Consider the following 44,157-nt stretch of genomic DNA (forward strand, 5'->3'; position numbering starts at 1 on the left):
CTGACCGAGCAGGGCATCCCGGCGGTCGACCTGCACGGCAACCTGAGCCAGGCCCAGCGCGACCGCAACCTCGCCGCCTTCGGTGAGGGAGACGTCCGCGTCCTCGTCGCCACCGACGTCGCCGCGCGCGGTGTGCACGTCGACGCCATCGAGCTGGTCGTCCACGTCGATCCGCCCGCCGAGCACAAGGCTTACCTGCACCGCTCGGGCCGCACCGCGCGTGCCGGCAGCTCCGGTGACGTCGTCACCGTGTGCCTTCCCGAGCAGCGCCGTGAGGTCTCGCAGCTACTGCGCAAGGCCAAGATCAAGGTCACCCCGAAGCAGGTCGACGCCAAGGCCGACGCCGTCGACGAGCTCGTCGGCGAGCGCGCACCCCGCGTCTCCGCTGCCGAGCGTGCGGCCGCCGAGGCCGCTCGTGGCGGCCGGCGCGATGGTTCGCAGGGCGGTCGCTCGCAGGGTGGCCGTTCGCAGGGTGGCCGTCGCGGCGGCGGACGCCCGGGCCGCGCTCGCGGTGAAGGACGTGGCAACGGTGCCGCTCGCGGCGAGAGCCGTGGCGGCGCACGCGGTCAGGGCGGAGAGTCGCGCTCCGGGGGGCAGCGTTCCACCGACGATCGCTCGGCCGGCCAGTCCCGTTCGGCGGGCCAGTCGCGTTCGGCAGGGCAGGGTCGCTCGGCGGGTCAGCCCCGTACCGGCGATCAGCATCGTGCCGGTGGACGCGCACAGGGCGGACGCCGTTCCTCCCGCCGTCCGGCCGGTTCGCCGACCAACCGCTGAACCAACGCCCTACACAACTGAATCAAGCCCGCTGGACTAGGCGGGTAGGAACTTCGAAGCAAGCCGTGGCGCAAGCCACGGCTTGCTTCCCCATGCGAAGGCTCTTCCGGTCAGTGCAGCCCAGGTGGGGGAGAGCCGACCGTAGCCGGTCAGCAGTGCGGCTGTCGGGTCGACGCTGATGTGGACATCGGGGCGTCGGGGCTCGTCGGGGTTGATGACCAGCTCGCCGTCGGTGAATTCGTAGACGTAGCGTTCCGAACATCCGCGTAGCCGGATGTCATAGGTGGCCCGGTGTCCTGCCGCCATCGTCGTGTCCACCCAGCTGGGCAGGATCTGCTGTCGCCCGCGGACGATCATCAGCACCACCTCGGGCTCGACCCGCCAGCGGGCGCCGACCGCTCGCGCGACGTCGAAGCCGTGCACCACGAACTCGCCGATGAGGATGCCCAGCGCGGCGTCGGCGCGGATCAGCCGGTCACCGTCGAACCGCATCTTGGGGACCTGCGCGTTGAAGTGTGAGACGGCGTCGACCAATGTGTCGAGGTCGTCTCGCAGCTGGCGGGCGAGAACCGACACCTCACGGGTCGGCAGGTTTGCGATCTGCTTCGCGTTGAAGTCCGGGACGTCGATCGCCTGGCGACACCATTCCCCCTCGCCGCGCGCGAGCTCGAGAAACCGAGTCGGTGCCAGGGCAACGTGCCCCAGGCAGTCGACCAGCGTCCATCCCGGTGTATCCGGCACACGCGTCTCCGGCTCGTCGACCCCCTCGACGAGTTCCAGAAAGCGTTCCCCGGTGGTCAGCGCGGCGTCGGTGTAGTCAAACCTCGAGAACATCCCCGTCACGCGTGGTTCCTCCCCCACATGGGGCGCAAGACTACTCGTGCGTAATGCGACGTGCGACACATACTTTGGAGCCGGCCGGGTTCCGGTGCCGATAGGGAACGCGCACAACGACATCCGAAGTCGAGCCGCGCTGGTCCCAGGTCTTGAGCCCAGGTTCAGGGTGCCTCGCCCAATCGGACGAACACGACACCGGCGACGATCAGCAGGCCACCGAGAAGCTGTATCGGCGCCGGGAGCTCGTCGAGGGCGAGCCAGGCGAACAGCACCGCGAACAACACCTCGGACAGGGCGACGAACGACATCACCCGGGCGCCGAGTATCCGGCCGGCCGCGATGCCGAAGGCGTACGCCATCGCGGCTGACACGACACCCAGCATCAGCAGAGGAGCCCACCAGGGCAGCGAGAGGTCGCCGATACGGACCGCCGAGGTCGACGCGGTCATCGGCAGCGCTCCGATGACTCCGGCCGCGGCGAGCGTGATCGCGCCGATCACGAGACCGCCGGCCGCGAGCGCGAGGGGCGGCAGACCGGTTCGTTCGTCGGCGGAGATCACGAAGTAGGCAGCAGCACCCACCATCGCGGCCAGAGCCCACAGAACGCCCACGACGCTGATCGAGACCTCTCCCGTCAGGTCGAGGACCAGGGCGAGGCCCGCGATCGCGAGAGCGGCCCCGAACACGGTGACGCGGGTGGGTCGCTGGGCGTGCCGCAGCCACATCCACACCAGGACCGCGACCGGTGCGGTGTACTCGATCAGCAGAGCCACGCCGACCTGCAGGTAGGTCACGGCATAGAAGTAGGCCAGCTGGCATCCCGCGACGGCCAGTAGTCCGTAGGCGATCAGCACCCACCAGGATCGGGCGGGGGATTGTGGGGGCACCGGCGGTGGCAGCAGGGGCTGTCGGTCTCGGAAGGCGAGCAACCCGGGAACCGCGAGTACGGCAGCACCCACCGCGATGCGCACGGTCACGGTCGCTCCCGCCGACCACCCGGACTCGATCATCGCCCGGGCCAGGACCCCGGAGATGGCGAAGCAGGCCGACGAGATCAGCGCCAGTGCGATACCGACGGACGGTCGGTGACCACGGGTCTGGACAGGGCCGCTCACGGATTCTTCGCGGCCACGATCGCCGCACGTACCGCTTCTCGGCACTCCTCGCCGTGAGGTTCCCCGACGCCCAGGTAGTAGCTGCCCGGACGGCCGCTCTCGCCGGCGAAGCCGACCACCGCGAATCCGTCCGGGGATTCCGGCGTCTCGATCGAGGCAATACCCAGCGGCACCGACAGCGCCGAGATCCCGCGCTTCGCCCCCGAGTTGACGATGACGAGGTGCGTCGGATGCAGGACGACGAGCGTCTGGTTCTCGGAGTCGGGGTCGACGGGGTTCGCGCGCCGGCCGAGCACTCTGCCGATCGCGGAGGTAGCGGGCGGGTTGATGCTCCGGGTGCTCCAGGCGGGAAGGTCGTCGGTGACGGTCAGTTGCCGCGAGTCGGCGTGGTCACGCAACGCCGCCGCGACGTCGGCCGGCAGAGCGGACAAATCGGCGCGCACGGTGGTGCGCTGGTATGCGGGCCCCATGGTCGATCAATCTATCGGAGAGTGCACCGGTCTCGAGATCGGTGAGCAACGACGCCACGGTCTCCGCGGAGTCGGTCTTGTTGGTCCCGATGAAGCCCGACGGTCCGCGCTTGATCCACCCGGTCACGTAGACGCCCGGCACCGGTTGCCCACCGTCCATGACCCGGCCGGCGCGGTGCGGGATGACTCCGGTCGCGTCGTCGAACGGCAGACCGGGCACGGCGACCCCGCGGTAGCCGACCGAGGTCAGCACGAGTCCGGCGTCGACGGTGGTGGTCTCACCGGTGGGTTCGATCCCGGTCACGACATCCGCATCGTCGACCGTCAGGCGGTTGCGGCCCACGACGACGCCGGTCGCGCGTCCCTCGCCACCGGTCACCTCGAGCGGGGACCCGAAGAACGCCAACCGGATTCGACGACCCTGCGGTTCGGTGGCGGCGCATTCTGCCAGGATGTCGAGCTTGGCGCGAATGGTGGCGTCGAGTTCGCCGTCCACGTGGGCGGATTCGAGATCGTCGGGATCCACGGTCACCGAGACGCCCGAATCCACGAGCCCGATCAGCTCGGGCAGGGTGAACGCGGCGTGGGCGGGTCCGCGTCGTCCCAGCACGACCACCTCGCGCACCGACGAGTCCTGCAGCACGGCCAGCGCGGCCGGTGAGATGGACGTGTCGGCGAGTGTCGCCGGGTCGGCGACGAGGATGCGTGCGACGTCGAGTGCGACGTTGCCGTTACCGATGATCACCACGCGGTCGGTGGACAGGTCGACCTCGAGGTCGGTGAAGTCCGGATGGCCGTTGTACCAACCGACGAACGACGTGGCAGACGTGACACCTTCCTGACCGATCCCCGGCAGGTCCAGCGTCTTGTCGGTGGGGGCGCCGCCGGCCCAGATGACACCCTGGTGGCGGGACCGCAGGTCGTCGAGCGTGATGTCGCGTCCCACTTCGGTGTCGAGGAGGATCTCCAGGTTCGGGTTGCGTGCGATGTCGTCGAACAAGCGCATCACCTTGCGGGTGTGCAGGTGGTCCGGGGCGACGCCGAAGCGTGCGAGGCCGAAGGGCCGATCGAGACGCTCGTACATCGTCACCGAGACCTGGGGGTGCCGCAGCAGTTCGTCGGCGGCGTACATCGCCGACGGACCCGACCCGACGATGCCGACCGACACCTTCTCGTCGACCGCGAGCTGACGCGGACGGTCGATCGGGGCGAGCGGGAGCCGGCGCGCGGGGTCCACCGGGAAACGCGCTGCACCATCGACGGTTTCGCGGTACTGCGAGGCGTTGACCTCGGCGAATCGCTCCTGCCCCTCGGGCAGGCGGTGACCGGGGACGATGGCGCCGACGGGGCACGCGCTGACGCATGCGCCACAGTCGACGCAGGTCGCCGGGTCGATGTAGAGCATCTCGGCGATGCCGAAATCCGGCTCTTCCGGAGTGGGGTGGATGCAGTTGACGGGGCATGCGTAAACGCACGACGCGTCGCCGCAGCACGCCTGGGTGACGACGTGAGGCATGGGGTCGGTTCGCTACCTGTGGGTGAGAGGAGGGATCAGGCGGCCGTGTAGGTCGGCTCGCTGCGGAAACGCGAAGGGCGGCCGCTGATTCCGAGCGCACGCCACAGCAGACGCGACACGGGGTTCATCAGCCCGCTCTGGTCGGCGAGCATCCGGACGTCGCCGAAGACGTTGCGCAGGAAGCGCTTCGACTCCTCGGACCGCCAGAAGATGTCCTTCATGACCTCGCGCGGGACGTCGAACTCCTTGGCGAAGGAACGCGGCGGCACCACGATCGCGCTGCACAGGGTGCGCATGGTCAGCGGCAGCATGAGCGACAGCAGGAAACGCTGGAAACGGTTGCGCTGCGGGACCTGCTCGCGGATGAAGTGGTGGGCGAACGAGATGTGCCTCGCCTCTTCGGCGACGTGGAGCTGCATGACCGCGGCCATCGTCGGGTGCAGGCGGGCGCGGGTTCGCAGGAAGTCCTTCTGGATGTGGTCGATCGGCTCTTCACCGCCGAGCACGCCGAAGAAGAAGACGATCGGGAACACCGTCGAGACCAGTGGGACGAACGGCGAGATCAGGCGGTACCCGACCTTCGCGCCGGGAACGTCCATGCCGACGCGGTTCACGAACTCCTGGAACATCAGGGTGTGGTTGCACTCCTCCTTGGATTCGTGCGTGGTGTACCGGAATTCGCGTGCGCCGTTGGGGAGTTTGAAGCTGTATTGCATCAGGCCGCGGATCAGCACGGACTCGAACTGCAGGCCGACCTTGGCGACGTTGGCCTGGCGCCACATGCCGATCTCGATCTGCTTGGTCTCCGGGAGCTGCTGGTACCAGGGATGGCGGCCGATCGGGTCGACCTCGTAGGACAGGATCCATCGCGGATCGTTCTCCGTGATCGCCATGTGCGGCGCATCCCAGTCGATGTCCACGTAGGGATCGAAATTCCGGTGAACCGAGGCCGAGGACAGGTCGTCGAGTACCTGCCCGTAGTCCTGCTCGCCGCCCGTTTTGTCGTGTTCGGGAACGTAGCGGGCGGGGCTGTCGCCGGCGGTGTGCAGGGAGTTCGGATTCGTCAATGCTTTGGTCATCGTCGCGTCCTTCGAGGTGGGCCGGGCTGCGTGAGGGCTGCCACAGCGGATGACTCGAACGTATTTCGACGCTCCGTTATTTGTCAACAGTCAATGTCACGTTCCGTGGCCGAGACGCCTGCGCGGGCTGCGTCCGATCGTGCCCGGTTCATCCGCTGACCTGCCGAGACGGGCGTAATTCGATCGGCTGGTTTCACCCTGTTCCGGGCCACTCCGCGCGTTAGAGTTACCACACCGTCCCGTGCCACCCGACCTCATCGGAGGAAGCGATGTCCCGTCGTGCCCCGTACGCGCCGAGCAACCCCGGTGCGCGCGCATCGGTCCGGGGACACCGGTGAGCCGACCCCCTCAGGGACCGACGCGAATCCCCGCCCCGGGACCGTTCCCGCCGCGTGTGCCCGGACAGTTCCCGCCACGTCCCGCCGCACACCCCGCCGCACGACCCGGCCCCGGCGGCCGCGGTGACCTCACGCCGCAACTCGTCGACACCGACGTCTGGACCGAGGCGATGGTGGAGGCGGCGGGCATCCCGATCGTTGACGTCCCGTTCGTCACCGTCGGCTCGGGGATCGGCTCCTTCATCACCGTCGACTATCTGCGGATCTGTGGTGTCCCGCTCGAGCAGATCGCGGTCCTCGGGCCGCAGGACGTGCCGTGGCACAGCTACGAGTACCTGACCCGGGTGTCGCAGATCCCGCGCGGCGAACGACTCCGGTCGGATTCGGCCTCGACCCCCGACAACATCTGGGGGTTCCCGTCATATGCCGTCCGCGAGGCGTGGGCCGACAAGAAGATCAAGCCGCTGTGGAACGTCCTGGTGGAGCCGATCTTCGCGAACTACTACACCCCGAAGGCGGGACAGGCGTTCGAGTCGATGGAGAAGGAGTGCCATCGCATCGGCTACCCGAAGTGCCTGCACCGTGGGCAGGTCCGCATGATCCGACGCCGCGCGGGCGGCGGCTACTTCACGATCCTCACACCGCCACAAGGCAGTTCGCCGACCAAGCGGGTGGCGTTCCGCAGTCGCTGGGTGCACGTGGCCATCGGGTACCCGGGGATCAAACTGTTGCCGGACCTGCAGGCGTTCCGCGAGACCTATCGCGACGCCAGTAAGGTCGTCAACGCCTACGAATCCCACGAACACGTCTACCAGTCGCTGCAACGCAAGCCGGGTACCGTCCTGATCCGCGGTGCCGGCATCGTGGCATCGCGTGTGCTGCAACGCCTCATCGACGACCGGGATGCGCTCGGCCTGCAGACGCAGATCGTGCACCTGTTCCGCACGTATTACGACAAACCGCACGGCCCGCACATCTTCATGCGGCGCAAGGGCAGAGACGGTTGGGCCTACCAGGGCTTCAACTATCCGAAATCGGTGTGGGGCGGCCAGCTCAAGGCGCGCATGCGCAAACTCGAGGGTCACGACCGCGCCGAGGCGTACAGGCAGATGGGCGGCACCAACACCCCGGTCCGCGACGACTGGCAGGAACAGCTCGCGCGCGGACGCCGCGAAGGGTGGTACCGGGCGGCGGTCGGCAAAGCCGAGAGTCTGGTGCCCGGACCGGGCGGCCAGGGCGTGGTGACGACGGTTCGCGTCGACCCCCATGCTCCGATCCGGCAGGAGCACCGGCCGGACGGCACCTTCGAGTTGTACGCCGACTACGTCATCGACTGCACTGGACTCGAAGCCGACGTGCGCGAACACCGGTTGCTGCGTGATCTTCTCGACCACACCGGGGCGGGGATCAACCCGGTCGGCCGGATGGATGTCGAACGCGACTTCGAGCTGAAGGGCACCCGCAACGGCGACGGGAAGCTGTACGCATCGGGCAGTGCGACCCTCGGCGGGTACTTCCCGGGTGTCGACACCTTTCTCGGTCTGCAGATCGCCGCTCTCGAGATCGTCGACGACCTCGCGCGGCAGGGCTTCTGCAAGCGACTCACCCCGTGGCGTTCGACCGCCCAGTGGTGGCGGTGGATGAACAACAAGGGAGTCGACTGATGCTGCCCACCCTGTGGGGACGGATCCAGACCCGCGTGCTGGTGCTCGGCATCCTCGGCGGGGCGTGGACCGTCGTGCTGGTCCCGTTCCTGTGGCTGATCTCGTCGGGTGACCCCACCGTCTTCGAGGTCTACCGCGTCGCATTCACGGTGTTGTTCACCGTCATCGTGCTCGGCGTCGCCTGGGAGTTCGTCTACCACTTCCTGCAGCAGTTCCGCTGGGAGAAGGACTGGCCCACCCTGTTCGGTCTGCTCACCGCGATCAACGAGGGCATCGTGGTGTGGATCGTCGTCGACAAAACGGGTCTGTTGCCGGCAGAGCTGCGCCCGTCGCCGTTCGTGTTCACCGTCCAGTTCCTCACCACCTGGCTGCTGGTGTGGGTCGCGGTCAACGGCCCGTTGCGAGTGATCTTCCCGCACTGGCGATTCCGAGGAGGCCGGTTCCTGTGACCATCCCGGGTGACATCCCGAGCGTGACCCCGACGGTGACGTTGATCCCTGGTGCAGGGATTGTGATCCGCAAACCGGCGTTCCTCTGCCTGATCTCCGACACCGTGCCCGCGGCGTTCATCACCGACCTGCTCGACATCGAATCCGCGGTGTCCGTCCCGGATTCGGCACCCCGGCGGGGCCGCCACCTCGTCCGCGCGCTGGCACAACTCGTGCTCACCGCCGACGAGCAGATCGACATCGCCTTCGCCGCACCCGACAACGTGGGGATCGCGATCTTCATGTCGGGGCGAGTCTACGGCGAGACCGACGGGAAGCGGATCGGGCCGCCCCCCGGCGACTCCTACGACAAGGCCATCCCGTGGCCGTTCGAGGGACTCGGTCTGTACCTCGAGGGCACCGTCCCGGCAGAGGTCGGCGAGGAACGTTTCGACCTGGTCGACGGTGTCGTGCCCGCCGCGGGGACGTTGCTGCACACCCCGCTCGGATTGCGCGGCACCGAATTCCATCCGCTGCCCGCGTCGACGCAGACCCCGGCGCCCGAACCCGAGCCCGAACCCGAGCTGGGGCCGGAGCGGAAACCAGAGCCCGCAGCGGCGGATCCGTTTGCCGACTTCCCGTCCCGGTCGACACCACCTGCCCCGCCCGAACCCGCTGCCGGCGAACCCGATCCGACGGGGACGACCGAGCGGATGCGACCGGACGTCGCCGAACCCCTGCCGTTCACGTCGACGCCGCTCGGAGGGACGTCGGTGGGGCAACCGGACCCGGGCGAGCCTCTCCCGACGGATCCGATGCCGGCCGCACCCGTTGCCCGACCGAAACCGTTGGCCGAACCACTCGAACCGCGCGCCCCGCTGCCCAAGGAGGAGCACCAGCGTCCCGCGACCGAGGTCGTGAAGGTCGAGGCATTGCGGGCGAAGGTGCACGGAATCCGCTGCTCGCGCGGACATCTCAACCACCCGCAGTCCTGGCTGTGCGGCGTCTGCGGCATCCGGATGGATCAGCTCACGACCTTCCTGGTGGAAGGGGAGCGGCCGCCGCTGGGCTGGCTGCTGCTCGACAACGGCTTCACCTTCCTGCTCGACGAGGACCTGGTCATCGGGCGCGAACCAGGATCGTCCGGCGGTGGGCGGGCGGGTTCGCCGAAACCGATTCGCGTGCAGGACGAGACCGGACAGCTCTCACGCCGCCACGTCGAGATCCGGTTGGTCGAGTGGACCGTCCAGCTCGTCGACCTCGGCTCGGCGAACGGCACGTTCGTCGCCGACCCGAGCAGTGGGAACCGGGAGGTGCGCCTGCTCCCGCACCGCCCGCACGTCCTGGTCCCGGGGTCGCATGTGCGAATCGGAGGGCGCCACTTCATCTTCGAGTCGCACCATGCGCGGATCTGACACGGCCGGGATCTGAGATGGACAAGCACACGGTCGCGTTCCTCCTCCTGGATGTCGCGGTCATCATCGCGGTCGCCCGCGTCGGCGGGATGATCGCGCGTGCGGTGCGGCAACCGGCGGTCGTCGGCGAGATCGCGGCCGGGATCGCATTGGGGCCGAGCCTTCTGGGACTCCTCCCGGGAAACCCCGACCAGTGGCTGTTCCCCGAAGAGGTACGGCCACTCCTCGGTGGCCTCGCCCAGATCGGGCTCGTGCTGTTCATGTTCATCGTCGGGCTCGAACTCGACATGCGACTGACCCGCGGCCGTGAGCGGGCGGCGGCGAGCATCTCCGCATGCTCGATCGCACTGCCGTTCGGACTCGGTGCGGCACTGGGGCTTCTGCTGTACCCGTCGCATGACACCGTCGGCGGAGTCGGGATCGAACGGCTCGGCATGGTCCTGTTCATGGGCGTCGCGATGTCGATCACCGCGTTCCCCGTGCTGGCGCGCATCCTCGCCGACCGCGGGATGATGCGGACCGTCCCAGGCGTTTTCAGCCTGGCCGCGGCCGCGGTCGACGACATCCTGGCCTGGACGCTGCTCGCGTTCATCATCGCGATCATCGAGGGTGGCAGTCCGCTGGAGGTCGCGAAGATCGTCGGGATGACACTGGTCTACGCGGCCATCATGTTCGGGATCGTGCGTCCGCTGCTGGCCAGGCTGGTCGAGTGGCGCGACACGGCAGGACGCCTGACCCCGGACATCCTGGCGGTCATCCTGATCGGCGTTTTCCTGTCCTCGGCTGCCACCGACGTCATCGGCATCCACCAGATCTTCGGTGCCTTCATGTTCGGCGCGGTGATGCCCAGGGTCGGTGCCGAGCAGCTGCACCGCGAGATCCTGGAGCGGCTCGAACAGGTCAGCGTGCTGCTGTTGCTGCCGATGTTCTTCGTCGTGACCGGCCTGAGCGTCGATCTCGCGGGGATCGGACTGTCCGGGCTCTGGCAGCTGGGACTGGTGCTCGTCGTCGCGATCGCCGGCAAGTTCCTCGGCGCCTATGCGGGCGCTAGGGTCTCGGCGATCCCGACACGGCAGAGCGCGGCCATCGCCGTGCTCATGAACACCCGCGGACTCACCGAGCTGGTGATCCTCTCGGCAGGACGCGATCTCGGTGTCCTCAGTGACGACCTCTTCGCGATGCTCGTGGTGATGGCGCTGGTGACGACGGTGCTGACCGAACCCCTGCTGCGGCTCGTCTACCCGGACACGGTGGTGGCCAACGACATCGCCGCGGCCGAGCGTCGGGCGCTGGCCGCGGCGACCGCCCCGCGGGTGCTGGTGGTCTTGCGCGACCCCGACGGCACGGTCGAGGACCTGCGCGCACGACACCGTCGATTGCTGGACTGCGCAACCGGTTACGACGTCGTGCTGGCCGGACTGCTCACCACGACGGACAACCCGGCCGGACGTCTCGAGGTCGGCGTGCCGGTGGTACCCGATTTCGCGGCCATGGCGTCGGCCGTCGAGAAGCTGAACCTGCTCGGTGCCTCACTGACCGGAGCCGGGTCGGTGTCGGTTCTTTGTCGCTTCGGCTCGGACCCGGCCACCGACCTCGACGCGATGGCCCGCAACGCCAACGCCGACGTGATCGTCATCGACGCCGCCGACCGCGCCCTCGGCGAGATGTTGCGCGCGGCGCCGGTGGCGATCGTCGACGAGAACGCCGCGGCCGGTGCGGCACCCGGCCGTAGCGTCATCACCTGCATGGTCGCGGACAGTCGCAGTGGTCGGACCGCCGCCGTGGTGGGTGCCGGACTGGCGTTGTTCGGGTCGCGTTCCCTCACCATCGTGTCCACCGGTTCACGGCGGCGCTGGCTCGCCGACCTGCGGCCCGTGATCGATCGCGGTGTCCGGGTCTCCCTCGTCGAGCCGAAACGTCACCGCGGCGAGAACGCCGCCTTCACCGTCGCCGCCGCCGACGACGACCCCACCCACGAGCGTGGTCCGGACATTCCCGTGACCGTCGTCGACAACACCGGGACCAGCGAGGAAGCACTGGGGGACCGGATGTCCACGCTGTACGCCGAGGCGACGGCATCGGCCGACCCCACGCCGAGCGCCGGCAGCGGTTCCACCACGTCATCACCAGAGAGGCACTGACATGGCCACAGTCGAGATCCCGCGACAGCTCGCGGATTTCACCGTGCTCCAGAAGCTCGGAGTCGGCGGCAACGGAACGTTCTATCTCGCCGTGCCGCCCGCGCGCCTCGGCCTGGCGACCGATCGCGTGGTGGTCAAGGTGTTCAGCGGGGTGTGCAGCGACGACGCCTACCGTCGCGGCGTCCGGGAACTGCGGGCGTTCGCCGCGGTCGCCTCGCCTTACCTGGCCGGTCTGTACGACGCGGTGCTGCAGGGCCAGTTCATGTATGCGATGGAGTTCTTCCCGATGGGATCGCTCGGCACACCTGCGCGTCCGCTCAGCCGGGACGAACGTCTGGCCGCGGTCGCCGACGCGGCGCGCGGTGTCGACGCCCTGCACGAGGCCGGTATCGCCCATGCCAACATCACCCCGTCGAGCATCATGGTGACCGAGACGGGCGGCAAGATCTCCGATCTCGGTCTCGCCCGGGTGCTCGCGGCCGACGAGCCGATCACCAGCTTCGCCCAGCCCGGGGCCGTTCAGTACATGGACCCGGCGCTGCTGGCCGGTGACGTGCCGTCCCGTGCGACCGACATCTGGTCTCTCGGAGCATGTCTGCATCGTGCGCTCACCGACGAAGGGGTGTACGGCGAGGTGCCCGACGCCCAGCCGCTGCTGGCGATCCGGGCCGCCCTGTCGACGCCACCCGCGCTGTCGGAGAAGCTCGATCGCGACGAGCGCACGCTGATTGCCAATTGTCTGGCGCTGGCCGGGACCCGGCCGTCGACCGCGCTGCAGGTGGCCGAACGGATCGACGCCCTGCGGGGTCGGTGAGAATCGTTGCCGGTCACCCGAGCGGAGCCGTGCGCCACCAGCCGTCGAGGATCTGCCGGCCGGAATGGCCCGGCCATGTGGTGATCACGGTGTACGGCTCGCGCACCGGCTCGACGAAGTTGGTGACCACCCAACCGTCGGCGAGGCTGTCGCGGCTCGACGATGCGGGACCGTCCCGCCACTGGATCCTGTCACCCGGGTAACCCTCGAGCGGTGCGGTGACGCTGTCCCGTGCGCCGGGGGCGGAGGTGTGCCAGAAGACGTAGGTGACCTGCTCGGCGTCGGAGCAGGAGATGGCGTCGAGGCCGTCGCGGAACATGGCCCGGCAGGACGCATCCCGCCACCCCTCCTGGTCGGGGGAGTCGGGCAGCAGTCGTGGGAAGGCATCGGCGATCGGTGCGACCGTCGACGGCCACGGCGGAGGCGCGTTGCGCGCGCCGAGGACGATCACCGCACCCACACAGACCGCGACCACGACGAGCGCCACGAGGACCGGTGCGAGATCCCGGCGTCGTCGCGCGGCAGCAGATTCGGAAGCCGTACCGGCAGAACGGAACTCGCAATGGGGACGACGCCCGGGGCGGCCGGCGACGATCTCGGTCGGCCGATCGGGACTTCCGACGGGGTGGAAGACCCGCGGTGCCGGGTCGATCTTCTCGGTCGGTGGCTTCCCCTCGGTGTGGGTGAGGTGGAGGGCGAGGTCGGCGGCCCGGACGAATTCGGCGCAGGTTCGATACCGGTGATCGGGGTCCGGATCGAGAGCTCTTGCAAGGACGGAATGGAAGGCGGGGGAGACGTCGCCGGAAACACGGTGCCGGGCAACCGATGTGGTCCCGGTCAGGAGTTCGACGAGCGTGCGCCCGAGAGCGGCCACGTCGGAGTCGGGGTGCGGGGTGTCCTCCCCGTCCGCGGGTGGCGTCAGGCCGAACCCGCGCAGCGTGACCGCACCCGGGGCGGTGATGTCTGATGCGGTGATGTCGGACGCGGGATCTCTGCCGGTCGTGATCAGGATGTCGGCGGTGGTGACGCCGCCGTGCACCAACCGTCGGCGATGGGCGGCATCGAGTGCCTCCCCGACCGCGGCCACGATCCGCACGGCCAGGTCGATGTCGATGCCGTCGGGATGGCGTCGGAGGAGTTCGGCCGCGTCGGTGGTGGGCACCGGCGACGTGGCGACCCACAGCCGGCCGTCGGTGAGACCGTGTCCGGCGATCCGCGCGATGGCGGGATGCCTGATGTCCGAGGCCGATTCGTTGGAGTGGGCGAACCAGCTGCGGAACCGCGCATCCGCGGAACGCGCGGGCTCGACGACGGTGAGCACGACGGGGTCAGGGGGCGGCCGACCAGGGGAAGGGGGAGTCGGCGCCACCGGGACCGCGCGACAGGTCGTGCCGACCTCGGATTCCCGGAGGATCCACTCGATGCGATGCGCGGCGACCGCCGACCCCGGAACGATCGAGCCGTGGGCGGGTGCAGCGCCGCGGGTGACGTCGAAGGACACGCTTGGCTCCCTGTGGTGTGAGAGCTCGGATTCTACCGGCCTACGGCGGCGCTATTCGGTGTTCGACTCGAACAGCACGGGAGCGGAATTGAACAGCATCACGATGAAGAACACCAGCAGGAACCAGGCCCCGCCCTGCCACATCTGCCACCGTCCACCGGATTTCCAGACCCGGTAGGCACGCACCAGCATCGCGATCGCGCCGAACAGTACGACGACGGGTGAGGCGATGACGAGCACGTTCTGCACCGAGTCCGACGCTCCGAGTCCGACGAGGAGAAGGCCGAGTCCCAAGACGACGGTGATGGCGACGTGGGTTACGATCGCACGAAAGTCGTTGGAGTTCTGCGGAGTCGGGGAGGTCATGGTGACCACCACGTTACATGCCGGGCGTGAAGGACTTAGTGCTCATTGATGCCGACAGTTCCCGGGAGCAGGATGGAGGTCGAGGACCCGGCCTCCACCAGGCGGTCGTGGCCAGAGGAGATGAGCCCAGAGGAGATGACAGACATGAACGCGATACTCGTCGGCGTGGACGGTTCGGACGCGGCCAACGGCGCGGTGCGATGGGCGGCCAAGGCCGCGGCGGCGGAGGGTCTCGATCTCAAGATCGTCGGCGCCTACGACGCGAGCACCAGCGACTACGCCCCCGGCCTGATCATCCCGCAGGACGTCGTCGACGCCATCCGGCAGGACGCCTCGGATGCCGTGCATGCCGCGAACAACGTCGCCAAGGCAGCAGCACCGAACGTCAGCGTGACGACGTCGATCGTCGACGGTGACGCGGCGCGCGTGCTCCTCGAACTGGGCAGGGACGCCGCGATGATCGTCGTCGGCACCCGCCGGCTGGGCAGCGTGAAGGGCCTGTTCCTCGGCTCGGTGAGCATCAACGTGGCAGCCCACGCACACGGGCGAGTGGCCGTCGTCGCCGCGGAGGGCTCCGACACCGGGCCGGTCGTGGTCGGCGTGGACGGTTCGCCGATCAGCGACGTGGCCGTCGCCGAGGCGTTCCGGCAGGCGTCGCTCCGCAACGCCCCGCTGGTCGCGGTCCACACCTGGACCCCGCTCGACGCCGACGCCCTGCACGGGTACGGGATCGGGCCCGACGAGGTCGAGCGGATGACCCAGGACGCGGTCGAGGTGCTCGCCGAGCGGCTGGCCGGGTACGCGCAGGATTACCCGGACGTCCGGGTGGAACGCCGCGTGCTGCCCGAGGAGCCGGCGAAGGCGCTGCTCGACACGGCCGGCGCCGATGCCCAGCTCGTCGTCGTGGGCAGCCGCGGACGCGGCGGATTCCGCGGACTGATGCTCGGCTCGACCAGCCAGAAGGTCATGCACAACGCCGAATGCCCGGTTCTGGTGGTGCGCAACTGACCGGGGCGGTGCCTACCATCGACGCATGACGCTGAAGAGACTCGAGCTCTCGGTCGGGGAGCTCGCCCAGCGGGCGGGCATCGCGCCGTCGGCGGTTCGCTTCTACGAGGAGCAGGGCCTGATCTTCAGCCGGCGGACCGCCGGCAACCAGCGGCGCTACCACCGGGCGATGCTGCGCCGGGTCGCGTTCATACGGGCCTCGCAGGTCGCGGGCATCCCGCTGTCGGTGATCGGCGAGGTACTCGCCGAACTCGGCGATCACGAATCCCCGTCGAAGTCGATGTGGGAGGCGGCGTCGAAACGCTGGGTGGACGACATCAATCACCGCATCTCGCTGCTGGAGAACATGCGCGACATGATGGGATCGTGCGTCGGGTGCGGGTGCCTGTCGCTCGGCGAATGTCACCTGCTCAATCCTGGAGACGAACTGAACAAACTCGGTCCCGGCCCCCGTCGCCTCATGACCGAGTGATCGGCGTCCCGCGATCTCGGCGGGAAGACCACCGGCGGTAGGGTTGCGGCATGGCTCGACCGTCGCGCGTGGCGCTGGCTCTGGGAAGTGGCGGCGCTCGCGGGTACGCGCACATCGGCGTGATCGCCGAGCTCGAGGCACGCGGATTCGAGATCGTCACCGTCGCCGGATCATCCATGGGTGCGCTGGTCGGGGGCCTGTACTGCGCGGGCAAACTCGACGACTACGTCGACTGGATCTCGGGCCTGTCGCAGCTCGACGTCGTGCGGCTCCTCGACGTCTCTCTCACCAAACCGGGGGTCATCGGTGCCGAACGCATCCTCACCCGCGTGCGGGAGATCCTCGGCGACACCGTGATCGAGGACCTGCCGATCCCGTTCACGGCCATCGCCACCGACCTGTCCGCCGGACGTGCGGTGTGGTTCCAGCGCGGCAACCTCGCCGATGCCCTGCGTGCCTCGATCGCGATCCCCGGGGTCATCAGCCCGCACGAGCACAAGGGGCGACTCCTCGCCGACGGAGGCATCCTCGACCCGCTGCCCGTCGCGCCGACCTCGGGCGTCCCCAGCGACGTCACGATCGGCGTGATCCTTGGCTCCGACGGTGGGCCCGAGACGGGTGCCAGCCGGCAACCGAAGGCGAAAGGCCTGCTCCGACGCAATGTCGCGCCCATCCTCGACAACGAGTTCGTGCGCTCGGTGCGGGACCGGTTCGGATCGGAAACCGGCGAGCTCGCGGGGTCCGGGTCCTCGAGCGCCGAGTCCCCGAACATCGAGTCCGCGAACATCGAGCAGGTGAACACCGAGCAGGTGAACACCGGGGCCGCCACCGACGGCGCCGACCAGGTCGCTCCGGCTGCCGTCCCCGACGAGGAGGGTGCGGTCGTGGTCGACACCGCCGCGGTGTCCCCGGAGACCACCGACGAGCCCCAACGGATGGGTCGCGTCGAGGTGCTCAGCCGATCCCTCGACATCATGCAGGAGGCGCTCACCCGCTATCAGGTCGCCGGCTATCCGCCCGACGTGCTGATCCGCGTGCCGCGTCGTGCGGTGCGCACCATGGACTTCCACAAGGCCACCGAGATGATCGATCTCGGCCGCGAACTCACCGCGAAGGCACTCGACGATCTGCCCGAGCTGCCATGAGGCAGATCCCTCGCGGCATCTGGGTGCTGCTGTCGGCCAACGTCGTCATCGCACTCGGTTACGGCTTCATCGCGCCTGCCCTGCCGAGTTTCGCTCGCGCGTTCAACGTCTCGTTCACCGCGGCCACCGCGGTGGTGTCCGCGTTCGCGATCATGCGACTGCTGTTCGCACCGGCGGGCGGACGACTCGTGTCGGTCTTCGGCGAACGACGCATCTACCTGACCGGACTGCTCATCGTCGCAGCCAGCACGCTGGCTTGTGCTTTCGCACAGTCGTATTGGCAGCTGCTGGTCTTCCGCGGTCTGGGCGGCATCGGGTCGACGATGTTCAGCATCTCGGCGATGGCGTTGCTGATCCGGATGGCGCCCAGCGACATTCGCGGTCGAGTGTCGGGCCTGTTCTCCGCAGGGTTCCTGATCGGTTCCATCACCGGACCGCTCATCGGTGCCGCGCTGGTGGGTTTCGGCCTGCGCGTGCCGTTCGTCGTGTACGCGGTCGCCCTCCTGGTGGCGTCGGCGGTCGTGGCCACCCAGTTGCGCGAGGTGATCGCCCCGGACCAGTCCGAGGGGCCGACAGCCGGACTCATCGGTTTCCGGACCGCCCTGCGGGACAGCGCCTACCGGGCCATCCTCGCGTCGAACTTCACGCAGGGCTGGGCGTCGATGGGCGTGCGTGTCGCGGTGGTCCCGCTGTTCATCACCGAGGGGCTCGGTGCGGGCGCGGGGATGGCCGGGATCGTGCTGGCGGTCTATGCGGCAGGCAACGTCCTCGCGATCCTCGTCGCGGGCAGGCTGTCCGACCGGTTCGGTCGCCGGCCGATCATGCTGCCGGGCCTCACGATCACCGTCGTCGCCACCATCGCGCTCGGTTTCTCGCCCAACGTCCCCGCCGCCCTGGCATTGTCGGTGCTCGCCGGCGTCGGGTCCGGGTTGTTCGCGCCCACCCATCAGGCCGCACTGGCCGACGTCCTGGGCAACCGCCAGCAGGGCGGGTCGGCGCTCGCCGCATTCGGCATGTCCTCCGACCTCGGCGCGGTGACCGGGCCGGTGATCGTCGGGTTCGTGGCCGATCGTGTCGGCTTCGGTCCGGCGTTCGTGCTGACCGGTGTGGTCGCGTCGATCGCCCTGGTCACGTGGTTGTTCGCCCGGGAGACCGCGCCGGCGATCGTCGGTCAGGGCCCGACGTTCACCCACGATGAGGCGACCGATCGGGACGGAACGAATTACGGTTGAGCGATGACGCGTGACGGGCAGCAGGACGCTGCAGAGGGGTCGGCTGCAAAGGGGTCTGCCGCGACCGGGTGGGACTATGCACTGGGTGCCGATTCCGAGGTGGGCACGCTGCGTGCGGTGATGCTGCACCGCCCCGGGGACGAACTGCGACGCCTCACGCCGCGCAACAACGATCAACTGCTGTTCGACGGGATTCCCTGGGTCGACCGAGCGCAGGAGGAACATGACGCGTTCGCCGCGGTGCTGCGGGATCGCGGGGTCGACGTCTACCTGCTCGGCGACCTGCTCACCGAGACGATCGCGCACAGCGGGGCCGCCCGCATCCAGGGCATCGCGGCCGCCGTCAGCGCACGCCGTCTGGGGACGCATCTCGCCGAGGATCTCGCGAGACACCTGCGGGGGCTCGCGCCCGCGGATCTGTCGCACGTCCTGACGGCCGGGATGACGTTCGACGAACTGCCGATCACGCCGTCGGCGGAGCGGTCGTCACTGGTGCGCCGGATGCATCACGGCCCGGAGTTCGCCATCGAGCCGCTGCCGAATCTGCTGTTCACCCGCGACAGCTCGTTCTGGATCGGTTCGCGGTTCGCGATCACGTCCCTCGCACTTCACGCGCGGGCACGCGAGACGTCGCTGACCGACCTCATCTATGCGCATCACCCCCGTTTCACCGGTGCGCGGCGCGCCTACGAGTCGCAGGTCGCGCCGGTGGAGGGCGGTGACGTGCTGCTCCTCGCCCCGGGCGTGGTCGCCGTCGGGGTGGGGGAGCGCACCACGCCGGCCGGTGCGGAAGCGCTGGCGCGCAGCCTCTTCGACGATCACCTCGCCCACACCGTGCTCGCCGTGCCCATCGAACAGTCGCGTGCGTTCATGCACCTCGACACCGTTTGCACCATGGTCGACACCGATGCCGTGGTGATGTACCCCAACATCCGCGACCACATGTCGGCGTTCACCCTCGTCCACGACGCGGACACCGACGCCGTACACGTCACGGGGGAGCGGCCGTTCGTCGAAGCGGCCGCCGAGGCGATGGGTATCGGCAAGCTCAGGGTGATCGACACCGGCCTCGACCCGGTGACCGCCGAGCGTGAGCAGTGGGACGACGGCAACAACACCCTCGCTCTGTCGCCGGGGGTCGTCGTGTCCTACAACCGGAATGTGGAAACCAATCGTCGCCTGCGTGATTCGGGTATCGAGGTCATCGAGATCGAGGGCCGCGAACTCGGCTCGGGTCGTGGTGGGCCCCGGTGCATGTCGTGTCCGCTGGCGCGGGACCGGCTGTGAGGGGCCGACCATGAGCTCATCGCTGTTGGACCATCTGACGGTGGACCCGGCATCGGACCGGCCACCCTTCGAGCAGGTGCGGCTCCGGATCATCGAACTGATCGCGGACGGCACGCTGCTCACCGGTGATCGCCTGCCGACCGTCCGGGCACTCGCCGCGCACCTCGACCTCGCCCCCAACACCGTGGCGAAGACCTATCGCGAACTCGAGGCGGGCGGTGTCATCGAGACCCGTGGACGGTCGGGTTCGTTCATCAAGGCGGGCCGGCACGATGCGCACGACGCCGGTTTCACCGCGGCGTCGAGCTACGTCGAGACCGCCCGTGACCTGGGTCTTGACGACGAAACGATCGTCGCTCTGGTCGAGCGCGCGGTGCGCGCGACTTGAAATAGCGGTACCGACGTTGCTTGGGTGGACTCATGACAAGTGAACAGAACGTGCCGTCAGGCCGTGCGCAGGACTCCTCGCGCGGACCTGTTGGGGGGAGTCGGCCCGCACGACCACGCCTGGATCCCGTGGTCTTCTCGGTCACTGCCCTCATCGTCATCGCCTTCGTCGCCTGGGGTCTCGCCGACAAGGACGGCCTCAACTCGACCAGTTCCGATGTCCTGGGGTGGATCACCACCAACCTCGGCTGGTTGTTCATCCTGTCCGCGACCGGCTTCGTCATCTTCGCGGTGTTCCTGGCGGTGTCCAAGTACGGGCGCATACCTCTCGGCCGTGACGACGAGGCACCGGAGTTCCGCACCGTCAGCTGGATCGCGATGATGTTCAGCGCCGGAATGGGTATCGGCCTGATGTTCTTCGGCGCCTACGAACCGCTCTTCCACTTCGTCAGTCCGCCACCGGAGATCGGCGCCGAGGACGTCCGCGCCGCGATGGCCACCACGATGTTCCACTGGGGATTCCATCCCTGGGCGATGTACGCGGTCGTCGGATTGGCACTGGCGTACAGCACATTCCGGCTGGGTCGCACCCAGCTGATCAGCTCGGTGTTCGAGCGCCTGTTCGGCCCGAAGGTGTCCAACGGTCCGGCCGGTAAGGTCATCGACATCCTCGCGATCTTCGCGACGCTGTTCGGTACCGTCGCGTCGCTGGGTCTCGGTGCGCTGCAGATCGGTTCGGGTCTGGACAAGATCGGCTGGGTCCACGAACCCACGAAGCTCCTGCTGGTCGGGATCATCGCGATCCTCACCGCCGCGTTCGTCGCCTCCGCGGTCTCGGGTATCGCCCGCGGCATCCAGTGGCTGTCGAACATCAACATGGTGCTGGCGGTCGTGCTGGCGGCCTTCGTCTTCGTCGTCGGCCCGACGATCTTCATCCTCAATCTGCTGCCGACCACGCTCGGTGCCTACTTCACCGACCTGACGACCTTCGCCGCCCGTTCGGATGCGACGGTCGCAACCGAGGCCGGAGAGCAGTGGCTGGCCGACTGGACGATCTTCTACTGGGCATGGTGGGTGTCGTGGACCCCGTTCGTCGGCCTGTTCCTGGCCAAGATCAGCCGCGGGCGGACCATCCGCGAGTTCGTGATCGGCGTCATGGTGGTCCCGACGACGGTCTCGCTGGTCTGGTTCTGCGTATTCGGCGGTACCGCGATCCGGGAACAGATGACCGGGGTGCTGAACTTCGACGCGGCGAACGACGCCAGCGAGGACACCTTGTTCGACGTTCTGGCGAATCTGCCGTGGACCGGTGTCGCGTCGGCGCTGGTGATGATCCTGGTGGCGATCTTCTTCGTCTCGGGTGCCGACTCCGCCTCACTGGTGATGGGGACGCTGTCCCAGCGCGGCGCGGAGGAACCCTCACGCCTGATCACGGTGTTCTGGGGTGTGCTCACCGGCGTGGTGGCCGCACTGCTGCTGGCCATCAGCGGCGACGATGCCCTCGACGGCATCAAGACGATGGCGATCATCGCGGCCCTGCCGTTCGTCCTGGTGATGATCGGCATGTGCCTGTCGCTGTACATGGATCTCCGGCACGATCCGCTCATCGTGTCCCGCACCGTGTTGACCGCACGCGTCGACGAGCATGTCCGGGAGCAGGCCGAGGCCATCGCCACCGGTGAGCTCGACTCGATCCACGCCGACGCCGTGCGGCACCTGGAGATCATCGAGCCCGACATCGTCGAGCAGGCCGGACTCAACGGCGACGGGGCGACCCCGGCCGTCGACAAGGACGGTTCACCGGCCTGATGGGTCGGTCATCTGAGAAGCGCCCGGATTCTGACTGCCGAACCTCAACTCGACCGGCAGACGTCGATCGGAGTCTGCCGGTCGGGTTGACGTCGACCGGTAGTTAGGTGTCGCTTGCGCTCCTTGCACCTCAGGGGGCGGGGTCGCCGAGGCACTCTGGCGGCGGCGCTCAGCCCCAACTGGGCAGCCAGATCTGCTGCCGCCAGAGTCCCGGCGAGATCGGGGACGCGGTGAGGATCGGCCACAGCCACACGAAGTTGGTGACGACCAGCGCCACGTAGACGGCGACCACGATGATCGACAGCACCCGGCGCTCGGGCCGGGCGCGGGCCGTGGTCGCCGTCGAGCGCAACAGATCGCCGCAACACAACGCGAGGCCCATCGCCAGGAACGGGGCGAGCGCCGTCGCATAGAAGAAGTACATCTGGCGGTCGAGGGCCAGGAACCACGGCAGGATGCCGGCGCAGTAGCCGACGACGACCGCGGCGTAGCGCCAGTCGCGGCGGACGATCCACGACCACAGCCCCCACAGCAACATCGGCAGGGTGAGCCACCAGAGGGCCGGGGTCCCGATCAGCATCTGGGCGCGGACGCACTCGCCCGTGCCGCACTGGTCGGGCCCGTTCTCGAGGGCATAGAGCATCGGCCGCAGGCTCATCGGCCAGGTCCACGGCTTGGACTCCCAGGGATGCTGGTTGCCCGCGGAGTTGGTCAGGCCCGAGTGGAACTGGAGAATGCCGGACTCGTAATACCAGAGCGAACGCCACGCCCCGGGCACCCACGAGAAGGTTCCGCCGGTCCCGATCGCGTTGCCCTCGGAGTAGCGGTAGACGGCGGTCTCGCTGTTGAACCACGGGATGTAGGTCAGGAAGTAGATGACCACCGGCATCACCGCGAGGCTCGCGCCGGCGGGCACGACGTCGCGGACAAGCGTGCCGACCCACGGACGCCGCACGTGGTACGCCCGGCGGGCCGCGACGTCGAAGCCGATGGCGAGGGCCGTGAAGAAGATGACGTAGTAGACGCCCGACCACTTGGTCCCGCAGTTGAGCCCGAGCATCACACCGGCGGTGAAGCGGTACCAGCGGAAACCGAGGCGCGGCCCGAACGGACTGTCGTCGATCCGGCCCTCGAGGTAGACGCGGTACATCCGTTCGCGGACCTGGTCGCGGTCGGCGACGAGCGCGGCGAAGGCGGCGACGATGAACAGGGCCTGGAAGATGTCGAGCATCCCCATCCGGGACTGCACGAACAGCACACCGTCGCAGATCGCGAAGATGCCGCCGATCGCACCGACGAGCGTCGACCGCGTGAGCCGCCGTACGACGCAGTAGACGAGGACGACGATGAGGACACCGGAGATCGCCGGTGCGACCCGCCAGCCGAGCGGCCCGTATCCGAAGACGGCCTCCGACGCGGCGAGCATCCACTTGCCCACCGGGGGATGCACCACGAGCCCGTAGGCCGGGTTGTCCTCGATCCAGTTGCCGCCGGTGAGCACCTGCCAGCCCTGCGGGACGTAGTGCTTCTCGTCGAAGACCGGGGTGCCCTTGTCGGTGGGGTGACTCAGATTCCAGAACCGCGTCAGGCCGGCGATGAGCGTGATGACGACCCCGACCAGAAGGCCGCGACCCCGATCCGGGGCGCCGAACAGCGGGGCCGGGACCTCCGGTCCGAGGCGGGGCGGCGGGACCACGGCGGGGACCGGGACACCGGCGGGCACAGAGGTGTCACGCGCGGCGGTGATGGTCACCCGATCGATCCTAGTGGGCCCTCGTAAGCTGGCTGACGATGAATGCCGCCGAGCCCGACACGCACCCCTTCGACGACTCCGCACCCGACACCGGGACGACCGGACGGCTGGTGCTGGCCGCCACACCCATGGGGCAGGTCGGCGACGCGTCGCCCCGGTTGCGGGAGGCCCTGCAGACGGCCGACATCGTCGCCGCCGAGGACACCCGCCGCACCCGTGCGCTGGCCGCCGCGCTCGGCGTCGAGATCGGCGGCCGCGTGGTCAGTTACTACGACCAGGTGGAGGCCGCGCGTACCCCGGGGCTCGTCGAGGCGATCGCCAACGGTGAGACGGTCCTGCTGGTCACCGACGCCGGGATGCCGTCGGTCAGCGACCCCGGCTACCGGGTCGTGGTGGCTTGCGCGGAGGCCGGTCTGCCGGTGACGGCTCTACCCGGCCCGTCGGCGGTGACGACGGCACTCGCGGTGTCGGCGCTGCCGTCGGAGCGGTTCTGCTTCGAGGGGTTCGCGCCGCGCAAGCCGGGAGCGCGCGCGGACTGGCTGCGCGAACTCGTCGCACAGCCGCGCACGGCCGTCTTCTTCGAGTCGCCGCACCGGCTGGCCGACACCCTGGCCGCGGCGGCCGACATCCTCGGACCCGACCGGCGTGCCGCCGTGTGCCGGGAGATGACGAAGACCTACGAGGAGGTCCGCCGCGGCGGCCTGGCCGAACTGGCCGACTGGGCGGCGGGCGGCGTCAGGGGCGAGATCACGGTGGTGATCGCCGGCGCGGTGGCCGCCGAACCCGACATCGAGCAACTCGCCGACCGCGCCGAGGAACTGGTGGCCGGCGGGATGCGTCTCAAAGACGCCTGCGCCGAGGTCACGCAGGGCTCGGGTGCCTCGCGGCGCGACGTCTACCAGTCGGTTCTCGATAGGCGTCGAGCTGATCCGAGCTGACCCGGAGCTCGACGCGCGGAGCCAGCCGGTAGGGCCGGCTCGAGACGAGCGCACCCACGACGCGGCGTAGCCGCGACAGCTCGGCACGCACGCTGACGGTGTGGTTCTGGTCGCCGAAAAGCAACTGGCTCAACTGTTGTGAGGTCAGGCCCTGGTCGCCCGCGTCGGCGAGCAGCAGCAGGATCTGCGCGTGGCGCCGCGTGAGGACCGTGCGCCACGGGTCGTCGTCGCCGGTGACCGTGATCGTCGGCTCGCCGTCGAGGTCGAGTTCGGCGATGACCGGGCCCGAGGGGCCCGCCGGACGCACCAGCCAGCCCGTTCCGAGCCGTTCCACGACGCACATCCCGAGTCCGGGTACGAACTGACGCATGTCCTCGGTCGGCGCGGCCACCCGAACCGGCGGCGTGCACCCGCGGCCCTCGGCCACCCACCCGTCGTCGTCGATGAGCAGACCGGGCCCGTGCAGACCGGCCAGCTGGGCGGCCCCGTGATAGCGGAGGTCGGCGAGAGTGCGCTGGTGGGCGAGAGTCACCTCGTGCTCGCTCAGCATGGCCAGGGCAGCCGTGAACGCGGAGACCGCGGGCTGCATCTGCATCGCCGGGCCGGCGAGTCCGGCGACCGCGATCATCTCGCCGGTGCGCGGGTCGTGGACCGGCGTCGCGGTGCAGTACAACCCGTGCAGCGATCGGCTGTAGTGCTCGGGGCCGAAGAGCCGGCTCGGCCGCCGGTTGCGGATCGCCAGGCCCACCGCGGTGGTCGCGGCGGAATCCTCGTCCCACCGGCTCCCCTCCACGAGTCCGAGACGGTTGGCCTCGGGGATCACCGCGCGCGAGCCGCCGCGCCACAGCATCACACCGTCGGCGTCGAAGATGCCCAGGGCCATCAGCGGGTCGTCGGCCGACTGGGCGAACACCCGCTTGAGCGAGTCCACCGCGTGACGGAGCGGATGGGCCGCCCGGCGGGCTTCGAGCTCGTCGCGGTCGATGCGGCCGCGATGGTGATCGTCGACCGTCGAGGGATGGTCCCCGGCCTGTACGCGGCTCCAAGACTCGGCGACCTCGCCTGCGAATCCGGGAGGCGGCGTCGCACCGGACATGATGGCCTCGCGGTCGCGATTGATCTCCCGGACGAGCTCCGTGAGATCGGTCGTCGCCTGGATGGACAGAGTCATGTACGAAATATTACCGAAATCAACGATCAAGTCCGGTATTTGCGATGCCGCAGCGTATGCAGTCAATTGTTAGCGACGATGCTGGCAGCCTTGTCGAGACATTCCTGCCACTCGTTCTCCGGCACCGAGTCGATGGTGATGCCACCGCCGACGCCGAGTCCGAGACGGCCGTCCGGCGCGATCTCGACCGTTCGGATGGCCACATTCAGATCGAGGGCCCGGTCGGGTCCGGCGATGCCGATCGCCCCGCAGTAGACGCCGCGGGCGTCGTGTTCCCAGTCGGCGAGCAGTTCCATCGCGCGCAGCTTCGGGGTGCCGGTCACCGATGCGGGCGGGAAGGCGGCGTCGAGTACGGCGTCGTTGCCCGTGCCGGGCCGCACGATCGCCTCGACCCGCGAGACCAGATGCCAGACGCCGGGCGCGGGCACCACCGACAGGAGTTCCGGCACCCGCACACTGCCCGTGACGGCGATACGGCCCAGGTCGTTGCGGACGAGGTCGACGATCATGATGTTCTCGGCGACGTCCTTGGCGGAGGCGGACAGCGCGTCGGGGTCGGCGTGTGCGGGGAGCGTTCCCTTGATCGGTGAGGAACTGATGATGTTGCCGGTACGACGCAGGAAGGTCTCCGGCGAGAGGCTTGCCACCGTGCCCCAATCACCTTGCAGAAAAGCGGCTTTCGGAGGTTTTGTGGCGCCGGCGAGGTCGGTGAAGAAGTCCACCGGGTCTCCCGACAGTGTGCCGGTGAACCGGGTGCACACGCATGCCTGGTACACCTCGCCGGCGCGGATCGCCTCGAGACAATGCTCGATCGCGGTCAGGTGCGGGGCGTGCGCCGGGGGATGCCAGTCGGTGGTCGTGGGGCGCCCGACGCCGGGGTGCGGGGCGTCGAGCACCGCGTACGCCCAGTCCGGGATGCCGGTGCCGAGAGTCGACCACTCGCCGTCGCGGAGGACGAGGACACCGTCGGTGAGGCCACCGGCATTCACCGGCAGCACCGACTCCTCCGCGCGCACCGGGAAGCCGAGGTGGCCGAGCCAGAAGCGGTCCGGGTCGTCGGGCGGGGGGCACCCCGGGACGATCTCGATAGTCGGCGCGATCACCGCGTCGGCGTCGAACCAGTCGCCGATCAGCGCCGCGGGCGGCGGGAGCTCCCGGGTGAGGGTCTCGGCGTGGAGAGCCCGGAGTGCATCGAGCGCGGACGCGGCCATGTGTGGCGGGGTCGGTCAGTTCTCGTAACGCGGGAACACGGGAGACGGCTTCGGCAGCGCGGTCCCCGCCGCGAGGCGGGTGGTGACGGCGCTGAACTGACGGTCGTCTCCGACCGCGAGCAGGTCGAGGATCTTGTTCGACGACTCCGGCATCACCGGCTGGCTCAGCACCGCGACGATGCGCACCACCTCGGCGCACACGTAGAGCACGGTGCCGGTGCGGTCGAGGTCGGTCTTCGCGAGCTTCCACGGCTCCTGCGAGGAGATGTACCGGTTGGTCTCGGCCAGAGTCGACCACAGTGCCTCGAGTCCGAGGTGGATGGCCTGGTTGTCGAAGTGCTCGCGGACGGTCCCGAGCAGCGAGTCGGCCCGGTCCAGCAGGGCCTTGTCGGTGTCGGTGAGGTCAGCGCCCGCCGGCACCACGCCGTCGAAGTACTTGCCGATCATCGACAGGGTGCGCTGGGCGAGGTTGCCGAACTCGTTGGAGAGGTCGGCGTTGATACGCGACACGATCGCGTCGGCGGAGTACGAGCCGTCCTGGCCGTAGGACACCTCGCGCAGGAAGAAGTAGCGCACCGGGTCGAGGCCGAACTCGTCGATGAGGTTCTCCGGGTCGACGACGTTGCCGACCGACTTGGACATCTTCTCGCCCTTGTTGAACAGGAAGCCGTGCGCGAAAACCCGCTTGGGCAGTTCGACGCCGGCGCTCATCAGGAAGGCCGGCCAGTAGACGCAGTGGAACCGGATGATGTCCTTGCCGATGATGTGCAGGTCGGCGGGCCAGAAACGCTCGAAGGTCGCCGCGTCGTCGGGGAAGCCGACACCGGTCAGGTAGTTGGTCAGCGCGTCGACCCACACGTACATGACGTGCTCGGGATGGTCGGGGACCGGGACACCCCAGTCGAACGTCGTGCGCGACACCGACAGGTCGGTCAGCCCGCCCTTGACGAAGCTGATGACCTCGTTACGCCGGACGTCGGGGCCGATGAAGTCGGGCTGCGCCTCGTACAGCTCGAGGAGCTTGTCCTGGTAGGCCGAGAGCCGGAAGAAGTAGGTCTCCTCCTCGGTCCAGGTCACCACGTGCCCGGTGTCGGAGGCGACGCGCTCGCCCGCGTCGTTCACCTCGGTGTCGGACTCGGCGTAGAAGGTCTCGTCGCGGACGTCGTACCAGCCGGAGTACTTGTCGAGGTAGATGTCACCGCGGTCGCTCATCCGCTTCCACAGTTCCTCCGACGCCCGCTTGTGGTCCTCGTCGGAGGTGCGGATGAAGCGGTCGAAGCTCGAGCCGAGGCGTTCCTGCAGGGACTGGAACCGGTCGGAGTTCCGGTGGGCGAGCTCGGCGGTGGGGATGCCCTCGGCCTGCGCGGTCTGCTGCATCTTCTGGCCGTGGACGTCGGTGCCGGTCAGGAACCGGACGTCGAAGCCGTCGAGGCGCTTGAACCGGGCCAGGGCGTCGGCGGAGATGTACTCGTAGGCGTGCCCGATGTGCGGTGCGCCGTTGGGATACGCGATCGCGGTGGTGATGTAGTACGGACGCCCTGCGCCGTGCGAGGTGCCGTCCTCGGCCGTACCGGACAGATCAGGGCTGGTCAGATCGGGTGCCATAGTGCTCCACAGAGTACCGACCGGCGGGTGGTGACAGCCAATCGCGGGTCGGCGCCGCTCAGCGGGATCGCAACGACCCGATCGCCTGCGCGGCGCGGGCAACCGTCTCGTCGGGGTCGCCCTCCAGTCCGGTCAGGGCCGTCGACGCGGCGTCGCCGCGGATCTCGGCCAGCGCCTGGACCAGCCGCAACCGCACCGACGGATCCGGGTCGGCGCCCAGGCGGTCGACGAGCCGCCCGACGATCCGGCTGTGGTCGGAATGGGTCGCGAGGATCTCGGCGGCCTCGACATCGCGGTCACCGGTGGCGACGAGTTCGACCAGGACGTCGACCGCGGTCTCGACGCCGCGGCGGCCGAGGGTGAGGGCGACCGTTCGCCGGACCTCGGGGTCGGGGTCGGTGAGCAACGCCTCGAGCACCGCGGTGGCCCGGGCGTCGTCGATCGCCGAGAGCGCAGTGGCCGCGCGTCGTCGGACCGTCGCGTCGGGGTCGGTCACCCGGGCGGCGAGCTGGTCGAGGGCGCCCGGGGTCTGCGCCAGCGCCCAGCGGAGTGCGCCGGCGACGTTCTCGTCGGATTCGGCGAGCAGGGCATCGGTCAGCGCCTCGGCGGACAGCCCGGCGTCTCCCGCCCGCAGCGCCGCGCGCTGGCGGTGGGCGGGATGTTCGGAGTGCACCGCACGGAGCAGGCCGACCACGTCGAGCACGGCCGGCCAGTCTCCGGCGCCGGTCACCTGGATCTGTTGTAGTCGATCCAGCAATCGGGCGTCGGCGGCCATCCTGTCCCTCGTGTCCTGGATCAGCTTCTCCATCAACGTGTCCGGTGCGAAGTCCGGATCGTCGAGGGCGCGGCCGACGTCGCGCAGCGACAACCCCAGCGACCGAAGGCTTTCCACGTGCAGCAGACGTTCGATGTCGGCGTCGGAGTACTCCCGGTAGCCGCCCGTCGTGCGACCGGTCGGCCGGACGAGACCGAGCGTGTCGTAGTGGCGCAGCATCCGGGTGCTGACACCCGAACGCCGCGCCACCTCGCCGATCAGCACGGCGGACTCGAATCCTGTGCGGAGCCACCGGTGTTCGTCATCCGCGTGGCTCGCTCGAGCTCGTAGGCGAAGTCGCTGTCCGGGTCGTCGAGGATCCGGACGGTGGCCTCGGCATGCGCTCGGACGCGGGGCTCCCGGTGGCGACGAGCCGTGGTGAGCGCGTCGAGGGACGCCTCGTCCAGCGCGGCCAGCGCCCGACTGAGGCTGCGCTGCACGTCGGTCGGGTCTCGTCCGAGTTCCCGGGCCAGTTCGGCGGCGAGTGCGGGCTCCTCACCCGGCGGGACGAGAACCACCGCCGCGCGCCATGCGGTCCGCGCGACCTCGGGATCGGCGTCGTGCAGCAGATCGTCGGTGACGGCCGGCCATGCGGACCGGTCGCCGATCTTCGACAGTGTGTGCAGTGCCTGGCTGCGGGCCTGGGGCACGTCCGAGAGCAGCTCACCGACGAGCCGCGGCACCGTCACCTGTGCGGGCAGCCTGGTCAGCGCCCACGTCAGCATGTCCCGGACGAAGAAATCGTCTTCGACGCCGCAGCGTGCGATCAGGTCGTCGGTCAGAAGCGGGTCGGGTTCGGTCCCCGCCGCCATCGCCGCACGCAGACGCGTCGACGGATCGGGTGCGTGCAGTGCGGCCGTGATGGTCTGAGTCATCGTCAACACCTCCTCGTGCACCCACTACAGACCCTGTCACAGTGTCAAGGTCAAGAGGCGTGTTGCCGAGGCGTCCGTGTTTGCCGAGGTGTCGGGCCCCGCTCAGATCTCGCGGCGGTAGGGCTCGCAACCGGGAGGTGCCTTCGGCGGTTCCCGGTATTCGAGGTCGGGGATCTTCATGCTCACCGGTGCCGACGTGAGGGTGAACTTCTCGCCGTGATGCGAGAGATCGATCGGCGGTCCCGACAGCAGCCGGTAGGTGGCGTGCTCCTTGTCCACCGCGACCACGAACTTCGACTCCCGCACGATCATGCGGAACGACATGTACGTCAACCGGGTCGGCAACCGCGGCGCGAAGGTGATCTGCCCGCCGAAGTCGCGCATGCCGCCGAAGCCGGCGACACAGTCGGTCCACGCGCCGGCGAGCGCGGCGATGTGCAGACCGCTGCTGACGTTGTTGTGCAGGTCGTGTAGATCGGTGAACACTGACTCGGCGAGCAGGTCGTAGGCGAGGTCGAGGTAGCCGACCTCGGCGGCCGTCACCGCCTCGCAGCACGCCGAGAGCGACGAGTCGCGCACGGTGATCGGGTAGTAGTAGTCGAAGTTGCGGAGCTTCTGCTCGGCGGTGAACGAGTCGCCGAACAGATACGTCGCGAACACCAGGTCGGCCTGCTTGACCACCTGTTTCCGGTAGAGGTCGTAGTACGGGTAGTTCAGCAGCAGCGGATAGCGGCCGACGGACGATTCGAAATCCCAGGCACCGAGCAGCGTGAACGACTCACATTGCTGGTGCACGCCGAGGGCGTCGTCGTAGGGGATCGACATGTCGTCGGCGCATGACTCCCAGTGCGCCGCTTCGGCTGTCGTCACCCCGAACTGATCGGCGAGGTCGGGGCGTCGATGGACGGCGGCCACCGCGTCGCGCAGGTTCTGTTGCGCGGCGAGGTTGGTGAAGGTGTTGTTGTTGACGACGGCGGTGTACTCGTCGGGGCCGGTGACGCCGTCGATGCGGAATTTTCCGTTGACGTCGTGGTGCCCGAGACCGGCGAACAACCGGGCGGTCTCCACGAGAAGTTCGACGCCGCACTCGGTCTCGAACTGTTCGTCGTCGGTGGCGCGCAGGTAGCGGGCGGTGGCGTTGGCGATGTCGGCGGACACGTGCACACCGGCCGTACCCGCGGGCCAGTAGCCCGAACACTCGTCGCCGTTGATCGATCGCCACGGGAACATCGCGCCGCGCTGGCCCAGTTCGGCGGCGCGGGCCTTCGCCTTGTCCATGGTGGCGTGGCGCCAGCGGAGTTCCTCACCGGCCGCCGCGGGCACCGTGTAGGTGAGCATCGGCAGGATGAAACTCTCGGTGTCCCAAAAGGTGTGGCCGTCGTAGCCGGGACCGGTGAGTCCCTTGGCCGGGATCGCGCGCGACTGGCCGCGGGCACCGGCCTGCAGGACGTGGAAGAGTGCGAACCGAACCGCCTGCTGGAGTTCGGGATCCCCGTCGAGCTCGATGTCGGCGTCGCGCCAGAAGTCCTCGAGATAGCGGACCTGGTCGGCCTTGAGCGAGTCCCAACCGGTCTCCATCGCCATCGCCAGCGCGGCGTCGACCTGTGCGCGCAGCGCCGGGACCGAACGCCGGGCCGACCAGCCGTAACCCATGTACTTGGTGAGGGTCAGGCTCTTGCCCTTCGGCACGTTCGCCGCGATGGTGAGGCGGGCGAGGTCGCCGTCGGCGCGGATGAAGGTGTCGGCCTTGTCCGGGAAGTAGATCTCGTGATCCATGCCGGCGGCGATGTGCAGGCCGGACTGCTTGGTGTGGTGGACCAGCATGCCCCAGTAGTTGCGGCAGGTCGCGAGATCCGACACCAGCGGGGCGTCGAGCGCCGCCGCGAGACGTGGGTCGTTGCCGGGGGCCGGGACCGGCTCGTTGGCCAGTAGGTCGGACTGCAGGACGAGCTTCATGTCCTCGTCGACGGGTTCCACCTCGTAGCGGATGGCCGCGATGGTGCGTTTGGTGAACGAGACGAGTCGTTCGGACTTGATACGCACGGTACGGCCGGTGGGCGACGTCCACAGCGTGTGACGACGCAGCGTGCCGGTGCGGAAGTCCAGTGTGCGTTTGTGTTCTTCGGTACGGCCGTACCGGAGATCCATCGGCTCGTCCTCGACGAGCAGGCGGATGATCTTGCCGTCGGTCACGTTCACGACCGTCTGGCCTGATTCGGGGTAGCCGTAGCCGCTCTCCGCATAGGGGAGGCCGCGCAGCTCGTAGAAGCCGTTGAGGTAGGTGCCCGGGTGGTCGACCGGTTCACCCTCCTCGAAGGTGCCGCGTAAACCGATGTGCCCGTTCGACAACGCGAACAACGTCTCGGTGCGGCCGAGCATGTCGAGATCGACTCCGCCGCTCCACTTCAGCTGCCACGGGTGGATCTCGAACCCGTGTGGCTTGTCCGCGCTCATGCGGGCAGCAATTCGTCGAGATCGTTGACGACGATGTCGGCGCCGGCGGCGCGCATCGCCTCCGCCTGGCCACCGCCGACTCGATCGACGCCCACGACGTACCCGAAGTTGCCGGCGCTACCGGCCTGTACGCCGGAGATGGCGTCCTCGAAGACCGCGGCCTCGGCCGGTTCGACGCCCATCAGTTCGGCCCCGAGGAGATAGGAGTCGGGGGCGGGTTTGCCGTTGAGTCCACGCGCGGCGATCTCGAGACCGTCGACGCGGACCTCCACGAATTCCGACAGGTCGGCAGCTTCGAGCACTGGTCCTCCATTCTTCGACGACGTCACGACCGCGATGCGCAGACCCGCATCGCGCGCCGCGTTGAGGTATCGCACCGAACCGGGGTAGGCCTGGCCGCCGTCTTCGGCGAGGCTGACGAGGAACATGTCGTTCTTGCCGTTCCCGATCGCGGTCACGGTCGCCGGGTCGACGTCGGTGATCCCGCGCGACGCCAGGACGGCCCGCACCCCGTCCTCGCGGGGACGCCCGTCTACGTAATCGAGGTAGTCCTGATCGGTGAACTCCACGAAACCGGGCGCGTCGCCGCCGCCCGCCCGATCGGCGAGGAAGGCGTCGAACGTCTTCTTCCACGCCTTGCGGTGGAGCACCGCGGTTTCGGTGAGGACCCCGTCGAGATCGAAGAGCGCGACAGTGATCACTTCTGGCAATCCCAACACGATTCGCAACGCTACCCGCCCGAGTCGGGTAAGGCGCGATGAAGCGCGATAGCGCGCGTCAGGCGGAGCCGACCGTGTGCGCTTCGGTTGTCGGTGAACGGCCCTCATCCCAGAAACCGATCGATTCCAGCTGTGCGATCAGGCGGTCGCGTGCGTCGTCGAAGGCGGCCACGATCTCGGCCTTGATGCCCGCGGTGTCGCCCGTGCGCAGCAGCTCGATGAGGCGTCGGTGGCTGGCGACCGCGGACCGGCCCCATTCGGTGTCACTCGAATACAGCTGCAGCGGATTGTATTTGCTGGCCGAGTACTGGAACCAGGCGAGCTTTCTGCTCTCGGCCATCAGGTGCACCTTGCGGTGGAAGGCGAACTCCGCGGACAGCACGTCCTCGGCGCGGCCGGAGTCGACGGACGCCTCGAGGTCGTCGACGAGCGCGGCCAGGTCACCCAGATGCTGCTCCAGGTCCGGGTTCTCGGCGGCATGACTTGCCAGACGCGCAGAGAGCTCGGCCTGTATCCAGAAGATGTCGACGATGTCGCCGCGGGTGAGCGTCTCGACGATGAAGCCTCGGTGCAGGGCCTGTTTCACGAGTCCCTCACCGCGGAGGGTCGCGAGCGCCTCACGGACCGGGGTGACGCTGCACCCGAGGGCCGATGCCGTCTCGTCGAGCCGGACGAAGTCTCCCGGTCGCAGGATTCCGGTCATGATCCGGGTGCGCAGGTAGTCGGCCACCTCGACGGCCAGCTGGGTCCTGTGTAGTGGTCCGGGCGTCATCGACTCTTCCGTCCGTGTGCGTCGGTCAATCGACCTTAACCGCCGCAGGGCCCTACCGGCCGGTATCCGTTTCGCGGAAAACTCCGTGGCCGACGCGTGAACCCCTCTGAGACGATGGCGCCATGACTCGTCGTTTCGCTCAGGTCGATGTGTTCTCCTCCACCGGCACCGAGGGCAATCCCGTGGCGGTGGTCGTCGACGGCGGTGGCCCCGGGGCTCCCATCGCGGAGGACCGCATGGCGGCCTTCGCCCGCTGGACCAATCTCTCGGAGACCACGTTCGTGTTGCCGCCGACAGATCCGGCCGCCGACTACAAGCTGCGGATCTTCACCCCCGACGGGGAGTTGCCGTTCGCGGGCCACCCGACCCTGGGTTCGGCGCACGCCTGGCTGACCTCGGGCGGTCGGCCGAAGGGGGAGGACGTCGTGCAGGAGTGCGGCGTCGGACTGGTCCGCATCCGCCGGTCGGGTCCACGGCTCGCCTTCGCCGCGCCGCCGCTGCGCCGGTCGGGTCCGGTCGCCCCGCAGACCGTCGACGAGGTCGTCGCCGCACTCGGCGTCGATCGGGACGAGGTGCTGGCGGCGGAATGGGTCGACAACGGGCCCGGGTGGATGGTGATCCAGTTGGGATCGGGGGAGCGGGTGCTCGAGGTCCGCCCCGACATCCCGGCCCTCGGCAGCCACGAGGTCGGCCTGCTCGGTCTCTACTCGTCGGGCGACGTCTTCGCCGAGGTCCGCGCCTTCGTCCCGGGCATCGGCGTTCCCGAGGACCCGGTCACCGGCAGCCTCAACGCTGGGATCGCGACCTGGCTGCGGGCCACGGGGCAGGCGCCGGCGAGTTATGTCGCCGCCCAGGGTGGGGCCATCGGTCGCGCCGGTCGCGTCCACATCCACGACGACGGGGAGAACATCTGGATCGGTGGCGACACCGCGACGGTGATCGAGGGCACAGTCGCGCTGTAGTCGGGCACGAGAGGTCGCCGGTCTGTGCCAAGGTGTTTGCCATGAGCGACGCCAGCGACGCCGCAGCCGACGCCCCTGCCGAGACCCTGAGCAACAAGGCGGCCAAGAAACGTCGCCGGCGCGAGCCGCCGCCCGATCCGACGCCGCTGCCGGGCCTCGTCGACGCCCACACCCACCTCGCGGCGTGTGGTGGACGGGATGCGGAGTCGGTCCGCGCCATCCTCGACCACGCCCAGGCGGTCGGCGTGGACCAGGTGGTGACGGTCGCCGACGACATGGTCGACGCCCGCTGGGCGGTCGCCGCGGCGGAGTGGGACGACCGGGTCTACGCGGCCGTCGCACTGCATCCGATGCATGCGGGCGATCTGAACGACGAGACCGCCGCCGAACTCGAGCGGATGGTCCGTCATCCGCGGGTGGTCGCGGTGGGTGAGACGGGTCTGGACTACTACTGGCCGGGTAAGTCCGACGACTGCGCGCCGCCGGAGGTGCAGCACGAGACGTTCCGGTGGCACATCGACCTCGCCAAGCGTGTCGGCAAGCCGCTGATGATCCACAATCGGGAGGCCGACCGGGATCTGCTCGACATCCTGGCTGCCGAGGGCGCTCCCGACACCGTGATCATGCATTGCTTCTCCGGTGACCGAAATGTGGCCCGTGAATGCGTCGACCGCGGGTACATCCTGAGTTTTGCCGGGACTGTGAGCTTCGCCAATGCCGAAGAGCTGCGCGTCGGGGCCGAACTCGTGCCCGACAACCAGATCCTGGTCGAGACCGACGCGCCGTTCCTGACCCCGCATCCCTACCGTGGCCAGCCGAATCAGTCGTACTGCCTGCCGTACACGGCGCGGGCGGTCGCCGAGGTCAGAGGGATGTCCGAGGAGGAGATGGCGCGTCTGTTAGGCGCCAATGCGCGGCGCGTCTACAACATCCCTTTGCCATAATCTGGCCGGTTCGTTATCGTACTGTGATCCCGCTCGGCCAGAGCGATACATCCGGCTCTCAGCGGTTCAGCCTTGTGATGCGTATGCATCCCGAACAGCTCGGATGGGTCTTCCGGTCGCGGCGGCGCGCCTTGTTCCCGACCAGATTGTTGTGCCTTGCCTTCTCTGCCTCCCTCAGTGTCGCCCAAGTCGGTCTTCTCCAAGATCAACGGGACCGACTCCCTGCGTGCCCGCCTGGCGGTGGGAGCCGTCTGCGCGACCGTCGCCGCCGGTGGTGTCATGGGCGTCGCGATGCACAAGACCGTCACCATCGACGTCGACGGGCAGACCCGTCAGGTGTCCACGATGGCGATGTCGGTGGAGAGCCTGCTCGAGTCCGAGGGCCTCGCCCCGGCCGACGGCGACAAGGTCAGCCCGTCGCTCGACTCCGGTTTCGGCGAGGGCCAGACCATCAAGGTCAACCGTCTGAAGAAGCTCACCCTCGACATCGAGGGCAAGCGCGAGACCATCATCACCAACGCCTCCACCGTGGACCAGCTGCTCGAGGAGCGGGGCCTGGAGCACGCCGCCGAGGAAGCCGACTTCGGCACCGACGAGCTGCCCGTCGACGGCGGCAAGATCGACGTCGCCCTCCCCAAGCCGGTGCGCCTGGTGGACGGTCCGACCAAGAAGCGCCCGGTCGTCGCCGCCCACACCGTCAAGGACCTGCTGGAGGCACTCGGTACGCCGCTCGGCGCCGAGGACAAGGTCGTCCCGGCCGCCGACACCGAGGTCACCCCCGACCTGAAGATCGTCGTCACACGCATCAAGACCGAGGACGTCACCGTCACCGAGCCGGTGGCCCCGCCGGAGATCAAGAAGGAAGATCCCACCCTCGTCCGCGACCGCAAGGTCGTCGAGAAGAAGGGCACCCCCGGCGAGGCCCGCGTGACGTATAAGGTCACCAAGGTGAACGGACGAGTCGTGAAGCGAGACAAGCTGACGAGCGAGGTGGTCAGCGAGCCCGTCGCCGCCACCGTCCGTATCGGCACCAAGCCGGGTGCGCCGTACGTCCCGCCGGGCTCCGTGTGGGACGCCCTCGCGCAGTGCGAGGCCACCGGCAACTGGGCCATCAACACCGGAAACGGGTTCTACGGCGGCGTGCAGTTCGACCAGAACACCTGGGAGCGCTGGGGCGGCCTCGAGTACGCACCGCGCGCCGACCTCGCCACCCGTGAAGAGCAGATCGCGATCGCCAAGAAGACCCAGGCCGCCCAGGGCTGGGGCGCATGGCCGTCGTGCACGTCCAAGTTGGGCCTGCGCTGAACGACGACACGCCAGGCGACGCACCGCGGCTCCTCGGACCCGCGCAGATCCGCGAGCTCGCCGCCGAGGTCGGTGTCCGGCCGACCAAGACCCTCGGTCAGAACTTCGTCCATGACGCGAACACCGTGCGCCGGATCGTCACGGCCTCCGGCGTCGGTTCCGACGACATCGTCCTCGAGGTCGGCCCCGGACTCGGGTCGCTGACCCTCGCTCTTCTCGGCACGGCGGGCCGCGTCGTTGCCGTCGAGATCGATCCGATTCTGGCACAACGCATTCCGCAGACCGTTGCCGAGTACGCGCCGGCGCAGAGCGCCGACTTCGACGTCGTGCTCGCCGACGCCCTACAGGTGACTCGCGACGACCTGCCCGTCGTGCCGACGGCGCTCGTCGCCAACCTCCCATACAACGTCTCGGTCCCGGTGCTGCTGCACCTGCTGGGACTGTTCCCCGAGATCACGACCGCCCTGGTGATGGTCCAGGCGGAGGTGGCCGACCGTCTCGCCGCACCGCCCGGCAGTCGCACCTACGGCGTGCCGAGTGTGAAGGCCCGCTATCACGGCCGCGTGAGTCGCGCAGGTGCGGTGGGGCGCAACGTGTTCTGGCCCGAACCCAAGGTCGAGTCCGGACTCGTGCGCATCGAACGCACCGATGACTACCCGATCGACCCGGTGTTTCGGCAGACGGTGTTCGCCGTGATCGACGCGGCATTCGCGCAGCGGCGCAAGACGATGCGGTCGGCACTGGCCGGCTGGGCGGGCTCCCCGGCCGAGGCCGAACGCCGGTTGCGCGCCGCCGACATCGATCCCGGCATCCGCGGCGAGAAACTCGACGTCGAGGACTTCGTGCGCCTGGCCCGCACCGTCTGACGAAACCCGCTGGCTCACCCGTCAAGTGCGGTCGTACCGTGGTGGGGACAACGAACAATCCCCGACCGAGGTCTGTCATGCTCGCGAGTGTGGACGATCGAACTTCTCGACGGCGGATTCGTCGGCGTCACCGGACTCCATTCCCGCGATGAAGGCGTTGCGTCACTGGGATATTGGTGTGCCGCGTGGCAGCGTGGGCGCTGTACGATCTCGAAAACCACTGAGGCGTCTGAATTCTCAGCTCGACGCCGCGCGCAACTTCGTCAGCAGTTCCGGGGCGGCGTCCCGCAGGAAGTCGTCCTGTGTCTCGCCACCGATCTGGATGAGTGCGACGTCGGTGAATCCGGCCTCCCAGTAGGGCTTCACGGCGTCGACGATCTGGTCGAGGTCGGGGCCGCACGGGATGTTGGCGGCCACGTCGTCGGGGGTGACGTACTGGGTCGCGGCCGCGAAGCCCGCGGTGGTGCGGAGGTCGGCGTTGACATCCCAGCCGCCGGCGAACCACCGGAACTGGTCGTGGGCCCGTTCGACGGCGGCATCGCGGTCCGGGCCCCAGCTGATCGGGATCTGCCCGATGGCGCGGGTGCCCTTGCCGTCGATCGTCCCCGTGGCCGCCTGCGCGTTCCAGGACGAGATGAGGTCGGCGTTCGGTTCGACCGCGATCAGATGATCGGCCAGCGGCCCGAAGGTCTCGATCCCGGCGTCGCCCGCCACCGCGACGCCGATCGGCACGGGCTGCTCGGGAAGATCCCAGATGCGCGCGGCGTCGACCTGGAAGAACTCGCCGCGGAAGTCGACGAGGTCGCCGGAGTGCAGTTTGCGGATGATCTCGATCGCCTCGGCCAGCATGTCCTGGCGGTCGGTGACCGCGGGCCAGCCGGCGCCGACGACGTGCTCGTTGAGGTTCTCGCCCGAACCCAACCCGAGGGTGAAGCGGCCGTCGGCGAGGATCTGCAGGGTCGCGGCCTTCTGCGCGATGATCGCCGGGTGATAGCGGATCGTCGGGCAGGTCACGTAGGTCATCAGCTCGACGCGTTCGGTCGCGTGGGCCACGGCGCCCAGCACCGACCATGCGTACGGGGCGTGCCCCTGCGAGGACAGCCACGGGAAGTAGTGGTCGCTGGACACCTCGAAGTCGAAGCCGGCGTCCTCGGCGCCGACGGCATAGCGGACGAGGTCCTTGGGGCCGGCCTGCTCGGTCATCAGGGTGTACCCGAATCGGGTTGTCATCTTCAACTCCTCTGCACGGCTCTCATCGACATCGGTCACTTCGGTGTAGCCAGCGAGCCGTTCGGGTAAACGGACGGCTCACAATCGCGTCCCCGACCCGGAAGAAGGTGCAGATGACCCAGGCCAACGAGAGCGGTTCTGTCGATACCGTGCTGCTCGACGTCGACGGGACTCTGATCGACACGACCTACCTCCATGCGCTGGCCTGGATGCAGGCCTTCACCGCGCGTGATCTCACGCCGCAGTGGTGGGAGGTCCACCGCGCCATCGGGATGGGTGGCGACCGGCTCGTCGGCGAGATCTGCGGCGATGAGGTCGAGGAGTCGCTGGGCGACACGCTTCGCGACGACTGGGAGCGGCACTACCGCAAGCTGTTACCCGACGTCCGGCCGCTGCCCGGCGCCGTCGACTTCGTCCGGGGATTGCTCGACGCCGGCTACCGGGTCGCACTCGCGTCGTCGGGTAAGGCCGAATTCACCGACGCTGCACTGGAAGTGATGGGTTTCGAGCGGGACGATCTCGCGGCGGTCACGTCGTCGGACGACGCGGACGATTCGAAGCCCGCCCCCGACATCCTCGAAGTCGCGCTGAAGGACGCGGGTGGTGGTCGGGCGATCGTCGTGGGTGACACGGTGTGGGACGTCGCGTCCGCGCATCGGCTCCCCGCCGAGTGCGTCGCAGTCCGTTCCGGTGGTTTCGCCGAGGCCGAGTTGCGCGATGCGGGTGCAGTCCTGGTGGTCGACCACGTGGGTGAACTCGCGCGACGCGGATGGCGGCCCTGAGTCGCCGCGGAGCAGCCCTGAGCGCGTATCCGCACCGGCCCGACTAGTCTGACTCATTGTGTCGCGAACGTCGCTGTCGGTGGTAACCGACTCGGTCACCGCGCGCGCCCCGTCGAAGGTGAACCTCCACCTCGGTGTCGGCCCGCGCCGCGATGACGGCTACCACGATCTGGTCACCGTGTTCCAGGCACTGTCGCTGCACGACGACATCCGGGTGGCACGCGCTCACGAGCTGTCCGTGACGGTCCGGGGTGAGGGTGCCGGTTCGGTACCCGCCGACGCCTCCAACCTCGCGGCCCGTGCGGCGCAGGCCCTCGCCGGGTGGGCGGACCGTGCGGGGCACGTCGCCATCCAGATCGAGAAGACGATCCCGGTCGCCGGGGGTATGGCCGGCGGTAGCGCAGACGCGGCCGGTGCGCTCGTCGCGCTCGCGCATCTGTGGAAGCTCGACATCTCCCGTGACGAACTCGCCGAGATCGCCGCCGATCTCGGCAGTGACGTCCCGTTCGCCCTCCACGGCAACACCGCGTTGGGCACCGGCCGCGGTGAGCATCTGATGCACGTGCTCTCCCGCGGCGAGTTCCACTGGGTGCTCGCCCTTGCGCGCGAGGGCTTGTCGACCCCGGCGGTGTACAAGGAGCTGGACCGGCTGCGCGACAGCAGGTCCGGTGACGTCGACGGCGACGGCGATTTCCTGCGTTCCCCCGACGACCTGATGCAGGCCCTAGCCTCCGGTGACTCCCGCGCGGTGGCTCCGTTGCTGCACAACGACCTCCAGCCGGCCGCGCTGAGCCTGCAGCCGACGCTCCGTCGCACATTGCGGGCCGGTGTCGACGCGGGGGCCCTCAACGGGATCGTGTCGGGCTCGGGCCCGACGTGTGCATTCCTGTGTGCGGACGAGCAGTCCGCGGTGAACGTGGCCGCCGAGCTGTCGGGCGCGGGTGTCGCCCGCGCGGTCCGCACCGCGAGCGGCCCCGCACCGGGAACCCGCGTCCTCGGCACGGACTGACACTCTCGCGACTCCCTGACCTCGCCTTCTCGCGGGAGTCACTACAGTTGTCCGGGTGCTCCGCAGACTCCTGACCGCCGTGGTGACGTTCGTCGTCGCCGTACTCGTCGGCATCGGGTCGTTCGCGTCGACGCCGCCGTCGTCGGCCGCGGCCCCCGACAACGGATTCGTCTTCACCACCACCGATGTCCCCGACGACCAGCTCCCGTCGGCAGCTGCCGCCGGTACCCGCCTGACCTACGCGACGCGGGACCAGCGCGGCCGTCCGGCGATGGCCACCGGCGTCTACTGGGTCCCGCGCGGCACACCGCCGGCCGGGGGCTGGCCGGTGGTCTCCTGGGCACACGGCACCGTCGGTATCGCCGACGAATGCGCACCTACGAAGCACCGGCTGGGGGACGGTGTCGAGGCACCCGTGCGGGCCGCGCTGGACGCCGGTTACGCGGTGACCGCCACCGACTACGCCGGGCTGGGATCGGCCGGGGAGACCGACTATCTCGGCGGTGCCGCCGCGGCGTACTCGGTCATCGACATGATCCGCGCGGCACGGTCGGTCGACGCCGCGCTCGGCAGCTCCTGGGTGTCGGTCGGACATTCCCAGGGCGGTCACGCTGCACTGCATGCGGCGCACCGTCAACCGGCGTACGCCCCGGAGCTGCCGGTCAAGGGTGCGGTCGCGATCGCCCCGGTCTCGTCCCTGGAGAACCTGTTCGGCCTCTTCGGACCCCGGATTCCCGGGCTCGGTGCCCTGAACGTCCTGAGTGCGCCGTTCCTCTACACCCTCGCGGGCCTCGACCATTCGCAGCCGGACCTGAGGATCGGGGACTTCCTCACCGACAGCGGCAAGCGCTTCCTGGACCGGTCCCGCGCCCGCTGCAACGGCGACGTCGTCGGCGCGCTGCGGTCGGTGTCACCGGGATCGCTTGTCGCGTCGTCGTTCACGAAGGACCAGAAGTTCCGCGACGCGCTCCGCGCCTACGCCGAGGTCCCCACCGCCGGCTACCCGGCAAAGGTCACCATCGCCCACGGCATGCTCGATCCGATCCTGCCGTACCCGCTGAGCCGTTCGCTTCGGTCGTCGATGGAGCGCAACGGCACGAACGTCGACCTGAAGACCTACGCCCGCGCCAACCACAGCAGCGTCGTCGACGGGTCACTGCCCGACGTCATGACCGCGGTCCGGGAAGCCTTCGGGCGGTAGCGGTTCGACACGCCTCGTCGTAGGCTCCTCGGCTACGCGACCAGCGGAGTCTGCCGGCCATGGCGAGGTCACTCGATGGCTTCGCCGAGCTCCATCCAGCGTTCCTCGATCTCGGCGAGTTCGGACGCCATCTCCCGAATGCGTTCGGTCTCGGCGGCCAGGCCCTGATAATCGGACTGGTCGTGATCGGCGAGGGCCGTCTTTGCGTCGTCGATCTTGCTGTGCAGCTTGTCGATCCGGCGTTCCAGTGACGCCAGCTCCTTGTTCGCCGCCCGTAGTTCCGCACCGCTGAGTGCAGAGGTGGATTCGTTCGACGAGCCGCCGGAGCCCGACGCCGTCGCGGAAGCCGTTTCCTTTTGCTGTGCCGCACGGAGTTTCAGGAACTCGTCGACGCCGTTGGGGAGATGGCGCAGCTTGCCGTTCATCACGGCGAACTGCTGGTCGGTGACCCGCTCGAGGAAGTACCGGTCGTGCGAGACGACGATGAGGGTGCCCGGCCAGGAGTCCAGGAGATCCTCGAGGGCGGCCAGCATGTCGGTGTCGAGGTCGTTGGTCGGCTCGTCGAGGATCAGCACGTTCGGGGCGTCGAGCAGGATGAGCAGCAACTGCAGACGACGTTTCTGGCCACCGGACAAGTCCTTGACCGGGGTGGACAGCTGCGCACTGTCGAAGCCGAGTCGTTCGAGCAGCTGCGAGGGGGAGAGCTCCTGTGCCTTCGAGCCGGCGCCGAAGGTGTAGGTGGTCTGCAGGTCGGCGATCACCTTGCGGACCGGGTCGTCGAGGAAGCGGTTCAGGTCGTCGAGTCGCTGGGTGAGGGTGGCGACCTTGACCGTCTTGCCGCGCTTGACCTTTCCGCCGGTCGCCTCGACCGTGCCCGCGATGAGCCCGAGCAGCGTCGACTTGCCTGCACCGTTCACGCCGAGGATGCCGGTCCGTTCACCCGGGGCGAGGCGCCATTCGACTCCGTCGAGGACGTTGCGGTCACCGTAGGAGACCGACACGTCGAGGAGGTCGACGACGTCCTTGCCGAGGCGGGCGGTGGCCAGCGACTGTAGGGCGACCTTGTCGCGGACGGGCGGGACGTCGGCGATGAGTGCGTTGGCCGCGTCGACGCGGAACTTCGGCTTGGAGGTACGGGCCGGAGCACCGCGACGCAGCCACGCGAGTTCTTTCCGTGCCAGGTTCTGGCGACGTGCCTCGATGGTCGCGGCCTGCCGGTCACGCTCGACGCGCTGCAGGATGTAGGCGGCGTATCCGCCCTCGAAGGGTTCGACGATCCGGTCGTGGACCTCCCAGGTCACCGTGCACACCTCGTCGAGGAACCACCGGTCGTGGGTGACGACCAGCAGCCCGCCGGCGTTGGCGGGCCAGCGGCGCTTGAGGTGATCGGCCAGCCACGTGATGGCCTCGACGTCGAGGTGGTTGGTCGGCTCGTCGAGCGCGAGGACGTCGTGTTCGCCGGCGAGGAGCCGGGCGAGCGAGACGCGTCGGCGCTGACCGCCGGACAGGGAACTGGTGGTCGCATTCCAGTCGACGTCGCCGAGCAGTCCGCCGATCACGTCGCGGACCTTGGCGTCGCCCGCCCATTCGTGTTCGGGACGGTCGCCGACGACGGCATGCCCGACGGTCTCGTCGTCGTCGAAGCGGTCGACCTGGTCCAGGACGCCGACCCGCACCCCGCCGCGGACGGTGACGCGGCCGGAATCGGGTTGCTTGCGGCCGGCGAGCATCGCGAGCAGGCTCGACTT

General features: G+C 68.9%; 39 protein-coding genes. 21 read left to right on the forward strand and 18 right to left on the reverse strand.

The features are described 5' to 3' along the window. A partial coding sequence (locus OK17_RS10425; protein ID WP_461417411.1) for a helicase-related protein occupies positions 1-774 on the forward strand: 774 nt, incomplete at its 5' end. 36 nt (positions 775-810) lie between these two features. Here the strand turns inward: OK17_RS10425 and OK17_RS10430 are convergent. The 5 genes from OK17_RS10430 to OK17_RS10450 all read right to left on the reverse strand — a co-directional run bounded on the left by OK17_RS10430 (position 811) and on the right by OK17_RS10450 (position 5,791). After that, complete coding sequence (locus OK17_RS10430; protein ID WP_232718704.1) at positions 811-1,617, reverse strand: maleylpyruvate isomerase N-terminal domain-containing protein; 807 nt, start codon at positions 1,615-1,617, stop codon at positions 811-813. A 155-nt stretch (positions 1,618-1,772) separates the two neighbouring features. Next, on the reverse strand, positions 1,773-2,726 hold the full coding sequence (locus OK17_RS10435; protein WP_232718702.1) for an EamA family transporter: 954 nt from the start codon (positions 2,724-2,726) through the stop codon (positions 1,773-1,775). After that, complete coding sequence (locus OK17_RS10440; RefSeq protein ID WP_232718701.1) at positions 2,723-3,196, reverse strand: hypothetical protein; 474 nt, start codon at positions 3,194-3,196, stop codon at positions 2,723-2,725. The genes OK17_RS10435 and OK17_RS10440 overlap by 4 nt, the downstream gene beginning before the upstream one ends. Next, positions 3,117-4,712, reverse strand: a complete 1,596-nt coding sequence (locus OK17_RS10445; protein ID WP_461417412.1) for a 4Fe-4S binding protein — start codon at positions 4,710-4,712, stop codon at positions 3,117-3,119. Before OK17_RS10445 ends, OK17_RS10440 begins: the two co-directional genes overlap by 80 nt. A gap of 35 nt (positions 4,713-4,747) precedes the next feature. Then, positions 4,748-5,791 (reverse strand): AurF N-oxygenase family protein, encoded by a 1,044-nt coding sequence (locus OK17_RS10450; RefSeq protein ID WP_232718698.1) that lies wholly within the window; start codon positions 5,789-5,791, stop codon positions 4,748-4,750. A gap of 394 nt (positions 5,792-6,185) precedes the next feature. Here OK17_RS10450 and OK17_RS10455 point away from each other — a divergent pair, with 394 nt between their 5' ends. The 5 genes from OK17_RS10455 to OK17_RS10475 are packed head-to-tail and all read left to right on the forward strand — an operon-like array spanning position 6,186 to position 12,591. Next, on the forward strand, positions 6,186-7,793 hold the full coding sequence (locus OK17_RS10455) for a hypothetical protein (RefSeq protein ID WP_461417426.1): 1,608 nt from the start codon (positions 6,186-6,188) through the stop codon (positions 7,791-7,793). Next, positions 7,793-8,242 (forward strand): hypothetical protein, encoded by a 450-nt coding sequence (locus OK17_RS10460; protein ID WP_232718697.1) that lies wholly within the window; start codon positions 7,793-7,795, stop codon positions 8,240-8,242. The genes OK17_RS10455 and OK17_RS10460 overlap by 1 nt, the downstream gene beginning before the upstream one ends. Next, on the forward strand, positions 8,239-9,636 hold the full coding sequence (locus OK17_RS10465) for an FHA domain-containing protein (RefSeq protein ID WP_461417413.1): 1,398 nt from the start codon (positions 8,239-8,241) through the stop codon (positions 9,634-9,636). Before OK17_RS10460 ends, OK17_RS10465 begins: the two co-directional genes overlap by 4 nt. A gap of 17 nt (positions 9,637-9,653) precedes the next feature. Beyond that, entirely contained in the window at positions 9,654-11,777 is a 2,124-nt protein-coding gene (locus tag OK17_RS10470; RefSeq protein WP_461417414.1) for a cation:proton antiporter, read from the forward strand. A gap of 1 nt (position 11,778) precedes the next feature. Further along, positions 11,779-12,591, forward strand: coding sequence for a protein kinase domain-containing protein (locus OK17_RS10475; RefSeq protein WP_232718689.1), 813 nt, complete (start codon positions 11,779-11,781; stop codon positions 12,589-12,591). 13 nt (positions 12,592-12,604) lie between these two features. On the opposite strand, the gene OK17_RS10480 is transcribed toward OK17_RS10475, so the two are convergent. Together OK17_RS10480 and OK17_RS10485 are read right to left on the reverse strand one after the other, a co-directional pair. Next, positions 12,605-14,092, reverse strand: a complete 1,488-nt coding sequence (locus OK17_RS10480; protein WP_461417415.1) for a serine/threonine-protein kinase — start codon at positions 14,090-14,092, stop codon at positions 12,605-12,607. Between the two features lie 51 nt (positions 14,093-14,143). Continuing rightward, entirely contained in the window at positions 14,144-14,458 is a 315-nt protein-coding gene (locus tag OK17_RS10485) for a hypothetical protein (protein WP_232718684.1), read from the reverse strand. Between the two features lie 144 nt (positions 14,459-14,602). On the opposite strand from OK17_RS10485, the gene OK17_RS10490 reads away from it, so the two are divergent. Genes OK17_RS10490 through OK17_RS10520 form a run of 7 tightly spaced genes read left to right on the forward strand, consistent with a single transcriptional unit; the run spans position 14,603 to position 21,798 of the window. Then, positions 14,603-15,466, forward strand: coding sequence for a universal stress protein (locus tag OK17_RS10490; protein WP_232718683.1), 864 nt, complete (start codon positions 14,603-14,605; stop codon positions 15,464-15,466). A 25-nt stretch (positions 15,467-15,491) separates the two neighbouring features. Further along, positions 15,492-15,938: a redox-sensitive transcriptional activator SoxR gene (gene soxR, locus OK17_RS10495; protein ID WP_232718682.1), complete on the forward strand. Its 447-nt coding sequence runs from the start codon at positions 15,492-15,494 to the stop codon at positions 15,936-15,938. Positions 15,939-15,988: 50 nt separating this feature from the next. Next, a complete protein-coding gene (locus tag OK17_RS10500) occupies positions 15,989-17,083 on the forward strand; it encodes a patatin-like phospholipase family protein (protein WP_232718681.1) in 1,095 nt (364 codons plus the stop codon). Further along, the gene (locus OK17_RS10505; protein ID WP_232718679.1) at positions 17,080-18,315 is read left to right on the forward strand and encodes an MFS transporter; all 1,236 of its coding nucleotides are present in this window, start codon (positions 17,080-17,082) and stop codon (positions 18,313-18,315) included. The genes OK17_RS10500 and OK17_RS10505 overlap by 4 nt, the downstream gene beginning before the upstream one ends. Before the next feature lie 3 nt (positions 18,316-18,318). Further along, the gene (locus OK17_RS10510) at positions 18,319-19,602 is read left to right on the forward strand and encodes an arginine deiminase (RefSeq protein WP_232718677.1); all 1,284 of its coding nucleotides are present in this window, start codon (positions 18,319-18,321) and stop codon (positions 19,600-19,602) included. A 10-nt stretch (positions 19,603-19,612) separates the two neighbouring features. Beyond that, positions 19,613-19,990, forward strand: coding sequence for a GntR family transcriptional regulator (locus OK17_RS10515; RefSeq protein WP_154882717.1), 378 nt, complete (start codon positions 19,613-19,615; stop codon positions 19,988-19,990). A gap of 32 nt (positions 19,991-20,022) precedes the next feature. Next, positions 20,023-21,798 carry a BCCT family transporter gene (locus tag OK17_RS10520; protein WP_232718675.1) on the forward strand — a complete coding sequence of 592 codons (1,776 nt, stop codon included), beginning with the start codon at positions 20,023-20,025 and terminating at the stop codon, positions 21,796-21,798. Between the two features lie 169 nt (positions 21,799-21,967). Here OK17_RS10520 and OK17_RS10525 read toward each other — a convergent pair whose 3' ends face one another. After that, positions 21,968-23,551, reverse strand: coding sequence for a dolichyl-phosphate-mannose--protein mannosyltransferase (locus OK17_RS10525; protein WP_232718674.1), 1,584 nt, complete (start codon positions 23,549-23,551; stop codon positions 21,968-21,970). A gap of 38 nt (positions 23,552-23,589) precedes the next feature. Here OK17_RS10525 and rsmI point away from each other — a divergent pair, with 38 nt between their 5' ends. After that, positions 23,590-24,489 (forward strand): 16S rRNA (cytidine(1402)-2'-O)-methyltransferase, encoded by a 900-nt coding sequence (gene rsmI / locus OK17_RS10530; protein ID WP_232718669.1) that lies wholly within the window; start codon positions 23,590-23,592, stop codon positions 24,487-24,489. Here the strand turns inward: rsmI and OK17_RS10535 are convergent. The 8 genes from OK17_RS10535 to OK17_RS10570 form a co-directional block, all read right to left on the reverse strand. Continuing rightward, positions 24,413-25,660 (reverse strand): helix-turn-helix domain-containing protein, encoded by a 1,248-nt coding sequence (locus OK17_RS10535; RefSeq protein ID WP_232718668.1) that lies wholly within the window; start codon positions 25,658-25,660, stop codon positions 24,413-24,415. The two genes, rsmI and OK17_RS10535, sit on opposite strands and share 77 nt — an antisense overlap. 62 nt (positions 25,661-25,722) lie before the next feature. Continuing rightward, positions 25,723-26,871 (reverse strand): aminodeoxychorismate synthase component I, encoded by a 1,149-nt coding sequence (locus OK17_RS10540; RefSeq protein ID WP_232718666.1) that lies wholly within the window; start codon positions 26,869-26,871, stop codon positions 25,723-25,725. A 15-nt stretch (positions 26,872-26,886) separates the two neighbouring features. Next, entirely contained in the window at positions 26,887-28,476 is a 1,590-nt protein-coding gene (metG, locus tag OK17_RS10545) for a methionine--tRNA ligase (RefSeq protein WP_461417417.1), read from the reverse strand. A 58-nt stretch (positions 28,477-28,534) separates the two neighbouring features. Beyond that, the gene (locus OK17_RS10550; RefSeq protein ID WP_461417418.1) at positions 28,535-29,515 is read right to left on the reverse strand and encodes a HEAT repeat domain-containing protein; all 981 of its coding nucleotides are present in this window, start codon (positions 29,513-29,515) and stop codon (positions 28,535-28,537) included. Continuing rightward, positions 29,509-30,165, reverse strand: coding sequence for a HEAT repeat domain-containing protein (locus OK17_RS10555; protein ID WP_232718662.1), 657 nt, complete (start codon positions 30,163-30,165; stop codon positions 29,509-29,511). Before OK17_RS10555 ends, OK17_RS10550 begins: the two co-directional genes overlap by 7 nt. A 102-nt stretch (positions 30,166-30,267) precedes the next feature. Beyond that, positions 30,268-32,619: a glycoside hydrolase family 65 protein gene (locus OK17_RS10560; RefSeq protein ID WP_232718661.1), complete on the reverse strand. Its 2,352-nt coding sequence runs from the start codon at positions 32,617-32,619 to the stop codon at positions 30,268-30,270. Then, on the reverse strand, positions 32,616-33,338 hold the full coding sequence (locus tag OK17_RS10565) for a beta-phosphoglucomutase family hydrolase (protein ID WP_232718660.1): 723 nt from the start codon (positions 33,336-33,338) through the stop codon (positions 32,616-32,618). Before OK17_RS10565 ends, OK17_RS10560 begins: the two co-directional genes overlap by 4 nt. Positions 33,339-33,396: 58 nt before the next feature. Further along, on the reverse strand, positions 33,397-34,110 hold the full coding sequence (locus OK17_RS10570) for a GntR family transcriptional regulator (RefSeq protein WP_461417419.1): 714 nt from the start codon (positions 34,108-34,110) through the stop codon (positions 33,397-33,399). A 122-nt stretch (positions 34,111-34,232) separates the two neighbouring features. Between OK17_RS10570 and OK17_RS10575 the strand changes: the two genes are divergently transcribed. From OK17_RS10575 to rsmA, 4 genes are all read left to right on the forward strand, one after another. Continuing rightward, entirely contained in the window at positions 34,233-35,072 is an 840-nt protein-coding gene (locus OK17_RS10575) for a PhzF family phenazine biosynthesis protein (protein ID WP_461417420.1), read from the forward strand. Between the two features lie 41 nt (positions 35,073-35,113). Next, a complete protein-coding gene (locus tag OK17_RS10580) occupies positions 35,114-36,016 on the forward strand; it encodes a TatD family hydrolase (RefSeq protein ID WP_461417421.1) in 903 nt (300 codons plus the stop codon). Between the two features lie 177 nt (positions 36,017-36,193). Next, the gene (locus OK17_RS10585) at positions 36,194-37,321 is read left to right on the forward strand and encodes a resuscitation-promoting factor (protein ID WP_232718656.1); all 1,128 of its coding nucleotides are present in this window, start codon (positions 36,194-36,196) and stop codon (positions 37,319-37,321) included. Then, on the forward strand, positions 37,285-38,187 hold the full coding sequence (gene rsmA, locus OK17_RS10590; RefSeq protein WP_461417422.1) for a 16S rRNA (adenine(1518)-N(6)/adenine(1519)-N(6))-dimethyltransferase RsmA: 903 nt from the start codon (positions 37,285-37,287) through the stop codon (positions 38,185-38,187). The genes OK17_RS10585 and rsmA overlap by 37 nt, the downstream gene beginning before the upstream one ends. Before the next feature lie 237 nt (positions 38,188-38,424). Here rsmA and OK17_RS10595 read toward each other — a convergent pair whose 3' ends face one another. After that, positions 38,425-39,417 (reverse strand): LLM class F420-dependent oxidoreductase, encoded by a 993-nt coding sequence (locus OK17_RS10595; protein ID WP_461417423.1) that lies wholly within the window; start codon positions 39,415-39,417, stop codon positions 38,425-38,427. A gap of 113 nt (positions 39,418-39,530) precedes the next feature. Between OK17_RS10595 and OK17_RS10600 the strand changes: the two genes are divergently transcribed. The 3 genes from OK17_RS10600 to OK17_RS10610 are packed head-to-tail and all read left to right on the forward strand — an operon-like array spanning position 39,531 to position 42,409. Further along, positions 39,531-40,199, forward strand: coding sequence for an HAD family hydrolase (locus tag OK17_RS10600; RefSeq protein ID WP_232718647.1), 669 nt, complete (start codon positions 39,531-39,533; stop codon positions 40,197-40,199). Between the two features lie 58 nt (positions 40,200-40,257). Continuing rightward, positions 40,258-41,208 carry a 4-(cytidine 5'-diphospho)-2-C-methyl-D-erythritol kinase gene (locus OK17_RS10605; protein WP_461417424.1) on the forward strand — a complete coding sequence of 317 codons (951 nt, stop codon included), beginning with the start codon at positions 40,258-40,260 and terminating at the stop codon, positions 41,206-41,208. Positions 41,209-41,263: 55 nt separating this feature from the next. Beyond that, complete coding sequence (locus OK17_RS10610; RefSeq protein WP_232718638.1) at positions 41,264-42,409, forward strand: alpha/beta fold hydrolase; 1,146 nt, start codon at positions 41,264-41,266, stop codon at positions 42,407-42,409. Between the two features lie 68 nt (positions 42,410-42,477). On the opposite strand, the gene OK17_RS10615 is transcribed toward OK17_RS10610, so the two are convergent. Further along, the coding region (locus OK17_RS10615; RefSeq protein ID WP_461417425.1) for an ABC-F family ATP-binding cassette domain-containing protein at positions 42,478-44,157 on the reverse strand (1,680 nt) is incomplete at its 5' end.

This window comes from Gordonia sp. GN26 (genome assembly GCF_054823965.1).

What these genes read in the sequence shown, in the direction of transcription:
- OK17_RS10440 (WP_232718701.1), bottom strand. Translation starts at nt 3,196, where the DNA reads ATGGGGCCCGCATACCAGCGCACCACCGTGCGCGCCGATTTGTCCGCT.
- OK17_RS10445 (WP_461417412.1), bottom strand. Translation starts at nt 4,712, where the DNA reads ATGCCTCACGTCGTCACCCAGGCGTGCTGCGGCGACGCGTCGTGCGTT.
- OK17_RS10450 (WP_232718698.1), bottom strand. Translation starts at nt 5,791, where the DNA reads ATGACCAAAGCATTGACGAATCCGAACTCCCTGCACACCGCCGGCGAC.
- OK17_RS10460 (WP_232718697.1), top strand. Translation starts at nt 7,793, where the DNA reads ATGCTGCCCACCCTGTGGGGACGGATCCAGACCCGCGTGCTGGTGCTC.
- OK17_RS10470 (WP_461417414.1), top strand. Translation starts at nt 9,654, where the DNA reads ATGGACAAGCACACGGTCGCGTTCCTCCTCCTGGATGTCGCGGTCATC.
- OK17_RS10475 (WP_232718689.1), top strand. Translation starts at nt 11,779, where the DNA reads ATGGCCACAGTCGAGATCCCGCGACAGCTCGCGGATTTCACCGTGCTC.
- OK17_RS10485 (WP_232718684.1), bottom strand. Translation starts at nt 14,458, where the DNA reads ATGACCTCCCCGACTCCGCAGAACTCCAACGACTTTCGTGCGATCGTA.
- OK17_RS10490 (WP_232718683.1), top strand. Translation starts at nt 14,603, where the DNA reads ATGAACGCGATACTCGTCGGCGTGGACGGTTCGGACGCGGCCAACGGC.
- soxR (WP_232718682.1), top strand. Translation starts at nt 15,492, where the DNA reads ATGACGCTGAAGAGACTCGAGCTCTCGGTCGGGGAGCTCGCCCAGCGG.
- OK17_RS10500 (WP_232718681.1), top strand. Translation starts at nt 15,989, where the DNA reads ATGGCTCGACCGTCGCGCGTGGCGCTGGCTCTGGGAAGTGGCGGCGCT.
- OK17_RS10505 (WP_232718679.1), top strand. Translation starts at nt 17,080, where the DNA reads ATGAGGCAGATCCCTCGCGGCATCTGGGTGCTGCTGTCGGCCAACGTC.
- OK17_RS10510 (WP_232718677.1), top strand. Translation starts at nt 18,319, where the DNA reads ATGACGCGTGACGGGCAGCAGGACGCTGCAGAGGGGTCGGCTGCAAAG.
- OK17_RS10515 (WP_154882717.1), top strand. Translation starts at nt 19,613, where the DNA reads ATGAGCTCATCGCTGTTGGACCATCTGACGGTGGACCCGGCATCGGAC.
- OK17_RS10520 (WP_232718675.1), top strand. Translation starts at nt 20,023, where the DNA reads ATGACAAGTGAACAGAACGTGCCGTCAGGCCGTGCGCAGGACTCCTCG.
- rsmI (WP_232718669.1), top strand. Translation starts at nt 23,590, where the DNA reads ATGAATGCCGCCGAGCCCGACACGCACCCCTTCGACGACTCCGCACCC.
- OK17_RS10535 (WP_232718668.1), bottom strand. Translation starts at nt 25,660, where the DNA reads ATGACTCTGTCCATCCAGGCGACGACCGATCTCACGGAGCTCGTCCGG.
- OK17_RS10540 (WP_232718666.1), bottom strand. Translation starts at nt 26,871, where the DNA reads ATGGCCGCGTCCGCGCTCGATGCACTCCGGGCTCTCCACGCCGAGACC.
- metG (WP_461417417.1), bottom strand. Translation starts at nt 28,476, where the DNA reads ATGGCACCCGATCTGACCAGCCCTGATCTGTCCGGTACGGCCGAGGAC.
- OK17_RS10555 (WP_232718662.1), bottom strand. Translation starts at nt 30,165, where the DNA reads ATGACTCAGACCATCACGGCCGCACTGCACGCACCCGATCCGTCGACG.
- OK17_RS10560 (WP_232718661.1), bottom strand. Translation starts at nt 32,619, where the DNA reads ATGAGCGCGGACAAGCCACACGGGTTCGAGATCCACCCGTGGCAGCTG.
- OK17_RS10570 (WP_461417419.1), bottom strand. Translation starts at nt 34,110, where the DNA reads ATGACGCCCGGACCACTACACAGGACCCAGCTGGCCGTCGAGGTGGCC.
- OK17_RS10575 (WP_461417420.1), top strand. Translation starts at nt 34,233, where the DNA reads ATGACTCGTCGTTTCGCTCAGGTCGATGTGTTCTCCTCCACCGGCACC.
- OK17_RS10580 (WP_461417421.1), top strand. Translation starts at nt 35,114, where the DNA reads ATGAGCGACGCCAGCGACGCCGCAGCCGACGCCCCTGCCGAGACCCTG.
- rsmA (WP_461417422.1), top strand. Translation starts at nt 37,285, where the DNA reads ATGGCCGTCGTGCACGTCCAAGTTGGGCCTGCGCTGAACGACGACACG.
- OK17_RS10595 (WP_461417423.1), bottom strand. Translation starts at nt 39,417, where the DNA reads ATGACAACCCGATTCGGGTACACCCTGATGACCGAGCAGGCCGGCCCC.
- OK17_RS10600 (WP_232718647.1), top strand. Translation starts at nt 39,531, where the DNA reads ATGACCCAGGCCAACGAGAGCGGTTCTGTCGATACCGTGCTGCTCGAC.